Raw genomic sequence first — 57,387 nt, forward strand, 5'->3', positions numbered from 1 at the left:
TGGTTTCAATCCACGCGCCCGCAGGGGGCGCGACAATGTTTCGTTCCAAGCTGGCGACTTAATCAGAGTTTCAATCCACGCGCCCGCAGGGGGCGCGACCTGCGCAGCATACTCGCCTTCGGTTGCTATGAGCTGTTTCAATCCACGCGCCCGCAGGGGGCGCGACGATTCGATGGCGCTCATAACGTCGGCAATGGTTTGTTTCAATCCACGCGCCCGCAGGGGGCGCGACTGCCCGATCATATCTCATTGATAACGGGCGATCTACAGTGCAAAGATCGCTAACGTATTTCATAACGATTATTTGCGCGCTACAACTTCGCGCTAAAAACGAACAAAGCCAGTCCCATCACCGGAACTGGCCTTGCGCTAACATCACGGGTTTTTAATGAGCACTTCCGGTTAGCGTTTACAAAATCATCGCGTCTCGGAAAATGTCTGGTGCAGGTTTGGCACCATGGTGTTCAATACGGTTCTTCCAGTTTTTACCCAACTTATAAAATCGGAGACTGTCTTTTTCAGGGTTATAAAGTCGGAGCAATTGATCTCTAAAAAAAGCCCACTGAGCTGGGTCAATCTCACATTCAAAAACAGAATATTGAACCCTTACGCCATAATCCAAACAGGCTTTAGCAACACGTCTCAACCGTGCCGCGCCACCAGAATCCTCCATCGAGATGTCATAGGTTATAAGTACCATCATTTCAAACTACTACCTGAGTACGCATGGCGGATATCGCTCCAGATCGCCTCTTAAATGACGAGCAAGCAGCATGGCCTGAATGTGGGGAATGATGCCTATCAGTACTTTTTCTTTGAGGAATGGATGCATCACTTCTTGCTGCTTTCTTTCTTGGTAGGCAATCAGTAACTGTTTCCGCGCGTCGTCAGCTAATCTGACGGCACCCGAAGCTTCGGTTATAAAATCCGACGCTTTTAGCTGCCGTCGATTGATCAAGCTCAAAACCAATCTATCCGCCAGCCAGGGCCGGAACTCCTCAAGCAGATCTTGCGCCAAACTATCTCTTCCTGGTCGGTCTGCGTGCAAAAAACCAACCTGCGGATCTAGACCAACTCCGTTCAATGCCGCACTGATATCCTGACCTAAAATGGAATAAACGAATGATAGGAGTGCATTAACTGGATCGCGAGGTGGGCGGCGATTGCGCCCGGTAAATGGGAAGTCGCCTCGCAGCTTTTCATTAATGAGCAGCTCAAAAACGGAAAAATAGGTGGCTGCAGCGTCGCCTTCAATTCCGCGTAACGAATCCAGATTATTGGTGTGCCGTGCCATACGTACAGATGCGGCCAAATGCTTCACCGCATGCTCGATTGGAGCACTAACACCGTGGTTACGCTTATGGCGTAGAAGAACATTTCTTCCACCCACCAGTTTTGCAGCTATCACCGAACGGGCAATTTCCAGCATTTTTTGCTCATCTGCATGATATTGCGCCCGACGCAGCAGAACATTGCCGGACGCTTTACCCTGAAGTCGGCCATAAAAACGGCCATATTCAGTAAAAAATGCAAGGTTAACGCCCTTTTCTCCACAAAAACCCATCAGCGCTGGTGACACCAAAACATTACCAAAGCAGAAAACTCCAGAGACCGAGTGAATCGGAAGCTGCATCAGTTTTTTACGCTCATGCTCGATAACGATGGTTTCTCTCTCTTTATGAACATATGCGCCCTGTCGCGTGATGTAGAGGCTGTTTTGAAGTTTCTTCATTGGGCCTCTCCGTCGTCGAAAAGGTCTTCAACATAACGAGTACTTCGGTCTCGACTCAGTAACTTGGGGTTGCACAAATCGTAGAGCGAACAGGCATCGCACTTTTTTTCATAGACTGCCAGTGGGGTTTCGCCGCTGATCAGCAATTGACGTACTTTCTGAATAACGTGGTGGGTCTCCTCACGTAGCTCATCGGTAAATGCCACTTCATCTCTGCGACGAGTCTGCCAATACCAAAGCGCGCCTGAGCGCACAGGTTGCCCTCTCATTTCTTCAAGGCACAATCCTTGAGCGCACAGCTGAACTCGGTCCGAACTGTCCTTCTTCGGCTTTCCTCTTTTGTACTCAACCGGTTTCACTGCGTTGGTCGATAGGTCAATCTCAACCAAATCCAACTTACCCGTTAGGCCGATTGTTTCTGCACTCACAAGAACACCTCGCTCATAGCGCGTTCCTTTACGAGTTTCAGGCGGACCATTATCGACTCGTTTATGCAACACTTGCCCTTGCGCCGTCAGCCAGTTCTCAGCCCATAACTGCTCGTTATGAATTAACGCACACTGTCTGGGGCAGAAGGCATAATGCTGCAACGCAGAGAGCGGAATGAGCTTTTCGTCCTGCATTGGCGACGGGGCCTCCCTAAGCCGCGAACTGAATGACCTCAACCTCATGATTCAGTTTCATGGCTTTCTCTGCCATCGCGAGGGTTTTACCCGAGATTTCATCGCTCAGGTAATATTCGCCACAGTTTTCACAAATATCTGCCGGCACTTTCTTAATCACTATTGTTGCCTCACCGCGGGTCAACGTGACAGTGGTGAAGCCAGAATAGGTTTCACCCTGCTTGCAAATTACGCATTTCATTCAAGACCTCCTGGTTTTGAAGTCATCAGCCCAAATGGCCAGCGCTGGATAGTATGCTGTGATCACGTAACAGGCATCGTTTTCCGAGGCTTGCGACACCACAACATGAATCGCTTTTTCGCCCACCCAGCCGAGCCGAAGCTGGCTTGGATGCGGCCTGTCATCAGGCCTCTCTCGAACATTCTCCTAAGCGCATGGCCGGTGAACGATATCGATGAACATTGTTTCATCCCTGATCAAACTCCCTCTGACACTACAATGCAAGGTGCTAGCTCAGTCCAGAAGTGCCGACAGCTCAATACCTTTTGGCAGTCTATCGCGGTGAACAGTGACCTCATAATCTTTGAAATCCCGCGCCGGACCATCAGAAACTTTGTGGATTTCTATCAGTTCAAACAGCTTTCTGGCAGGGGCATTACCAAGCGCGGATTCGTGCTTGAACACGTAAAGGGCGCAGGGCGACATTTCACCACGACTGGCTGAACGATCATGATCCAGCATATTGATCAACGCATCCCAGAACAGCTCCAGGTCTTCTTCACTGAAACCTGTCTGCCCAGCCAAGTTGGCAGAAACATAACCATGGCAACGGTAAAGGCCGTAGGGAATCGTAAACTTACGACCCATTGTGCGGTTGTCACCGCCTTGTTGTTCCGCCTCTTTTTCAGTCGTGACGGCCATGCGGGTGATGCTGTGCTCCGCACTGACGACGGGATCAATACTTCTGGCAAAATTCATTTGAATTGGGCCGCGAACCTGACCAGTATTCACCTCAGTCGACATAACGGCGCCAAAGGTGCGAATGTCAAAAAAATTCTGGCACATCCACTGGGTTATTCGCTTTGCATCTTCTTCTTTCTTGGGCAGCTTCTTTGACTCGTGCTTCAGATCGAGCGCCTCATACGCACGCAAATTGCTGCGGTTCAAAACCGCCTTTTCTTTAATGTAAATTTCAAACGGTGGAGTTTCTTCTTTTACCATGCCCACGTAATTACGTATTTTACGCTTAAGGCACACGTCCGTAACCAGCCCTTGGCCCGTTTCAGCATCGATTCTCGGCAGGTTGCCTGCATCGGGATCACCGTTCGGGTTACCGTCTTTAACATCAAACAGAAAAACAAACTCATAACGGTTATTCAGGCTCATGCTTCAGCTCCTTCGGTTTGTACTTTGCTTGTTTCCGTGCCTTTTTTTGTAAACAGTTCCTGGCGCTGATGGTAGTAGCCGATAGCAAACAGGCCCTGATCTTCCAGCGGCAAGTGAGCGGGAAACTCATTGATGTCGGCCATAACCGCAGCAATTCGTTTTTCCATATTCACCCGTTGTCCGTGGTGAGGTAACTTTTTCAGGTGGTGGGCGTGGAGCCGCATTAGCGTGCCAAAAACTGCTCTTGGGGTGCAACTGGCACTGCTGTAATAACGATCCCGAATGGTTGCGTTAAGACCAGGGTTAGCGTCGGTTTGCAGTTTTTCCAAAATCGCAAACAGGCAACCCAGCCGATAACCAATCCGCTTTTCTTCAGGGTTGTAAGCCATAGTAATTTCCTTGTTGCTGGACTGCCGATAACGGTACAAACGGTTGAGGTAGCCTTTGATAAGGCTCGCGCGATGAAAGCTTATGTGCCCCTGCTCTGCTTTAATGCGTTTTATAGCGGCCTGAAGTAGGCTTGCAGGCAAAGGCAGCCCCATTAAAATGCTGCGAACAGTCTCTCCGATTAGATGTGGAGGAAGATTTTCGTCTTTGCCCAGTAATGCGGTGGAACGCAACAGCGGCTTTAAAGGCGGGTACTCGAAATTCCTGGAGATGATCTCAGTATCTTTGAACCACTGCCCTAAGCGCTCACTAAATTCTGCAACAGTACCCACCTGCCAGAAGCGGATGGAAATGCGCGCAGCATTGGGGGACAAACCGAGCAAGTAAAAACGTTCTCTTCCTTCCGAATTATGTGCAGCGCCACTGTGCAGGCTTTCGAAAAGTTGTTTGACTGCTCTGGTGCCCTGCTCTGGGTCATCTTTCGGAGCATCATTGAAAAACGATGACATATCGGCCTCCAACGCATTTTCACCGGAAGACCACCAGATCATGGATGTCTCATTCAGTTGCAACCGCGTCGGACTGTCTGTGCGCAATAGCTGATTTAAAGCGGTCGTGTATTTAAAAGCAGCGTCTTCGCCAACCGGTGCGTTATTTCCTTTGTCTTTACCCCAAGAGCTGAACGAATCAATATTAAAAGAAACGATGTTTGCACCTGCCATCTGCGCGCCCCAAACGCCTTTTACGGAGGGATGCAGGCGGGCAATATTCGTTTTCTCACCCGTTACCAGACAGGTACCAAGCTCATTATCACCAACTGATGGCCGCTCGTGAATCCAGCTTTGTACCTGAGCTGACTGACAGATCAGGTGATTTTCGGTCACCAGTTGAAACGTCAGATTACAACCGGGTATTTTCAGGCACTCCTGAAATTCCGGCGATGCCCTGACTTTTTCTTTCTCGGCTTCGTTCGCCAGGAATGCGTGTACAGCCTTCACACCGTCATCGTTTTGTACTTCCTTATGCAAGTTGCTAACAAGCTCAATAAAGGCCTGATGTTGCTTCGCCGCCATATCGGTTTCTTTGGCGCTAGGATCACTGCCAGGTCGGGCCATTTTTGGTTGATTCAGTACATAGCCGTAGTGATCCCAAAGACAGTACGCAGTTTCATAAGCCTTACCGCCCATACGCTTTGGGCCTTGGGGAACAATGAAACTTTGTGCGACTGGTTTTCCTTTATCCTGCAGTTCTCGCGTGTCCCGAAGCAAGATAAAGCGGCCGTCCTCGCTCAATACGATTACAAACGGAATTTCTTTATCCTCGAACCCAGGCGGAGGCAGTGGATTATCCGTTGCTTTTTTACGATCGTAGTATTCGCACAAGGCTTGCAAAATCATCCGCGCACCTCCGGACTGTGCCGGGCGGGCACGGTCAGGCTGCCATGTTCCATGTGAGCCCGAAAGAACAAAGGCGTCGGTGAAGCAGGATCCGAATAATCCAGATCGTAGAGCATAAATCCCAAGTCGCGGGTGTCCTTAATCGGGTCAGGGCTGTCAACATCGCCATCTACCAATGCGAAATCACAGGTGAACTCACGGCACCCCAGGTACGGTTGATTAAAACACTGGCCTTTTTCCGCGCGACGCCGAAACATATCCGCAAATTTCGCCGGTGAATCTTGCGGCCCCGCTTTGACTGTCATCGTGAATTCGCCGTGCAGTCGATAACGAACATCTTTTAAAAGTAGACTGGCTCTTTGTTGGCGCTCTTCATCAACATAAATACCGAGATGGCCAGAACCATTTTTCATCGCCGTCTGCGCAGTGCGGGCAGAAACAATCGACTCAACTTCGTTACGCCTGATGTTCATCCACTTAACAGGATTTAGCACTTCAATCCGAGTGATATGCCATTGAATTGCAGGTTTCCAGAGAATGGCTTCAAAGATCGCTCGGGCAGCGGAGGGCGTAATCACGTCGTAACTGACCCGCTCAACTTTCATTTCGGGCCGTGTAAAACACGCGAACTCACCACTGATTTCCAGACAAAATCCCATATTTTCTCCTAAATCACACTACCCGCCGCAGACAGTAGATTGCCAGGTGGCTGCATGCCCCAAACCGGGTGGTAATTGCTGGTTTCAATAACAAATTTGCCAGCACGTTCGTACAAAGCGCCGGCAGAATGAAGTTGCTTAGCGAGTCTTTCTGGCAGAGTGACGCTGTAGCGCTGGAGTTTCCGATGGGCCCATTTTTGTGAAGAGTCTTTCTCCAGTGCGGCCAACCAAATATGTACCGGGCTTTCTTCATGCCCTTCCGGGCAGAAAGGCACCACAACGCCGATACCGACGTCGTCAATCAGTCGGAATTTTTTGGCGGCCTCCCTGAATTGAATCTCTAAAGGCGCGTCCGGCGAAGTCTTTGCGTGCAGTAACTCGCAAATTCCGTGAGCATCCCGGTTGCCCAGGTAATTCAATTTGGTGAAAAATGCCTGCATAGCCGCAGGGCTGAAGGGGTCGTCGAGTTGGCCGCTCTTGAGCAGTTCCAGAGTCGTTTGGGCCGCCTGGCGCAGAAAACCTGGCGGCGGTAAGGTTTCAGGCTGAAACACAACCACCCTGCCGGGTTGGGGCATTTTGCCCTCGCGGTTACAGCGCCCGGCAGCCTGGGCTATCGAATCCAGGCCAGCCATTGCGCGAAAGACAACTGGAAAATCAACATCGACACCCGCCTCAATCAGCTGGGTGCTGATCACCCGAAGAGGCGTTGTATCACCATTACGCCTTGCTATCAGTTTCTGACGAATCTCCTTGAGTGCCACAGAGCGATGTTCCGCACACATATTGGCCGATAGATGATAGGTATCCCCATCATCCGGCAAAAGTTCGTAGACTGTTTTAGCATCTTGGCGTTTGTTAACAATAACCAGAGCGCAGGCTTCATTGGCGACCTGCCATGCAAGGCTTTCCCACGTTGTAGGTTGGTCAACATTTTGCGGAAGTTCAATCTCGACTCGCTTTAGATTCTGGGCCAGGCCAATTGGGTCAGGAATAATTTCGCTTATGTTGCTCAAACCTTCGTGGAGGGTTCGGTCAAAGGCATCCGTTTGTTGGCCCAGTTCAGGTTGGGTCGCAGTACAGAGAACCCAGGTCACGCCGAAATGATCGCTCATCTGTTGCATGGCTTGCGTAATCGGTGCATGAAAATCCCGGGGAACCTGCTGTGCTTCGTCCAGAATGATGATGCTGTTAACCAGGTTATGCAGCTTTCGACAACGGCTTGTGCGGGATGCAAACAGTGACTCAAACAGCTGGACATTGGTTGTCACAATAAGAGGCGCATCCCAGTTTTCAGCTGCCAGTCTGGAGCCGGCGTTTTCAGCACGCTGATCAATATCCAGGCTGCTATGGTGTTCCAGCACAGCGGTGTCCCCAAGAAACTTCCGGAATACGTCCGCGTTTTGTTCGATGATGCTAGTAAAGGGAATGGCATAGACGATTCGGGACTTGCCATGCTGCTTTGCGTGCTCAAGGGCAAACCCCAAACTGGCCAGCGTTTTACCGCCGCCTGTCGGCACGGTGAGGCTAAAAATACCAGGGGCTTCATAGGCTTCGCGGTGGCATGCTTCAAAAATCGATTTCCGAATGACGTTCAGAGGCGTTTGCTCGGCGTTTTTCTGAAGCGTGCTCATTTTGTCGAAAAACAGACTATGAAGTTCATCTAACTGCGGGTATTGGTTTCTTTTATCAACCTTTTCAGGAGACATATAACTTTCTGTATCCAGAAAGTCAGCGTCAACAAGGCTTGAAAACAGGATGCGCATCCAGAGAGCAATAGATTTCAAACTGCGTGCCGCACCTGGAACAGCGGGTTGCTCTGCCGTTAACAGTTGTTCTGGGATCCCAGCGGCAAGAGACTCTTGGTATTCTTTTGTTGCTTCAGCAAGCCGGTGTTCCAAAGACCCCCGGCCTCCCGACCAATCTGGTAGTCCAGCGTGATGTCCACTGATGAGATAAGCCAGAATGTAGCCTGGAATAGACGGCCACTGATTAATTGCGTGAACGGCGCCAGCTGTGGAATGCGTAACTCTGGGAGAGTGCGCTCCCTGTTCAACATGTGCGTTCTCACGCTCAAAGCCGGATGCATCACGGATGTACATTTGAAAGCCGGACCGGTACTTGCCCAGATCGTGCCAAAGCCCTGCAGCAAAACCCCAAGCTTCTGACTGGCACTTTTTGGTGGAGCGCGCGCTTAATTCCGCCACTTTTTCGAGATGTTCATGAAGCAGGTGGGGCTCGGACCAGCCCCCTTTAGAATCTTGTTTAACGTGAGCGATATAGCTAACTTGTTCAGTCACGAGCTTCCCTTTTCATGCTTTCCGAATGTCGGCACTCTTATCTCTGCTCCAGCCTAGACGAAAACCAGCGACCCCCCCCTATCGCGCTCCAAGTCCAAGATATGGCTTGTGACAAGACAGTCAGAAATACCAGTTAATGCGGTCGACAGCTACACCACTAAATAACTTACAACCTTCTGACTTGGAAACCAACCATCACACCCTTTTAATACATCTCTGTTGTAATAAAAGGGTGTAGCTGCCGAACAGGCAGATCGGAAATAACAACTGCAGACGTCAATTAAACCAGCGCGCTTCAATCCCAAGCAGGCAAGGCATTAACACGAAGCTCGGCTTAGCGCTGAACTTTGCCCTACCGCCCCACCACCCGCTCTGTTTCTTCCATCGGCGTATGGCGTACATCCTCACCCTTAACCATGAAAATCACGTTTTCGGCAAGGTTACAGGCGTGGTCTCCTACCCGTTCCAGAGCCCGCAGTACCCACATGATCGACATGCAGCGGGATATGTTGCGGGTATCTTCCATCATATGGGTCAGAAGGGTGCGGGCCGCGGCCTGATATTCTTCGTCTACCCGTTTGTCTTCTTTCATCACTCGCAGCGCCTGTTCGGCGTCCAGCCGCGCAAAGGCGTCCAGGGAGTTGTGCAGCATGGCGTGCACATGGCTGCCAATGTGGCGGACTTCCACGGAGCCGCGTGATGTCTGGCCCTCTTCCTCCTGCTTCAACGCCAGTTTGGCGATTTTTTTGGCCTCGTCGCCCACCCGCTCCAGGTCAACCACCATTTTAATGACCGCGATCACCAGCCTCAGATCCCGCGCCGCGGGCTGACGCCGGGCGATGATGAGTATGGCCTCTTCATCGATGTCAATTTCCATCTGGTCAACGCCACGGTCACCTGTACGCACTTGTTCCGCCAGAACGCTGTCATTGGCCGTCAGCGCCTGCACGGCATTGCCAAGCTGCGCTTCCACCAGCCCGCCCATTTCCAGAAAACGGGTTTTCAGTTCCAGCAGCTCGTTGTTGAAGCGCTCGGAGATGTGGTCGCCATACATCTGATCTTTGTTGTTCGGCATTGTGTTGCTCCGTAAATATTCTGGCCCTACCGGCACAGGCTGGTTTAGCCGAAACGGCCGGTAATGTAGGATTCGGTCAACGGGTGCTGGGGAGAGGTAAACACCGTGTCGGTTTTGTTCACTTCCACAAGGTGACCCATGTGAAAATAAGCGGTGCGGTTGGAAACTCGGGCCGCCTGTTGCATGGAGTGAGTCACGATGACGATGGTGTAGCTTTCGGACATCTCGGCAATCAGTTCTTCCACCCGTGCAGTTGCAATCGGGTCAAGGGCCGAACAGGGCTCGTCCATCAGGATCACTTCCGGACTGACGGCAATGGCGCGGGCAATACACAGGCGCTGCTGCTGGCCGCCGGACATGCCGGTTGCCATGGCATCCAGACGGTCTTTAGCCTCATTCCACAACCCCGCCTTGCGAAGGCTGTTTTCGACAATGTCGTCAAGCTCGGACTTGCGGTTTGCCAGCCCGTGAATTCGGGGCCCATAGGCCACATTGTCGTAGATCGATTTCGGGAACGGATTCGGCTTCTGGAACACCATGCCTACCCTGGCCCTCAGTTCAACCACGTCCCGCTTGGATTCATAGATGTTCTGACCGTCCAGCTCAAAAGAGCCTTTGACGCGGCAAATCTCAATGCTGTCATTCATGCGATTCAGACATCGTAAAAAAGTTGATTTACCGCAACCAGAAGGACCGATGAAGGCAATAACCTCGTTTCGGCCAATATCCAGGCTGATATTCTTGATCGCCCGGTCTGCACCGTAGGAAACATCCACATTACGCAGCTTGAATTTAGGGTTGTCGGTAAAGGGCTTTCCAACCGTCTTACCTTCTTCAATCACGGTATCTTCGGGTTTGTCTTCCATCAGGGTATCTTTGCGTTTGTGTTCAGGCACAGGAACCGCTGCCCCCTTGCTTTGCATGTCGGCTTCTGCGGAAATACTCGGACTCATCGTGTTCATATCATTCTCCTTACCAGCGACGCTCAAGCCGCTTGCGCAGCCAGATCGCCAATGCGTTCATAATGATCATGAAGGTAAGCAGCACCATGATGGCGGCGGATGCCAGCTCTACAAAACCTTGCTCGGAGCTGCTCGCCCAGAGATAAATCTGTACCGGCAGCACGGTGGCTGAACTGAAAAGCCCGTCAGGTACATCCACAATAAACGCCACCATGCCAATCAGCAGCAGCGGTGCGGTTTCACCCAGAGCCTGAGCCATCCCGATGATGGAACCGGTCAGCATACCGGGCATCGCCAGGGGCACCACATGGTGAAGCACCACCTGCATCTTGGAGGCGCCAACACCCTCGGCCGCCTCCCGTATTGAAGGCGGGACACTTTTAATGGCGGCACGGCTGGAAATAATGATGGTTGGAAGCGTCATTAACGCAAGCACCAAACCACCGACTACAGGAACCGATCGAGGCATTCCGAACAGGTTTATGAACACCGCCAGGCCCAACAAACCGAAGATGATAGACGGTACCGCGGCCAGGTTATTGATATTCACTTCGATAAAATCGGTGAGCTTGTTCTGGGGCGCGAACTCTTCCAGATAGACTGCTGCCGAAATTCCCACGGGGAATGAAATGGCCAGGGTCACCAGCATGGTCAACAGGGAACCGACAATCGCGCCAAGAACACCGGCGTTGGCAGGCTCTCTGGAGTCGCCTCGACTGAACAGCACGTCGTTGAAGCTGGTGTCGATAATCCCTTTCTGCAACAGCTCGTCCACCCAGCGCTGCTGCTGTTCGGAAAGCTTGATGCTGTACCGCGGATTGTCCGCATGCTTGACGTATACCGACACCCGATCATGGGCCGGGAACTCAATGGTTTGGGTTGTATTCAAAAGCTCCGGATTTTTTGTCAGTAAATCGCGGATTTCGCTGTCTGCGAAGGTACCCAGAAAACGGCCCAGCTCACGCTTCTCAGCCGCGCTGGCCGCCTCAGGAACTTGCGCCTGCAGTGCGGCGATAATCGGCGCCTTAAAATCCGCGCTGGACCATTGATCTTTATCCGTCGGATCATCCAGGTACATCATTCCCGAATCGAGAGTCACTTCCAGGGTGATGGTGGTCTTTACGAACCCTGTATGTCCCTTGCTGATAATATCGGCGAACAGGATAAACAGGGACGCGAGTGCAATGAAAATCGCCAGAATTCCGTACAGCCGGAATCGGCGTTCCGTACGGTACCGGCGTTTCAGCGATTTGCGGACGATCTCCGCCTGAGAACGTTGATCAGTCATACTGTTCCCTGTATTTACGTACGATTTTCAGTGCGATTACGTTGAGCAGCAGCGTGACAATGAACAGCAGCATGCCCAGGGCGAAGGCCGAAAGCGTCTTGGCGCTGTCGAATTCCTGGTCACCCACCAGCAGTGTCGCAATCTGAACGGTTACGGTGGTCACCGAGTCCAGCGGATTGGCCGTCAGGTTGGCCGCGAGTCCTGCCGCCATGACCACAATCATGGTTTCACCGATGGCACGGGACGCCGCCAACAGAATGCCGCCAATAATGCCCGGCAGGGCCGCCGGAAAAATCACCTTCTTCATGGTTTCCGACTGCGTCGCACCCAGAGCCAACGAGCCATCGCGCATGGTCTGAGGTACCGCGTTGATCACGTCATCTGACAGCGATGACACGAACGGCACAATCATGATTCCCATCACCAGGCCAGCGGCCAGAGCACTCTGAGAAGAGGCTTCAAGGCCCACTATTTCGGCAAGGTCACGAATAAACGGGGCAACGGTCAACGCAGCAAAAAAGCCGTAAACGACGGTAGGAATGCCCGCCAGCATCTCCAGCACAGGCTTTATCGTCGACCGCATACGCTTGCTCGCATACTCTGAAAGATAGATGGCGGACAGCAAGCCAACGGGCACTGCAACCAACAAAGCAATGGCAGAAATCAGCAGGGTGCCGGTGAACAGGGGAATAACACCGAAAGCGCCTTCGGAACCTATCTGATCGATCCGTAAAGCGGTTTGAGGACTCCAGCTGGTCCCGAACAGGAACTCGGTAATCGGCACTCTGTCGAAGAAACGCAGGGTTTCAAGAAAGACCGAGAATACGATGCCTGCCGTGGTCAACACGGCCAAGGCGGCACACACAAAGAAGATTCGACGCAGGGTTGTTTCTACGTTTTTTCTGGCGTTTATGTGGGGCGCTACGCGGGTCCAGGCAAAGGTTGCTCCCAACACGGCAATCAACACCACCAGAATTGCCTTAAAGTTGCCACTCTTGTCTTGCATGGCTTCCAGCAACGATGCCGCCCCGGCAATATGCTCCGGCACAAACTCAGGGTCGAGGCTGCCCGCTGCCACGTTGCTGATTTGAGAGAGAATCAGGCTTGCCTGTCCGGCCGATTCGGGCCAGGTATCCTGGGGCAGCGATGCAATCACAATGCCCTGAATGACCTTGCCTTCAAAACCGGCCCAGACGGCCAGCACAATCAGTGCCGGGATAGCACACCAAAGTGCTGCACGCGCAGCGTAGTAAAAAGGGAGAGCCTTGAGATTCCGGATGCCGCCAAGGGGCGCTGCCACAGCCCGGGATCGCATATAAGCGAGGCCATAGGCAACCACGGCGAGAACCAGAATCAGGGGCAGAAGATTGGACGTCTGCATATCAGTCTCTGTGTTGGTGGTTGTAAGTTAACTGAGCGCCTATTCTGCCAGCTTGCCGCATAAAAATATTCATACAACCGCAACAAAACAACGCAAGCCTGAAAGCCTGCGTTGTTTTGTCGTCATCCTTGACGTTGCCTGACCGGCCTTATAACTCGTTACCCGTCATCGGCGCCAGTTCTTTCACTGCTTTAGCAATCTTCATGCGCTCGTTGCGCGGGCTTGGTATCAGGCCTACATCGACCAGGTAGCCGTTATCACCCCAGGTGCCTTCGCTGGTGAACTCGGAAATGTATTCCTGAATACCCGGAACAACGCCCACGTGCGCCTTCTTGACGTAGAACCACAGTGAACGGGCTACCGGATATTGGTCGCTGGAAATCGCTTCGGGAGTCGGCTCGACGCCGTTCACGGTCGCGGCCTGGATCTGGCCAGTGTTTTCCATCAGGAAGCTGTAGCCGAAGATACCGAGAGTTTCTGGGTCTTGGGCCAGACGCTGAACGATCAGGTTATCGTTTTCGCCGGCTTCAATGAACGGGCCGTCTTCACGCATGCTTTGACACACGGTTTTGAACTTGTCTTCGTTGTCGTCTTCCATCTGCGCGATCATGGGGAACTGTTTGCAACCGCTTTCCATCGCCAACTCAACAAACGCGTCGCGGGTGCCTGACGTCGGAGGCGGGCCCATTACGCTGATGGCAATATCCGGAAGGCTGGAGTCGATTTCGTTCCAGTTCATGTAAGGGTTGGCAACCAGCTCGTTGCTGCCGTCCGGGTTAGGTACGTCTTTAGCCAGCGCCAGGAAAATTTGTTTCAGGGACAAGTCGAGCTTTTCCGCTTCCTTGGAGTTTGCCATAACGATACCGTCAGCACCGATACGCACTTCGGTGATTTCCTTGACGCCGTTGGCCTGGCACATGTCGAATTCGCTCTTCTTCATGCGACGGGAAGCGTTGGTGATGTCCGGGTGCTGGGTGCCAACACCTTGACAGAACAGCTTCAGGCCGCCACCGGAACCGGTAGATTCAATCTTCGGCGTCGCGAAGTCGGTGTTACGGCCAAAACGCTCGGCAACCACGGTCGCAAAAGGATATACCGTTGACGAACCAACAATGCTGATGGTGTCGCGAGCCATGGCCGGAGCCGAAAGTGCCGCAATTGCGCCAGCAAGGGTTACTGTTGTCAGAGCTTTATAGAGTTTAGTCACCGTGTTTCTCCTGGGTTGCATCACTTTTTATATCGACATCTGCTGTTTTGATGGCCCAAGACTAGGCATTCTCTGTGACAGGTTTGTGACAAAGGCTAAAATTATCTAAATTCACCATCAGAACCGCGAACACACCTGACAAATGGCAGGCGCGGCATTACCATGCAGCCAAACAATTAAGGAATTTGCCAAACTGGCATTCCGCCACTTTTCTTAAAGGCCTGTGTGATGAGCACTTTTGACGACGACAACCCAATGCCCCTCGGCGAGTTAATCCTGCGAATCATTCCATTCCCCGGCGATACCAACGCCAACGGCGATGTATTCGCGGGCTGGCTGGTGAAGCAAATGGATATTGCTGCGGCCACTATGGCAGCCAGGATATCCCAAGGCCGCAGCGCCACTGTGGCTATGGACCGGATGGAGTTTTTGTCGCCGGTGCGGGTTGGCTCGCAGGTTGGCTGCTATTGCGAGCTGATCGAAATTGGCCGTAGCTCAATGAATATTAAAGTAGAAGTGTGGACGATGGACCGCTACTCCGAAGATCGCCGCAAGGTGACCGAAGGCCGCTTCGTTTACGTGGCGATTGATGAAGTGGGCCGTATCCGCGAAGTGCCAGACCAGTCCTGATCCTTGATGTGTGTAATACCTTGGTCTGCTTTAGCGCCCCGGATTGTTGTGAAACCTTGGATTGATACGATATGGACTTTTTTCAGGCGGTTTTTCTTGGCCTGCTGCAGGGGCTGACAGAATTTCTGCCCATCTCCAGCTCTGCCCACCTTATTCTTACACCGGCCCTGCTGGGCTGGCAGGACCAGGGCGTAGGCTTTGACCTGGCCGTTCACGTGGGCACTCTGCTGGCGGTGGTGCTCTACTTCCGCCGCGATGTGTTCGGCATTGCCCGCGACGGCTTGGTATCCATGGTCCAGCGCCGGATTGTGGGCCAGGGCGCCATGGCGTTTTATCTTGTGATAGGCACCGTCCCCGCAGGCCTGGCAGGATTGGCGCTGCTGGATATGATTGATAACGAGCTACGCTCACCTGCGATCATTTTCACCACCACCCTGGTGTTCGGTTTGCTGTTGGGTGTGGCCGACTGGATACCCAAACGCGATCGCTCGCTGGACTCCATTCGCTGGAAAGACGCGCTGATTGTTGGCCTGGCCCAGGCCATTGCCCTGGTGCCCGGCACCTCGCGCTCGGGCATCACCATCACCGCCGGCCTGTTTCTGGGCCTCAGCCGCGAAGCAGCATCCCGCTTTTCATTCCTGCTGGCCATCCCGATTACGGCGCTGGCGGCGAGTGTAAAAATCCTGGAAGTGGCGATGACGGACACCGCTGTAGACTGGACGGGCTTTCTGATCGGCGGCGTTACTTCATTCGTGATGGCCATCACCGCCATCCACTTCTTCCTGAAGTGGCTGAATAAAGTGGGTATGTGGCCGTACGTGGTTTACCGGGTGATTCTGGCTGGGGTGATTTTTGCGGTTCTGATGTAGATTTTGGAGCCGGTCCATTATTAAGTGCTTAGTCAGTAGACGCTTTTTTAAACTTGAAGTTTTTTTTCAGGCCATTCATCCATGACGGCGGTATTACTCCATCATGCTGTAAACGTCCCACTACTATACCTGGGTGAACTCCAATCTCATCCGCAAAATGGCGAACTTTCGCTTTGTTATTTAAGCCGTTCAACTTGTCGGTGTATTGAGCAGGGATTAGCCAGTCTCCAGCCCAACTGTTTGCTTCATGCTCCTGTGGGTCGTCAGTATGAGTAGCGTTAGGATCGTCAAGGAAGACAGATTTTTTCTCTTCTCTACTCCCAGAGTGCAGCAAAATGTGCGCTGCTTCATGGAAAAAAGTGAACCAGAATTTATCGTTCGTTTTACCGTACAAGGAAAGCTGTATAAAAGGCCGTGTAGGGCCTAGCCACCTAGCAACACCACTTACATGGGCTCTTGGGATAGCAGGCACCAAAAAAAATGTTATACCTGCCCCTGAAAGCAACTGCCTCATTTTTGGTTCAAACTCTTCCGGCGACTCGCATGTGAATGTGCGAATAACGCGCAAAGCTTTTTCAAAACGAGCTTTGTTGTACTTAGGCACTTCAACTTGTTCCGCGTGTTGCTCTCCTAACCTTAGCCATGAGGAGATCGCACCAACATCGCATTGCTCAGCCCTGCTTCTGCGAAATGCCATTTGCATACCACCGTAGTGCGCTCTCCACTCACTTGGTGATGCAACGCCAAAGAATCGCAGACACGCTTCAACCACATTTGGTTTATTCTTCTCAACCAAGCGTTGCTTAGCAATGGCGCCGTTATCCATTAATGCTTTAACCGGTAAGTCATCAAGCCAAGGCACCCAATTAGCGTGCTTTTCAGCAGCTTCCAGTCGCGCTTTATGATTTTGATAATTAGCTTCGCGAGTTAGCCAAAAATCAACAGTCCCACCGACTACGCGCTCCAGACGAAGTGCAGCGTCAACGCTAAGCAATACTTTGCCGTTAATAAGCTGACTAACGTGTTTCTCTGTGTACCCCAAACGTTGAGCAAGTTCGGCTTGAGTCCAGCCGCGCTCTTCGGATATATCAAGTATGGATTCGCCAGGCGGGGAGACCCAGTCTGGCGCAAAGGCAGCACTCAACTCAGTCATGATAGTCCCCTATATATTCAATACACACTATGGTCACTTGGGCCCAGTCGATACCCCCGTCATCCTTCATGGGGCAAGGCTCATTGGCTGGACTGAACACTAGACGCCAGCCTCCAGCGGCGCATACGCCAATACCAGCCACTTGGCACCGTCATCAAAGTTAACCTGAATTCGGGTATGATGGCCGCTGCCTTCGCTGTTCATCACCGTGCCTTCACCGAACTTCGGATGCATTACGCGCTGCCCCAGGCTGAAACCAGACTGCTTGGCGGATTCCTGGCTGAACATGCTTTCGTTGGGCCGCGCCACCATGGCCGGGCGGGTCACCGTATTGCGCAGCCGCACCTCTTGAATACAGTCGCCAGGGATTTCCCGCACGAACCGCGACAGCGCATTGAACTTTTCCTGACCGTACAAACGGCGGGATTCGGCGTAGGTGATTATCAGTTTCTTCATCGCGCGGGTAATACCCACATACGCAAGACGGCGCTCTTCCTCCATACGCCCCGGTTCCTCCAACGACATGCTGTGGGGGAACAGACCTTCTTCAACGCCGGCCATGAACACCAGCGGGAACTCCAACCCTTTTGCGGAGTGCAGGGTCATTAACTGCACGCTGTCTTCGTGGTCATCCGCCTGAGCTTCGCCGGCATCTAACGCGGCTTGGGCGATGAACTCCGACAGCGGATCAACACCCTCCTCCACTTCATAGGTGGTCAGCGCGTTTACCAGCTCTTCCAGGTTTTCCACCCGTCCCTGGCCTTTTTCTCCTTTTTCGCTGGCGTGGTAGTTTTTCAGGCCGCTGTCGTCGATGGTCTGCTGCATCAGGCCATGAAGGGTTCCATGTTCCGCCAGCGCAGACAGTTCTTCTATGATCGACAGAAATTTCTGCAATCCGGTTTTTGCGCGGCCTTTCATCTGGCCTGCCTCCAGCATGCGCTGGGCGGACTCCCACATTGAAATGCTTTGCTCGCCGGCGTATTGGCGCAAATCGGCCAGGCTTTTGGCCCCTATGCCCCGCGGTGGCAGGTTTACCACCCGCTCAAACGCAGCGTCGTCGCGGCGGTAGTGCACCAGGCGCAGATAAGCCAGCGCGTTGCGAATTTCCTGGCGATCATAGAAGCGCAGGCCGCCGTAAACCCGGTATGGAATACCCTGGCGCATCAGCGATTCTTCCAGTACGCGGGACTGGGCGTTGGAGCGGTAAAGAATGGCGCATTCGGCGCGCAGGTTGCCGTCTTGCACCCAGCTGGTGATGGTGTCGGCAATGTAGTTGGCTTCGTCTTGCTCGTTAAACGCGGCGTAAAGGCTGACGGGTTCACCGTCAACGCCGTCGCTCCACAGTTCTTTACCCAAGCGGCCCTGGTTGTTGTCAATCACCGCGTTGGCGGCCTTCAGGATCAGCTTGGTAGAACGGTAGTTCTGCTCCAGCTTTACCAGGCGGGCGTTGGGAAAATCGCGCTGGTACTGCTGGATGTTTTCGACTTTGGCGCCGCGCCAGCCGTAGATGGACTGGTCGTCGTCGCCGACCACGGTTAATGGCACGCGGTTGCTGGCCAGCACTTGCAGCCAGGCGTATTGAATGGTGTTGGTGTCCTGAAACTCGTCCACCAGAATGTGCTGAAAGCGCTGCTGATAATGGGCCAGCAATTCCGGGCGGTGCAGCCAGAGTTCGTGAGAACGCAGCAACAGTTCCCCAAAATCCACCAGGCCGCTTTGCTGGCACAGTTTTTCGTACTGGCGGTACACCCTTACCATGGTGCTGGTGAAGTGGTCGCCGGGGTTTTCCTGAATATGATCGGCACGCAGGCCTTCGTCTTTCTTGCTGCTGATCCACCACTGGGCCTGTTTGGGCGGGAACTGGGTTTCGTCGATTTGGGCTTCGCGCATTACCCGCTTCACCATGCGCAGCTGGTCGTCGCTGTCCAACACCTGAAAGTTTTCCGGCAAGCCGGCGTCTTTCCAGTGGGAGCGTAGCAGGCGGTGAGCAATGCCGTGGAAGGTGCCAATCCAAAGACCGCGAGAGGGTATGTTCATTATCTCTTCAATGCGGTGGCGCATTTCCTTGGCGGCCTTGTTGGTGAAAGTCACCGCCAGAAGGCCGGTTGCCGGTACCCGGTTCACCTGCATCTGCCACGCCATGCGGTGTACGAGCACCCGGGTTTTGCCACTGCCGGCGCCGGCCAGAACCAGCAAGTGGTCGCTTTGTTCCGTCACCGCCTCGCGCTGGGCGTCGTTCAGGCCGTCGATAATGTAGGAAACGTCCATAAAATGTCGCTACTGGTTAAATAAACAGGTCGGGGAGTATACCAGCCTTGAATCGCCCTTGCCGAATACGGGTGCATGGGGCAAATTCCATGGGTTTTAGCCAAAAAAACGGTGAGCCGCAGCCCACCGTTTTGGTTCACTCTTTCACGCTTTCACTGACAAGCGCTAACGCTTGTTTGGCTAGCCGGCGCGATTAAAACCCGCGGGGTACGGTTTGCGCTTCGGTGAATTCAAACAGCCCTTCTTCGCCGCCTTCACGGCCAGTACCCGACATTTTCATACCACCAAACGGCGCCTCCGGCGTGGGGCCGGTGCCTGTGTTCCAGCCCACGTGACCAAAGCGCAGCCCGGCCGCTACACGCTGAGCGCGTTTAACATCCGCAGTAAACACGTAAGAGGCCAGGCCAAACTCGGTGTCGTTGCCGGCCGCGATCACTTCGTTTTCATCGCTAAAGCTGGCAATGGGAACCAACGGGCCAAAGGTTTCTTCCCGCGAGCAACACATCTGCGGAGTTACGCCAGTAATGACTGTTGGCGGGAAAAACAAATCGTCATCGCTTAATTCTGACGGCTTTTTACCGGCTACCACGGTGGCGCCCTGCTCTAACGCGTCTTCAAGGTGGCGTTTCACCTTGTTATAACCGTCACGGTTAATCAGAGGGCCCAGGTCCACATCACCGTTGATGCCGTCACCCACGGTCATTTTTCTTACTCGCTCGGCCAGTTTCTGACTGAAGCTGTCGACAATCTTTTCGTGGGCGAAAATACGGTTAGCGCAGACACAGGTCTGGCCACTGCCGCGGAATTTGTTGGCCACCAGGTTATCAACCGCGGCGTCCAGGTCGGCGTCGTCAAACACGATAAACGGCGCGTTGCCACCCAACTCCAGGGCCAGTTTTTTCACCGAGTCGGCGGTGTCTTTGATCAGCTGACACCCCACTTCAGTGGAACCGGTAAAGCTGAGCATGGGCACATCCGGGCTTTCGCTCAGCGCTTTGCCGATCATGCTGGCCTTACCCATCACCAGATTTACCATACCCGCGGGCAGATCAACGTATTTATCCATCAGAGTGAACAGCGCAATCATGGTCAGCGGGGTGGCGCTGGCAGGTTTGATCACCGACGGGCATCCGGCTGCAAGAGCCGCTGACAGCTTTTTGGCAATCATGCCAATGGGGAAGTTCCAGGGCGTAATCAGGCCCACCACGCCCACCGGGCGAAAATGCACGGTCCAGCTGCAGTCTTTGGGCTTAGCGTCCAGATTACGCGGGCTCAAAACCTCGATGTTTTTGGCGCAGTAATCGAAAAACCCGGCCGCGTAGTCCACTTCGCCCTGGGCTTCGTTTAGCGGTTTGCCGTGTTCAAGGCATAAAATGCGGCCCACTTCTGCGCGGTTGGCGGTCAGAGCATCGCGAATGTCTTCCAGCCACTTGCGGCGGGTCTCCAGCGGGTAGGGCTCGGTCAGTTTTTCGGCTTTTTTTGCCGCGGCTATGGCCTCTTGCACCTGTTGCTCGGTTACAAACGGCACCTTGGCAATAACGGCACCGGTGGCCGGGTTATCCACGTCAAAGGTATCAGCAGCGGCTTGTTGCCACTGGCCACCGGCGTATCCGGTTATATTCTGCAATAACGATGATTCAATCATTCAGGCTCCCTTACATGATAGTCAGGCTGTACATGATAGCCAGGCTGTTGCGATACCGCTCAAGCTTCTGCGATACGACCTGAACGCTCGATCGCAGAAGCGCAAATTCTCACTAATCTTTTCACTAGTCATAGTGGATGCTGTCCGGCAACCTGTAAAGCTGACAACGCTTTTTGAGGGTTACGTTTTTTTGACCCACGCCAGTCAGTGCCTATACTCGGGTGAGCATACACTACCGCTCTCTAAAAAGGCCGCAGCAATATGAAAGCATTTTTCCACCCCGCACAAGATCAGCACAGCCCACAGTCGTACTTTACCCGCGGCCAAATGCGCCAACCGCAAGAGACTGCAGACCGCACCCGGGAAATGTTGGCGGGCCTGAAGGCCAGCGGTATTCCGGTGCTGCATCCGGCTGACCAGGGCGCGGGCCCCATTGGCAAGGTGCACGATCTGAGCTATCTACGTTTTCTGGAATCTGCCCATCGGCGCTGGAAGGCGATGGGCGATGACTGGGGCGATGAGGTTATGTCCAATATTTTTGTGCGCAGCCCCAACGCGCTGAAGGGCGTTCTGGCCGAGGCCGCACGCTACCAGGCCGACGGTAGCAGCCCCATTGGCGAGCACACCTGGGACGCCGCCTACTGGTCGGCACAGACCGCCCTGGGCGCGGCCGACGCCTTGATGGCAGGTGAGCACACCACCTATGCGGTATGCCGCCCGCCGGGCCATCACGCCCGCCGCGCAGCGGCCGGTGGCTTCTGCTATCTGAATAACGCGGCCATTGCTGCCGAGCGCCTGCGCAGCCGTTATCAGCGCGTAGCCATACTCGACACCGACATGCATCACGGCCAGGGTATTCAAGAGATTTTCTACCACCGCAGCGACGTGCTTTACGTTTCGGTGCACGGCGACCCCACCAACTTCTACCCGGTGGTGGCCGGTTACGAAGACGAACGCGGCGAAGGCGAAGGCTACGGTTACAACATCAACCTACCCATGCCCCACGGCTCTGATGAAGAGTATTTTTTCAGCAAGGTGGAAGAAGCCCTGACCGCGCTGAAGCTGTACCAGCCGGATGTTATTGTACTGGCCTTGGGCTTCGATATTTACAAGAACGACCCGCAAGCCAAAGTGTCAGTGTCCAGCGAGGGCTTCTGTCGTTTGGGCAGCCACATTCGCCAACTGGGTCTGCCAACACTGACGGTGCAGGAAGGCGGCTATGACCTGGACACCCTGAGTCACAACGTGCAGCAATTTTTTAAGGGCCTGACTGGCTGAGCCCTGTTGCGGTAAGGCACGTTGAAGACAGGTTCGGTGGATTCCAGCCCAGTCTGGAATCCAGCGTTATTGGGTAGCACATCGGCAAAAAAACACTTAGTGTAGCGCCTCGGCCGCCGGCAATCGGACGAGCACCCGTGTGGTGGAGGATGCTGGCCGCATACCAAGGAGTTTTACGACCGATGAATGAACCCACCATCAACGCGTTGGTGTCGCCCGAAGGCAGCCTGGAAATCCTGTCTAACCATGAAGTAAACCGCCTGAAAGACCGCAGCGAAGGCGGCCTTTACCGGTTGTTTCGCCAGTGCGCACTGGCCGTACTGAATACCGGAGTGGTTACCGACGATTGCCAGGATTTGATGACGGCCCACAGCGACTTTGAGGTGCACCTGGTGCCCCAGCCCCGCGGCCTGAAACTGGAACTGATCAACGCACCCCACCATGCCTTTGTCGACAATGAAATGCTGCGCGCCAATCGCGAACATTTGTTTTCGGTGTTGCGCGACATCGTATACACCCATTCCAGCCCGCTGTTCATTGAAGCCCAGCGGCATCCGCGGCCGGAAGATCTGACCAATATGGTGTTCCACATTCTGCGCAACGCGCGTGTGCTGCAACCGGGGCGACAGCCAGACATGGTGGTGTGTTGGGGTGGCCATTCCATCAGCCATGAAGAATACCAATACAGCAAAGAAGTGGGCCACCAGTTGGGCCTGCGTGAACTGAGCATTTGCACCGGCTGCGGCCCCGGCGCCATGAAGGGCCCGATGAAAGGCGCCACCATAGGCCACGCCAAGCAACGAGTAAAAGACGGCCGCTACATTGGCATTACCGAACCCGGCATAATCGGGGCCGAAGCGCCAAATCCGATTGTGAACGAACTGGTGATCATGCCGGATATAGAAAAACGCCTGGAAGCCTTCGTACGCCTTGGCCACGGCGTGATCGTATTCCCCGGTGGCGTCGGCACAGCAGAAGAAATCCTTTACCTGTTAGGTATTTTGCTGCATCCAGACAACGCCGACATTCCTTTCCCTGTGGTGTTTACCGGCAGGCGCGAGAACGCTGATTATTTTGAAATGATCGACAAGTTCATCCGCAACGCCCTGAGTGACGACGCCGCGAAGCGCTATGAAATCATCATTGACGATCCGGTGCGGGTAGCGCGCACCATGAAACACGGCATGCAAGAGGTCGAAACCTTCCGCCGCGCCATGCAAGACGCCTATTACTTCAACTGGACGTTAAAAATAGACCCTGTGTTTCAGCTGCCATTTGAGCCGGACCACGCCAATATGCGCGCGTTGGAGCTGCATCGCGATCAGCCGATACACATGATTGCGGCCAATCTGCGTAAAGCCTTCAGCGGCATTGTTGCGGGTAATGTGAAAGAAGAAGGAATTCGGAAGGTGCAGGCCCATGGCCCGTTTGAAATTGCGGGCGACCCCAGCCTGATTCAGCCTTTGGAAGCCATGTTGGAACAGTTTGTGGCTCAAAACCGGATGAAACTACCCGGCACCTCGGCTTATCGACCAAGTTACCGGATTATCAGCAGGGCGTAGCATGTCATCTGGCTAAGTTGACGGACACCTTAGCCAAACATAACAACACCTCACTATTTTGCAACAACTGACTGCGGGATGGCTTATTTGCCGCCTGCAGGCAGACTGGCGAAGTACGCCGCCAGGTTGGCAATATCGTCATCACTCAGTGCCATTGCCTGGCCCTGCATAATGGCCGCCATGCCGCCATTACGTTCCTTGCTTCTGTAGGCCTTCAGCGACGACACCAAATACATCTCGTGCTGGCCCGCCAGATTCGGATACATCGGGATTAACGCAATACCGTTCTGGCCATGGCAGGCGGCACACACGGCCGCTTTTGCCTTACCAGCGGCCGCATCTCCGGCACTGGCCATCATCGGCAGCGCGGCACTTATTGCAAAAAGACCTGCAACAGCAAAGTGCTTCAATTTCATTAGGGTAACCCTCTCATTTTTCGAATCGAATGCCTGTAATTTCTTATACGCGAATAACGGCGAATAACGGCGAATAACGGCGAATAACGGCGAATAAAACATCCTATTAATATAACAGCTTAGCATTATAACACGCGCCAAACTCTGTTCAAATGCGATAAATCAAGACGCAATCTGCTGGCGGCGGCTATCAACAGTGAGTGGTGGTATCAGTGTATGGCCAATTAACCCAGTGATAGCCAGCCTGCGACCATAAACCTAAGCTGCTGTTCGGCATCGCGCTGACCGCTGCACAGATTCTCGCGCTGAAGTTCAGCCCAACTGCGGCCCTGCACCAAAGCGCGACACCAAAGCGCGCACTGCGCGGGCGGCAATCCACTCATCCAGTCTGCGGCGCCGGCGCAGCGGCTAAGAGTCTGCAGCGCCGGCAGGGTTAACTCAAAGCCGCGATGGCCGCCGGCGAAATAATGTAAATCGCGACTGTCCTCGGCATCCAGTTGCGGGCCGGCTGGCAGACTGCGCATTACGGCAGCCATCAGTTCCGGCTGACATTCGACCCATTGGCGACCGGCCAACACCAACCAGTGTCGGCCCAGGCGCTGCTGTAAATCCTGTACCAAACGCTGGCCCGCTGCACTGAGCCCGCACACTGCCTGTAACGGATATTCACCACTGCTGGCCTCTTGGCTAAAGCCCAGGCGCACTGGCTGCAGCCCCTGGTGCTGCCAAAAAGCCAGCAACGCAGGCGTGCCACCAAAGCTGCTGCCGATATAATCAAAGCCTTCCGCTTTGGCATAGGCCTGAGCGGCAGCCACCAAGCGCTGGCCAATACCGTTGCGGCGCTGCGGGGCCGCCACCGCAATTCTCGTTACCCTTAAACTGCGCTGCTGAGCCGCTTGTGGCAGGCCCGCGTGCAACGCCAGCGACTGCGCCAACAAATGCCCACGCAGCCGACGATGCCCAAGGCTAACCTGCTGCGCTAAGGGCGCTGAGAACTCACCCTCGCCCTGAGCCCACAACAATCCCACCGTGCGTCCACCTGCACGAGCGCGCCAGCTGACAGCGGCGGGATCATCCAGCCACTGACGTAAGTCTGCGGGCGTAGTGCGGTAATGAGCGTCCACCAATAGCCCGAAAGCTTCCGCCAAGTCGTTTTCTGTTGCCTGAGCCGGCTGCCAGCGCTCTACCTCCAACACTGGCAAGGGATCAGGAGTCTGCTGCTGTGTATTACTCGGGCTCTGTGCAGCCAACAAGAACAAGCGAAAAACCAGCGGTTCCAACGGGTCACTGGCGGCCCATCGCACCGGCGGCGACAGAGTACGCTCTTGCCAGTGCGGCGTGTGTTGGTCCAACTGTTCGCGAAAGCGCACCGCAAATCCCCGCCCGGCGCCTTCGTAACCGTGCACCGTGGTGGCAAAGGCCACCCTGGGCCAGCCCAGCAAAATACGCTGCAACAGTGGCGCGGCTATGGCGGCGGCTTCGTCTACCATCACAACTTCTGCGGCAGATTTGTCCGCCAGCAGCTGTTGCGGCAATAAAAATGTCAGGCTGGCGCCGCTGGTGGTGGTCAATTCAGTAGTCGATTGGCTTTGCAGTCGGGCTCCCAGGCGCTCACGGGCGTGGGCCATAACGGTAGCCATCTGTTCGGCCGAAGGCGCAGTCAGCAATACTCGCTGGCGGCCCTGCAACAGCAACTCCGCGGCCGCCAAGCCCAAGGCTGCCGATTTGCCGCGGCCGCGATCAGCGGTAACCACCAGCGGACGGCGCCGGCGCCCCAAGCCAAAACGCACCAGCGCTTGCACCAGTTGGTCCTGCTCGGGCCCGCCGCTAACGCAAAAAGCCGTTGCGGGTCGGCGACGACTTAATTCATCCCGCACACGGCCCAGTTCTGAGTTTATGGTGGCGCTCGCGCGCTCATCCGCACTTTCTACCACTCTCTCATCTACACTCGCACCCTCACTCATATTCAGCCGAATGACGTCCGGTGCATCACACAGTATCTTCGCCAAGCGCTCAGCAAAGGGGTGTTCAGTGGCCTGATCGAGGCCGGTGCGGGCGTAGTCCGGGTCAGCAAATGTGCCCCATTGCGCCAGCGGCGGCGTCAACCAGAACCACAGGCCGCCAGCCGTTAATGTGCCAGCCAGCGCCGCCAGCCCGTCAGGCGGGTTGCCACTGAAGCCGTCCCACACCAGCAGGTCTAGCTCACGCCCCAGCCAAATTCTTGCTTGCGCCGGTGTCGCTACGTGCAACGCCGGCAGCGGACTGTCGGCCTTGGTGCTAACCCACAAGCCCTGATCTGCACTCAGAAATGGCAGTTCTGCCGCCAACCAGTTCAATGCTGCATTGCGGCCGCCCTCAATCAGCACCAGCCTACGCTCACCGGCGTGCCGCAGTTCAGCCCGCAGAAGCTGCAATGCGCGGGTGCTGGGTGAATCCGGTGTAGACGTCATATAAGGGTGCTCTTGAACTGCTGAATATGGAAAATGACGACGCCATTATGGAACAGGCCTGTGCCCGCGACCAGTTGCCGATTACAATGGCGCCATGCCACAGCAACCACCCGCTACCGATTACCAGCATCAACCCCACACTGCCGCAACGGCCCTGGCGAATCCAGCGGCACAAATCCCTCTGCCCGAGTTTCTGACTAATGAGCAACGGGACATTATCAGCGCCGGCTTTGAACATGCGGTAATTACCGCGGTCGCCGGCAGTGGCAAAACCACGACCCTGGCCTGGCGTATTCGCTATCTGCTGCACCAGGGGCACGACCCCGCCCGCATGCTGGTGCTGATGTTCAACCGCAGCGCCAAGATGGATTTCGAACGCAAACTGCAAGCGGTGTGCGGCAATAGCGGCCTGGCGATGCCGGAAATACGCACCTATCACGCCATGGGCCTGCGGCTTTACCGGCGCTTTGTGCGGGAGGGCTACCTGCCCAATTTTTCCGCTAACATTCTCAGCGACCAGGAAATTAACTATCAGGTGTTCCAGCTCAGCCGCCGGCTGGTGCCGGAAGACCTGGCAGACGAGCTGCGGCGGAACAAAAAAGAATTTATAGAAACCGCCATCGGCTTTATTGACCGGGTGAAAACCAGCCTTTCGCCTGCGGAAATCGTGTTTGAAGACATGGAGTTCACCGAACGCCAGCGCTACCTGATTGACCTGTTCCACAGTTTCGAGCAATGGCGCAAAGGCCAGAGCCGTATCAGTTTTGCCGACATGCTGTACGAGCCGGTCATGGCCATTCACCAGAACCCGCCCCTGCAACGGCTGGTGGCCAATAAAATGGACCTGATTCTGGTCGACGAGTACCAGGACACCAACGAAATTCAGCACTTGCTGCTGCGCTATGTAGCCGGCGATCGGGCCCGGGTAACCGTGGTGGGCGACCCGGACCAAACCATTTACGAGTTCCGTGGTGCCAAACCGGAGTTTATTCTGCGCCGCTTCAGCGACGAGTTTGAAAGCCCGCTGGAACAAACCCTGAGCTACAGCTTTCGTTATGGCCACCGGGTGGCCTTGCTGGCCAACCATCTGATTCACAACAACAGTGGCCGTAAAGACTTACTGTGCCATGCGCATCCGTCTACGCCCGTCACCATTATTACCCTGCACCGCCAAGACAATGACGCCGATACCGTGTTGCAGCTGCTGCAAGCCATGACAGCAGAACAATTAACCGATACCGCCATCCTGTTCCGGGTATGGAGCCAGAGCGTGGCCATTGAACTGAAACTGCTGGCGCGACAAGTACCCTACCGCATTGATGCCGGCAAAGGTGCGCTGTTCAGCCGCGAAGTGCAGGCCATGATAGCACTGCTGCAGATAGTAACCGGACAGCTCAAGCAATTACCCGACAGCGACCGCCTGGAGCTGGCGCGGCAACTGCTGCGGTTTCCCCACGTTGGCCTGAAAGAGCCGGAGTTGGACCAGCTCGCACGCTTTTTAGCCGGTTTTGGCGAAGACTGGGCACAACGCATACTGGCGATGGACTTTAACGCCCTGGCTCCCATGGCCGCCCGCAAGCTGCGCAAACTGGCAGAAACACTGAACCAGCTCAGTGGCTATCGCGGCCCGGTGGCCGGGCTGATCAGCGTATACGCCGACAGCACCGACCTGTACGACGGCATTCGCAGCCTGGCCCTGACCCACGACAACGCGGAGGAGCGAACCAACACCATTCACGGCTTTCGCCAATACCTGAAAAGCCTGGATATTAACGCCGAAAAAGCCCTGGCTCATCTGCACACGCTGAAACAACAAGCCGGCGCCCGCCGCAACGACGGGCAAGACGCTACGCCCATCGGTGTTCTGTTATCTACTATTCACCGCACCAAAGGTCTGGAGTGGCCGACGGTGATCGTGCCCGGCCTACAGGAAAAGTACCTGCCTTATAGCCCCCGCGCCGAAGGCAATCTGCGGGCCCACCTGGAAAGCGAACGGCGCTTGTTGTACGTGGCCATTACTCGCAGCAGGCAGCAGTTGCACTTGATTACGCGCCCTGCAAGCGGCCGCCCTCACCTGGACGGCGAACAGGGCCCCAGCCGCTTTGTTGCAGAGTGTTGTTTTGAGCTATCCGATGAACTAGGCGGCGCTTTGCATCAATTAGAAGGCAGCAACGCGATAACCCTGAGCGTCCCGCTAACGGCGATTAGCGAGCGTTACGGTCGCCGCGAAGGCGTAACCCTGAGCGGCGAAACTAGCCAGGAAGACAATGACCAGCCCTTATGGCAGCGGGAACGGCTGCAACACGCCATATTTGGCGCTGGAACCGTTATTAGTGAGGATGAAAGAGCCTTTGAAGTTCGATTTGATAACGGCGATACCCTCAATTTCAGCAAGCAAAGCGCCCACCTCTACTTCAGCTCGTTAAACTAACACGAGTTCAGGTGCCAAAATTCGTAGATTTCCTGAAACTTAATAATCGAAATGGAGAGCGTTTATGAAATTGTTGCGCCCGGATCAAGAGCATTCTGGGGTTCCAGCGCTCGAAATCGCATCTCGGATAATAAGAAGAAGAGCATTATGAACAATCGGTTTCGTAGCAAAAGCGGCAAAGAGTCCTGAACTCAAAACCTCACTAACGACCGCATCATCGTCATAGAAATAGCCGGAGACAAGAATCAACGGCGATTGACAGGGTGTTTCAATCCGAATTCGTTGTGCCAGATTAATCCCGTCAATGTCGGGGAGTTTGGCATCCACCAAGACGATGCTAAATTTCGATGCCTTCAGACTCTTTAGCGCCTCAACACCGGATGATGCGCTCGCAACCGTGAATCCATTGCTTTCCAAGAGGTGCCGCAGGGACCAACGCACACCGGGCTCGTCATCGATGATCAATACGGTGTGACGCTGCGCTGGGGCCTGTCGCAATGGAGCCGGGTCTCTACTCATCATTGAGCCCGCGCTACCCTTGCCGGCAGATCAATCGTGAAGATACTTCCCTTCCCGACCTCGCTATCCACATCGATGAGGCCCTCGTGCTGGCTAATGATGGTGTGACAGATCGACAGTCCCAGCCCAGTCCCACTGCCAGCAGCGTTGGTGGTGAAGAAGGGGTCAAATATTTTGGCCCTATTGGCCGCGGCAATGCCACAACCTGTGTCGCGAACAACAATAACTGCCCGTCCACCCTCATGGCTGATGGCAATCTTGAGCTCACCCCCTTCGGGCATGGCGGCATAGGCGTTAAAAATCAGATTCATTAACACCTGCTGGAGCTGGTTCCAGTTGCCGTTGATGAGAACGCTGTCTGCAGGATAGTTCTCCGTCACAGTGACCTTTTGCAGCGCCCCCTGATTGCTAAGGATACGGGCGGTCTCGCGTACGACGGGCACGAGGTCGATGATCTTCATGTTGCCGGCCTCCGACGGCCTGGAAAAGCGCAGAAGGTTTTCAATAATGCCGGACGCCCGCTCTATGCCGGCGAGAATCTTTTGCACGCATTCTGCGTGGAATGCGGGGTCCGGGGCACCCTCATTCAGAAATTGTGCGGCCGAATAGCTGACGGACAGAGGGTTGCGCAGTTCATGCGCGATTCCTCCGGCCATGACCCCCAGCGCGGCCAGTTTCACGTTCTGAGCTAGTTGCGCTTCGAACGCATGCCGCTCAGTCAGATCACGGCCGACTGCCACCAGAGCGCTCACTTTCCCGGATTCGTCGCGCATGTAAGAGAATGCCCACGCCACCGGAATCAGTGCCCCTGAACTAGCGACGAGACGCAACTCCCTCGGGCGTACCGATTTCCCTCGAGCCACCTGCTGAATCATTGACTTCATGTCTTCCTGATCACTGTGTTCGCACAGATTGCACATAGCGCGACCCTGCACGTCTCTGGATGAAAAGCCGGTGACTCGCTCCGCAGCGGGGTTCCAGGTGACGATGCAGCCTTCGGCATCGGCAGACACCAGGAGATCGTTGGCGTATTCGACCACGTTCGCCAGACGCATTTGAACCAGATGAGCCTGCTCCACCAGGCGCACCTTTTCTGTAATATCGTCCATCAGGATCATGGCGCACTCAACCCGACCTGCGGCCTTGACGGGAACCACCGTGTAGTAGTAGATGCGGGCTGGAATTCCCGGAGCGCGATAGGTAATCTGCTCTCCACGCAACAACTCGCCTTGCTCAAACACTCGCCGAACTTTGGCTTCTATTTTAGTGAATTCCAGAATGGGCGTCGGGAAGACCTCGTTCATGGGTGCGCCTATCGTCGAACGCGCTTTGCGGCGGCCCTTCTCGAGGAAATTCCGGTTCGCCGAAATGACCCGCAGCGACCGGTCCACCAGCAGCACTGAGGACGGGATACTCTCAAGCAGCATGTCGTAGAGTTGTTCTTGCCATTTTTCCGATGGCGATAAAGTATTCGACCCGATGCTCATTCTTCTGCCTTGCATAACCTGCATAACCTGCATATTGATAGGGTAATAATAGTCATTATAAGGGTCACGGGCCATTCAGTTCCAGTTTAAACGCGAATTCACCTAGTAAACCCAGTAAACTCATCTGTCTGCTTTTTTTATTCCGCTTGCCCTTCGTGTCTGAGAACTTGCGCAGCCTCCACGAGAGCTTCAGTGCGCGTACGAATTTCACGTACATCGACTCCTTCGATTACTTGGCGCAGATCCGCGATTCGCTCTGTGATCATCGAAGCCTCGGACGCCTTAATCTGGGTGTAAAACGTATTAAGCGAGAGTTCGATTTCGGCAGCAAGGACTTCGGCATGATTGCGCACGTCCGCGAGTTCGCGCAATCGGTGTGCCGCCTCGGCATACGCCTTGGCGCTCTTTACCATACGGCTTATTTCATCTTCCGTAAGGCCAGATCCGCCTTCGATTCGAATCTGCTGCTCGTTGCCGGAGACTATGTCTTGCGCCTCCACACGGATGATTCCGTTTGCATCGATGTCGAAGGTGACATCGATCTCAAGCAGGCCGCGTCGTACTAGCGGGAGGTCGACAAGCAGGAACGTGCCTAGCGATTTATTGAAGGCAGCCATCTCCGACTCGCCCTGGAGGACGTGAATCTCCACCAAGCACTGATTGTCCTCGGCAGTCGTGAAGGTCTGTGTCTTGCGGGTCGGGATACTGGTATTTCGCTCGATCAGTCTTGTGAAAACGCCACCCTTGGTCTCTATACCCAGCGAAAGCGAGGTGACATCAAGTAGCAGAACATCTTTGACTTCACCAAGGAGAACGCCCGCCTGAATCGCGGCACCCATGGCGACAACCTCGTCCGGGTTGATGCTCTTGTGCGGTTCTTTTCCGGTTAATTCCCTGATTTTGTCTTGAATTGCTGGCATGCGGGTCATGCCGCCGACGAGTACGACTTGATCGATCTCGCGTGCTTCTATTCCCGCGTCGGCGAGCGCTTGCATGATGGGATTCGTAGTACGGGCGATCAGCGAGGCACTTAGTCCGTTCAACTGCACACGCGTGAGTTCGAGGCTGATATGTTTCGGGCCTGCTGGCGTGGCAGTGATGAACGGCAGATTAACCTGAGTCGCTGGCATTGTTGAGAGCTCAATTTTGGCCTTTTCAGCCGCCGCATAAAGGCGCAACAAGGCTATCGGGTCGACAGATGAATCAATCCCATGTTCTCGATTGAACTCCTCGAGCAGCCAATCGACAATAGCCTTGTCAAAGTTGTCGCCGCCCAGATGGTTGTCGCCGTTCGTAGCTTTCACCTCGAACAGTCCCCCGCCAAGGCCGAGGATCGAGACGTCGAATGTGCCTCCACCGAGATCGAAAACCAGAACTGTCTGGTCATCCGCATTGTCCAGCCCGTAGGCGAGCGAGGCAGCGGTCGGCTCGTTGATGATGCGCAACACATTGAGCCCAGCGATTCTGCCGGCATCCCTGGTTGCCTTGCGCTGGGCATCGTTAAAGAAAGCCGGGACAGTGATGATAGCTTCAGTCACGGACTCACCGAGATAATCCTCGGCATCAGCTTTCAATTTCTGGAGGATCATCGCACTGATCTCTTGAGGGGTGTACAGCGTACCCTCAACGGTGACATTGACATCGCCGCTTTCACCCTTTTCGACAGGGTAGGCAGCGATTGTCATCTCCTCGGAAACCTCTTCCCACTGACGCCCCATGAATCGCTTGATTGAGGAGAGGGTTCCCTGTGGATTCCCGGGTTGTTGCTGCTTGGCAGCCGTGCCTATGAGCCGTTGCCCTGCTTGGGTGAATGCGACCACGGATGGCGTCGTGCGCTCACCCTCTGCGTTCGGGATAATGACAGGCTTGCCGTGGACTAGCACCGCCATGCAGCTATTCGTAGTACCCAAATCGATGCCGATAGTCTTGCTCATGTGGGATCTTTAGCCTTTCACTCGAGCCAATACCGCACCCTTGTCGTCAACGATAAAAGCTTGCTCGACCGCCTCCTTCGAGAAGCAAAACCTATCGGACTTTCCCTGTTCCTCAAATCCGGGGAGACTCTGACAATACGCCCTGACAATCTCGTAAGCTGCGACCACGTCTTTGGTGCGTTTCGCCGCTTGCGGATCATCAGGGTTTTTATCTGGATGATGGGTTATAATTAATTGTCGATAGGCGGATTTTATACTTTCCCAAGAAGCCTTCTCAGGTAATTGCAATAGTTTTCGTGACTTGTCCACCAGCGCAAAGTTTCCCTGATTCAGCTCGATATTAACGAAACTGTATGCTGGCAGGGGTCCTATATAACGAAATGTTAGAGCCTCTTCAAACTCTGTTGCCACTACATTCACCGCGTCGTCAAACTGGTGTTCCTTGTCCTTGTCAACCAGATAATTTCGGTTCAGGATCATTGCCTCTGTTTTGAGGGGGGCGTCCGAGTAGTCTTTTGAAAGCGGGGAGAGATTGTCATGAATCGCGGCAAGAATTTTTCCTTTTTTGATCTCGGCCGCTTCAAACAGTAGCTTACCTGTCTGTACCTGGTCTGCACCCGCCAATCCGGGGTTATCCTTGAGGATCTCTTGAAGTATCTTCGGCAATTCCCACGAGGTTTGGATCACCAGTTCCATCGTCCCTTGCAGTTTGTCAAGGTAGGTTCTCAATTGGATATAGGCCTGCTCCAGAACCCTTGCAACCTCTTGATCATTTTTTGCCGTAAAGCCAAATTTTAGCGGTAGCATTCCATTACTGCCGGTCTGTTCGAAGACAAACAAATTCACCTGTTGATACTTTAGCAGACATGCCTTATGGCTATCTGCCTGTTGTTCGGTCGATATTTCACCAGGCAAACCAAGGTCGAACTGGTCAACATCAATGGTACTCACCACAGCCGTAATATCTCGATAGCTGACCATTTCGAGGGGCGCAGCATCAATCCCCCCTCCTTGGTAGGCAGCCAAATCCGGCGTGCCTGACCGGTTATCGATGGTTGCGTAAATAAAGCGTTTTATTTGCATATGTTCATCCCTCTGCCTTGCATATTGATAGGGTAATAATAGTCATCATTGCAAATTAGGTCTCTACCCGCAGATCTGGACAAAAATTATAAGGGGGCCACGGGCCTTTCAGTTCCAGTGTCAAGCCGTCCTCGCGCCCGGCTTCCTGCAACGCAGAGAGCGCCGCACGAAAGGCGGGCAAGGCCGGGTCGGACAGCAGGAAACTGCCGTTGAAAACCATGCTCTCCGGGCGTTCGGACGCCTCGCTGGAAAGAAGCCGCAATTCAGCGTTTTCCACAGCATGGGCCGAAAGCACATCGCCCATATTGCGAGTTTGATCCGTCACCCACACCCGTAATGCCGCATCGAGCATGACATCGACCTGCTTCTGCTGCAGATACCGCGCACCCGGCGCTGAAGACATTTTTGCAATCCGGTCCTGGATAGCTGGATTCTCCGCGCTCACGCTAGATCGAGCGCGCTCATCGTCCAGATAAGCCTTGACGCTCCATTCCGATTTGTCGCGCAGCTTTTCAAGAAACACGGCAATACGCTCACGATGCTGGGTCAGGAGTCGGGTCAAGCTCTCCGCCGAGTCAAAGATCGTGCCGAATTTAACCGGCAGAACTGATGAGACGGCCATGATTTTTTCCACGAGCGCGGCATGACGATAGGCCCGTGGCCCCACCCATTCCATGGACTGAAGGTTCTGCTCATTAAATTCACCGGCATCGATTTCTCCGATCACGGCTACGACGCCGTCTCGTTCCAGCGTCAACAGGGGAAAGTGTTCATCAATTCCTGCACCTTCCTGTTGAGACAGTTGTTTCACCATAGCGACACAAGCCGGGCCGGCCAGACAGTATAGATAGATCGAGTTCATCGATTGATACCTGTTAGGGCGGCTTCAAAATGCCGCTGCTGGAGAACCACCGCACCCTCAATCTTGCGAGTGCTTTGCACCCGTTCCCGGACGGCATTGAGCGCCGCGTTCTGACAAATCGCGGCCAGGTCGGCGCCCGAAAGCCCCTCGGTCCGGGGAATTAGTTCTTCGATGGAAAGGCCCTTGGCCAAGCGCTTTTTGCGCGTGTGCACCTTTAAGACGGCAAGGCGTTCCCGTGCGTCTGGGGGTGGGATCGTCACCTTCACGTCGAAGCGCCCCGGACGCAACAGAGCCGGATCAATCATGTCTGGGCGATTCGTTGCAGCCAGGATCAGCACCCCGGTCAGCTTCTCGATCCCGTCCAGTTCCGCCAGGAATTGACCCACCACCCGCTCGCTGACATGAGACTCCGAAGAGCCGCCACTTCTTTGCGGCACCAAGGCATCAATCTCGTCAAAGAACACCAGACAGGGTGCTGCCTGCTTAGCCTTGCGGAACACCTCGCGCACCGCCGATTCCGACTCGCCGACGTATTTCGATAGTAAGGCAGGCCCCTTGATGCTAATAAAATTCATCTCGGACATACTGGCCGCTGCCTGGGCGAGTAGTGTTTTGCCGCAACCTGGAGGCCCGACCAGGAGAATCCCTTTCGGTGGCTTGACATCGGCCGCTTCTAACAACTCTCGATATTTCTGCGGCCACTCGATGGCTTCTTGTAGTAGTGTCTTGACCTCCTCCAAGCCTCCCACGTCATCCCACGTCGTCGTTGGTACCTCGACGAACACTTCGCGCAGCGCCGAGGGCTCCACTTCGCACAGGGCAGACAGAAAATCATTCTTTGATATTTCCAGTTGCATCAACGTCTCATAGGGGAGAGTGGACTGTGCCATATCGACCTCTGGCAAAACTCGTCGCAGGCAGGTCATGGCTGCCTCACGGCACAAAGCTTCGAGATCAGCGCCTACAAACCCGTGTGTGATACGGGCTATCTCGCCCATGTCAACGTCCGTCGCCAAGGGCATGCCGCGGCTGTGAATCTCCAGAATCTGCAAGCGTCCATGACGGTCCGGAACCGGAAGCACAATTTCTCTGTCAAAGCGACCAGGACGGCGCAGTGCCGGATCAAGCAAGTTCGGCAGGTTGGTGGCGGCAATGACAATCACCTTGCCCCGACTCTTCAAGCCGTCCATCAGCGTCAGCAGTTGTGCGACGACCCTGCGCTCAACCTGCTTTTCTCCGCCCAGCTCCTCGCGCTTGGGCGCGATAGCCTCGATCTCGTCAATAAAAATGATACTGGGGGCGTGCTTCTCTGCCTCCTCAAACACCGAGCGCAGCTTGGCTTCCGACTCCCCATAGAACTTGCCAATGATTTCTGGCCCGCTGATAGAGATAAAATAAGCATCAGTCTCGTTAGCCACCGCCCGCGCAACCAATGTCTTGCCGGTTCCGGGTGAGCCGTGCAGCAGTACGCCCTTGGGTGCTTGAATGCCGAGCTTCTCGAAAATCTGCGGGTGACGCAGCGGCAACTCGATCATCTCGCGGATCTTTTGCACCACTGGACCTAGTCCGCCGATGTCTTCATAGGACACGGAGGGGCCCACCGCTTTGCGTTTTTCCTGCCCCACTGGTGCCACATCAACCGTCAAAAGGGTGGTCGGTGCAATCAGAACCGGCCCCTTCGGTGTCGTCTCGCGGACGATAAATTCAGTGTGCCGACTGCCGAACAAAGTCGCACGGATTCGATCGCCTTGAATCACTGGAAGGCCATCCAGAAGGCTCCCGATATACTTCATATCACGCTCGCCTGGCACGACATCGGTGGGCGAAAGAACCAGCTTCTGCGCCGGCTGCGTGGCCACTTTTCGTACTGTCACGATCTCATCGAGTGCCACTCCGGCATTCCCCCGAGAGAGGCCATCGAGCTGCACCTTGGCCCCGTTCCTGGACTCCTTGTATGCGGGCATCAGCTTGCAGACACTGCTGCGTTTCCCGGAAACTTCAATGATCTCGCCAATCTTGGCCCCCAGCGCCTCAATATCGGCCGGATCCATCCTGGCTAGCGCCCGACCAGCGTCCTTGCCGAGGGCTTCACTGACTTTAAGCCGCAGCGCGCCTTCGGCCGGCTTCTTCGTCTCACGGGTTTTTTTCTGCATCGAACTCTCCGGTTTTCGCCACGCGGTCATCCCCTCATTTCACAAGACGAGAGAACCAAGGGGTGCGCTTATTTATTGAGCTTTATTTCCACGATTCCGCCCCTGCAGATAAAGCTCATCTTGTCCGATGAGAAGCTGGTCGGCAAGAGCATTTCCTTACGATATTTTTTCTCACCCCGCTCGGCTGCCAGCGTGAGGATATCGTCATGGACTTCCAGCCGCACATCTTCCTGCGTGATGCCTGGCACTTCAGCGACGATCAGGATATGCGTTGGCTCATCGAACAGATCGGTCATGGGTTCCCGAATTTCCAGGACTTCCACGACGCCGCTGCGCTCGTCCTTTCGAATGTTGCCGAAGGGTTCGACTTTGACCCCTTGTTCGCCCAAGCCGGTCTTGACCGAAAACCCGTACACGCCCTGCAGACGTTTGTCCGGCCCCAGATCGAACTCGCCGCTCTTGCTCGTGACGCCGCCGGCTTTGTCCGCCTCGTCAGCCAGTTTTCCAAGCTGGTCGATGAGCCCGCCGAGCCCGCCTAAAAATCCGGGCAAGCCCGACTCTTCAGGCTTAGACGCTACCGGCCCTGCGAACAGACCCCCGAGCCGGCGCCGGATCTCTTCCAGGCGCTGTTTGCCTTCGGAAAACTGCCCTGATCTGTCCTTGTTTGCCATGTGTTTCTCCTAAGTTTGTTGGCGCTTCGTCCTTGAAGCCGTTCAGCTCGGTGCGGCCGGTTGGCGGGCAAGGTCTTGCTCCAAATGGGCGATTCGCGCTCGAAGCGTATCGAGTTCCTGATTGTCATCTTGCTGCTTCGCCCCCGAATTGAGATAGGGATTGGTCATCCACCAATCAATGCCCATCTCTTGGGCCTTGTCCACGGAACAAATCAAAAGGCGGATCTGAATCGTCAGCAATTCGATATCCACCAGGTTGATCTTGATATCGCCGGCGATCACCACGCCCTTGTCCAGAATACGCTCCAGAACATCGGCAAGAGTGGACGAATCTGTGGAGTGCGTCATTGAGCTTTCGTTGTTATCCATCATGTTTGTCCTAAAGTAATTTTCCCAGCGGACCTAGATCAAGGTTCAGTTCGTCATCGGTCAGTCCGAACTCTTTTTTCAGCCATTCCATTTCCTCACCCAATCTTAAAAGGGTCAGACCCAAGCGCTCGATTTCTTCCTCCGAAAGCGTGCCACCCTCTATGCGCCGGAGCGACTGCTTTTCCAGCAATTGCCGGATCAACTCAACCAACGTCAGAACAAGTTGCCCGAGTCCTTTGCGCATATTTTCCGGATCGAGCGCTATACGCGGCGACGGCGCCGGGCTTTCGGGTTCTGTCATGCTTGTCCTTCCAGTGCCCGCTTCAGCTTCGCTTCATTGGCGGTTTCTACCGAAGTCAGTGTGAGGTTCAGGCCCAGATAGATCAAATCGATATCGGCCACCGAAATAACGATTTCGCCGACCACCACCACGCCTGTGTTCAAAACCCGGTCCAGGGTTTCGCACAAAGACATGCTGTCTGAATAGCTGACAGGTTTATTCATCGTCACAGAACTCCTTCAAATCACAACAAGCGCTCATACATGTAGCGTGCCGCATGCCTAGCGCCGTCGCGTTCATGTGCTTCAGCTAATTTCAGCAGGGTCGCGTGTGCGACCAGCGCTTGCGCCGTCTCGGGATGGTTTTCCAGCAACGCCCAGTACATCTCCATCGCCTGCCGCATATTGCCTTCACTGCGGTAGCGGTGCGCCATGCCCAGCAGACGATCGAGTAAACTGCCCCCCGTAGCTTCTTCCGCGCTACCGGTTGGTGCAATCGCCGGTTTCGTCATACCCAATTCTGTTTCTGCTTGCATACAATGTTCCTTTTTTAGTAATGTTGATCGTGTGGGCTTGGGTTCAAGCTGTCATAGAGTGAGCGCCCCAAGCTGCCCAGCCGCTCCCGCTCAACTGATTCTTGCCGGTATACGATGGTGAGGTTTTGCTCTCGAAATGTCTCCTGATACCGCTCCAACAGAAGCCGCTCACCGCGCCGCAGAAGAGCCACGCTTGGACCTTGAGTAAAGTTAGCGGCAGGATGACTTTCCGCAATTTGTCTTGAGCCGCCGTCTTATCACTCTCAGACCAGGCGCAGCAATGGGACTATTCGCCACCCTTGGATGGCGTATAAAGTCGCGTCTCGTCGTCCCTCTGGGCCTTTCCTTTTTCGATCAACCCCTTCATGATTTTACCGACTGCCATGGCATACAACGACACCTGCTCGCCGATTTGGGTGGCAGAAATACCACTCGGGTTTTCCCGCACGACTTGGAGCACTCTTTCCTCATCTGACATCTCGGATTCGTGTGTGCTTGGCTGCGATTTTGCTTCGGTTTCTGGGCGAGCTACCGGCTCTTCAGTCTCGCGCGTTCCAAACCCCAACTTTTCGATCAGCTTTCCCTCCATTCCAAAAGCCCCATCCTCCGCCCTGGCGGCTACTTGGTTAGCCCTTGTGGCCCCCGTGCCAAACCAAGCCACATGGGCGGCCGTGTTTTGAGCCTGATTTTCTTTTCTCTGCTCGGCAACCCCGATAAACAACTCTTTGTTATCTGCCTGAATTTCTTTTCTCAGCTCAGCGACCCCGCGCTTCATGTCGGCAACGAACTCCGCGCGCACTTTGGACTCCTGCTCCCCCTCGCGTTTGCGCATCACCTCGTTCGCCGCGCGTTCCTTGTTTTCTGCCTGATTTTCTTTTCTCAGCTCAGCAACCCTGTTCGTTATGTCGGCAACGAACTCCACGCGCACTTTGGACTCCTGCTCCCCCTCGCGCTTGCGCATCACCTCGTTCGCCGCGCGTTCCTTGTTATCCGCCTGATTTTCTTTTCTTAGCTCGGCAACCCTGTTAGTTATGTCGGCAACGAACTCCACGCGGTCGCGATGTCCAGTTTCCATCTCTTCGCACAATCGCGCCAAATCATTTGCTCTATTCATATCAAATACCCCGTTTTTCAGCATCCAGATTTTGATGCCCATAAATTACCCACAACCGGACGACAGCAAGTCTCTCGCCCGGCTGGGTAACTGTCAAGGATCGACTTTACGCCGGCGCTGCTGCGCTGGCTGTGAGGCCAATGGCCTCCGCATACTTAAGGTAAGTTTCGACCGACGCAATCACTACGCGTAACTCGACTGATAGCAGCTCAATCCCGACTAAGGACACTTTGACCCAAGCATCGATGACGATACCTTTGTCCAAGATGCGATCTACTACTTCTGCCAGACTTGAAGAGTCTGTTGATTTTTGTACGTTTGCCATGTTATAAGCTCCATTTTTTCCCCAAACGGTCTAGACCGAACGATCGAAATTCGTGCGTTACTGCCGGAATAGGGGAGTAATTTCCGGCTGCAATTAGTTACAGGCAAATTAAGTGCCAACACAGTAGTGGGAAGTTCCCCCTCACTCTCAACGGGGGATTTACGCATTAAAGAAGGTCCGCATAAGTCCGTGTGATTGGGCCAGTCGAAGCCAAAAACCTGTATAACGACAACTTGTTGCATACCATAGCCAAACTAAGGTGTTTTGTGCAGAGTTTCCTTTTGCCATTGAATATCAAGGAACTGAACTCAGGGATTAGGACGATCACTCATGGTGCTAATTTCAGATATAGGGAATATTTCCCCTATATCTGATGAAAGTAGGTAGAAATTTTCTAGGAGTGTTGCCCCTATTTCGTTTTGGCCCCCTTGGCGCTAAGTGATGGCAGAAGGTGCTTTACCTGTATATCCGGGTGCAGAAGCGCTTCCACCGAGTGAGCCAGTCCAAGGAACAGGAAACCGATCTCGTCGTCGCACAAGGTGTCGTTGATGCGTTGGGCAATGTAGTGATCTCGTTCGGCCAGGAGTTTGCGGCCCTCGTCGATCGCCGGCGATCACCACGCCCTTGTCCAGAATACGCTCCAGCACATCGGCGAGTGTGGACGAATCTGTGGAGTGCTTCTCCCGCTGATCGACATGGAGAGCAAAGCGAAGTCGATTAGTCGCCAGTAGGCAACGCGTTTTTGCATTTTCGTAATAGAGCGATAGCGAACAGTGGAGAATAATGTTAGAAAAGGCTTTCTGTTGCCGTAGAGTTCATTGTGGTAATAGTATGTAGCCAGACCTGAGCTTGCGACAGTGTGGCGGAAAGCTATGGACGGAGGACGGCTGGGGAGCCGAAGGCATTAATGGTCGCGTTAAGTTTTTGCTGCTTGCTTGGCCTCGGATGCCCAAAACAAGCTATCGCAAAAGTAGCGACTCGCTGGCGCGCCACCGGTTGGTGCAATCGCCGGTTTCGTCATACCTAATGCTGTTTCTTCTTGCATACAAGTTTCCTTTTTTAGTAATGTTCAACGTGCTGTTGATCGTGTGGGCTTGGGTTCAAGCCGTCATAGAGTGAGCGCCCCAAGCTGCCCAGCCGCTCCCGCTCAACTGATTCTTGCCGGTATACGATGGTGAGGTTTTGCTCTCGAAATGTCTCCTGATACTGCTCCAACAGAAGCAGCTCCCCGCTCCGCAGCGCGGAACAGGTCAGACAGGAAGACTCCGGCGTGAGCATATTTGCGAACAGCACCGGAACCGCGACCCGCAGCCGCTCACAAGCAGCCACCAGGTCCCTGGTTTCTTCATACGCCATCTCGGTGGGAATCGTCACCGCCATCAACGCCGCCCGTTCCGGGTCGGTCAGAACGCGCCGGAACTGTTTCACCTTCTTGGAGAGTTCCACCATGGCCTGCGTAATGTGAGGTAATCTGAATACTTGCCGGTATTTAAGGAATATGCCGAAAAAAGTCTTCAACCAGGCCTCGATCAGCTCCGGCATCTCCAGAAAGCGCAGAAGATGCCCAGTTGGAGCAGTATCCAGAATGACCAGGTCGTAGCGTCCCTGGTCCAGCAGTTCCACGACCCGCGTGATCGCAAGCATCTCATCCAGACCCGGTGGGGCGGTGTCCATGAGGCGCTCTATCACTTCCTGATCGAATTCAACATGGATATGCGCCTGCGCGGAGAGGCGCTCAAATACCCCCGCCACTTCATCGGCATAGAGTTGTTTTAATCGTGCGTACTCAGCTTCTGGATCGAGCTCGATCGCGCTCAGACCGCGGCTCAGCCGCACCTCTTCAGGTCCGATCTGCCGGTTCAAGCAGGCGGACAGTGAATGTGCCGGATCGATGGAAACAAGCAGAATCTCCTTGCCTTGCCACTCTTCAGCCAGCCGCAGTGCCGAAGCGCATGCCAGGGTTGTTTTCCCCACCCCGCCCTTGCCCGCAAACAAGAGCAGCCTCATCGAGGAAGAGGGAAGGCAAGCCGGGTTTTCCACCGCAGCGAAAGACCCGAAAGCGAGAGCAGGCGCAGGCGCAGGGGAAAGCGGCTGCCACGCGTCCAGCGGCCGCAACTGCGCCCACAGGGATGTCAGTCGCTCCGTGCCCCGCGTTTCTTCAAGGAACAAGGGCAAGCCCCATGGCGCATGGCCGGGAAAGGTCCGCTGGATGTCGGCGATCAGCGCTGTTTGAGTCGCCACCCGCGCCGAGCAGAGCGGGCAATCAGGCTGAGAATGGAGCAGCCGATTAACCACCAGCTCGCGCACTGGAATCTGAAGCGAGGCCAGTTCCTCCAGCATCCGGCGCGTGACATGCACGCTGAGCCTCTCGGCCAGCAACACCGGCACGAAGCGACATTGTGTTGACGACTGAAGCAATGTCCACAGGTAGCGCAGGTCGGATGCCATCTCTTGCAGATAGATATCTGCTGCATCCTTGGCGTAACGTTTGCTGAACAACTTCACCATAAACCGATGTTTGGCCAGCATCGAGTCCAACACGACTAGCCATTTGCGCATCAGCTCGGGAAGCTCGAGCAACCGAAGCGTGTGGCCAGCCGGCGCCGTATCTACCACGATGCAGGCATAACGCTCTTCCTTGACCCATGCCACGATCTCTAGCAAGGCCATCATTTCATCCAGACCCGGCATCGACAAGTCCAACAGTTGAGCGATATCTGCCTCATCAAAAAACGTGCCGCGCAGCGCGATAGTGCGTAGATGATGGTGATGCCGCGCCCGAAACCGCGCCAGACTGCCCTGCGGGTCAATTTCCCGCAGCGTCAGGTTTTGACCCAACGCGCCGCCAGCCAGACAGTCACGCAGAGAATGGGCCGGGTCGGTGGACACCAGCAAGTACGAACGTGCGGGATGCTTCGCGGCCAAGTGGAGCGCAGCCGCAGCCGCACAGGTGGTTTTCCCCACCCCGCCCTTCCCGCCAAACAGCAGCAGACGCAAGCCCTCGTCTCCAAGGAAACCCGGCAAGGAACGAGAGGCGCTAATCGTCACGGTTCATTGCCCTCGGATTCATCCATCGCTTCAGTCTCGTCTAGTGCGCCCCCCTCGCGCTCCCAGATTTCATCTAGCCGGTCAAGCAGCACCTTCTCTTCGGCCGCAAACTGCTCATCCGTGAGCTCCCCGGTTTCGAGCTGCATGTAAAGCTCGCTCAGCGCGTGGGTGACGTTATCGGCCTCTCCGTCAATTTCCTGCTGCGCCGATTTGTGGACTTCCTTGAACATCCAAAACAGGCCGTTGAACGGCGCGAGCAGAATGTTATCGACGAGAAACATGGCTGCTCTTTATATTAAGCTCGATATGGACGAAATTGTGAGGAGCCCAAGGACCGTTGAAATCGAACGCGAAGTTATTGTCGAATTGACCGGCCGCCGCCAACACGGCGTCTTCAAATGCTTTGAGGTCTTCGCGCTTGACTAGGCAGGCCAGATTCATCACCTCCAGATTATTGCGTGCCGGGTTGTGTTTAATATCCGCGCAGTGGTTACTCAGCACCGACAGAACCGTTGCCGTATGGGTCTCCCGGTCCTCGGCCAGCGCACGGTCGAACTGACCTCCCAGCTCGATCTTGATCCCGTGCTTGGGTTCTTGCAGACCCCCGTACGCGGTATCACGCGCGTCCCTCAGGTCGTGGTGTGTGCTGACTATATATTCATAAATGTTCGGCACATCGAAGCGCACGCGCAGCCCCATTTCTACCTTCCCCCTCAAGCTGTCAAGTTGTTCGACGAGGAGCGCGCTGTTTTTGGTAAGAAGATTCTGCACCGCCTGGTAGCTGTCGGCAATAGTGCCAAAAGCCACCGGCAGTACGGTGCTCTCCTGCATCAGCAGTTTGATCACGCCATTGTGAGATGCCAGGTTGGCGCGCTCGGGCCGCACGCGTTTAGCGGCAATGCTACTGACCACTGCTGCAACCGGGCCTTCGATAATCGTTGTCACGCGTGCGCCGTTGATGCCGATATCTTCCCATTTGCCGGCTTGGCTGGCATCGACAATGGCGTACAAGTACCGCTGTGGTGTGGACGGCTTAACCATGTTCATATCGGAAATCCTCTAATATTGTATGGTTCAACTCGTACTTTCTTCGATGCTGGTCTGGCCACGCTCCTCGCCCTCAAAATCGTCGTAGGTTTCATCAAGGCCCACGCTGTGCCCGCAAAAGCCAGACAGTTATTCATATTATCTATTCCACCGTTCTATCCGCCACCAAGTCTCTCAGGCTATAGGCAACGATGTTGAGATCGCGGTCTACCCTAACCAGGTATGCTTTACAGTCGAACACTTCCTTCTGGACTGGTAATGCTAAAGCCCGTATGGCTTCATTCGGCAGGTAGACGTCCGCTTCCGCCTCCCATAATCCCACCTCGGCATCAACCTGGACCAGCTTTGTCACCTGCACCTCCAACACCTCCGGCTGCTGCCTCAAGAACTCGTAGACCGCCTGTTGAACCTCTGCGATGCCCGGCAGGCGGCCCTCCGATTTAGATTTATCTGTATCTGTATCTGTATGCTGTATCGGTTGCGCCATGGTGACGCTATCAAGAATCTTTGTCATGCTGAAATTTTCCTTTGCAGTTGCCTGCCAGTCCTGACGCTTGTCTACGCGCTCATACGATCCCTTGCCCCTTGCAGGGGGTGCAGTAAAACACTCCGTCTTTGCCCGTCCCCAAACATTTGACGCAGGTGCCGGCATCCTTGGAGACGGACGCCACCCCCCGCCCTTTGCAGGATAGACAGGTCATCCCGCTGCCTTCGCGGCCAGAGCCGCGGCACTTCAGGCAGGTGACCACGGGCGGGGTCACCTTGAGCTTGCCGCTGGCGCCACAGACGGAACAGCGGCTTGCGTTGCCATACTTCGGATCCTCGCCGCTGCCGCGGCAGAAGGCGCAGGGGACCGAGTCCACGAAGCGCTTTTTTCGGGAATTTCTCCCTTGGACTTTTGCCAACCTGGACAAAATTTGCTGGGCGTATTCCATTTGGCTATCTCCCTTCTGTCCGTAGGCCGCGGGCCGCGGGCGGGAGCACACGTAATGGACCCGCCACACGTCCAAAATGCCCATGCCACTGCTTGTTGAGCCAGAGGCGCTGCGCCTCGTGCACCATCAGTCTCTCTTCTTCACGGCAGAGTCGCTGTGTGTCATGGTGTGCCAACGCCACTCCGGTGGCGTTAGGGGCCGAGCGGAAACTCTTGACGTTTCGGCTTTGGCGGATATGTTTCATACTTTTGATCGTGAGCATTATTACACTCTCATTTTAGTTTTAGTACTTGAGCGTGAACCCACCTCTGGCCTGGCGAGGGGAGACCTTCCCCGGGGGGGTAGGAGTCTCGCTGAGCTTGCTGCTTTCACTGGCGTTGCACATTTGCATGAGTACTTTCGTTTCGGCCTCGATTTCCGCTAGGCGGACGTCAACATCGTCAATGCGGTCTTGCGCCCTCACTCTATCGTTGTCTCGACGCACTTTTTCCATCGCCAGTATCGCGAGCTTCATGAATTTCCGTTGAGGGTTTTTCGTCTCACTCACCAAATCCGTTACCGATCGGATGCTCCGCAATCCTTTTCGAGGATTGTTTCTGGGTATGGCCATGTCTTCACTCCTTTCGCTTCGTAGAACTATCGCTATTCGGCCCTGTTGCCGAGTTTCCGTGCAGGCCCGCAAAATTTCTGGATCGCCTCACCCAGCTTCTGAGGCATGAGCGACTCGCCCTCACGGGTGACATTGGCCGTCTCCGCATTAACGAACACATCCCGGGCGACCCACTGAAAGACAGGGTCATTCCACCGGGCGTGCGCCCCGCGGCTACCGAGAATTCGCGCAATCGTGATACAGCCCCGGATCGTCGGGCGGTGGTTGTTTACGCCGACACCGCGCAGCTCCCTCGCGATATCCACGATGACCTCGGCATCCTTCTCTCCAATGCCCGACTTAGCCATAGTGATCCGGATCTCTGTCTCTCGATCATAGTGATCCATCCTGATGGTGACCATCCGGTCCATCAGGGCGTCCTGGAGATTGTGAACGCCCGCGTACTCCTCCGGATTCGACGTAAAGATGGCCCGGAAGCCCGGGTGCACCTCCAAGTACCCCTCTCCAGAGTCGCGGAGCTTTGGCATACTGAGAATCTTTTCCGACAGGATGCTCAAGAGCACGTTATTCGCCTCTGGGCGCGAACGGGTGAACTCGTCGTAGATCAGGGTATCCCCGTTCGCGCAGGCGGAGGTGAGGCGGTTGTCCACCCACAAGGTCTTCATCTCCTCTTCGGTCTTCAACACGGAATGGATGAAGTTGTCGACCAGTTTTTTCTTTTTGTAGCCGGATTCACGGCCGACCAGGTCGGAACTCCCGAACTCATCATCCCCATGGATGAGGCTGACTGGCCGGCCAAGCGTCGCGGCGATGTGGAACGCAAGGGTGGTTTTCCCTGTTCCCGCCGGGCCGGAAAAGTGGACCGCGTACCCCGCCCCCAGATAGGCCAAGGCGCGGTCAGCCAGCTCTTGGACGTGCGTCGTTAAGACGAATTCGTCACTGGACTCAGGTAGGATGGTATCGTCATTTATCTGGACTTTCTCGATGCCCTCACTATATTTACCTGTATCATTGTTGCTCATTGATATTTCCTTGAATCATTGTTTATACGGTTCTTTATTGACTCTTAAACCTCATTCGCCTTGCTCATTCCGCAGAGACCCAGCCCCGACCACGGCACGTCAGACAGCACATCGCCGAGGCCGAGGTATCGTCGCCCGTGCCCTGGCACTCCGGGCAGACCCTTGTGGGCCCGGCCGGTGCGGGAATTACCCCTGCGCCGCGGCAGACCGTGCAGGTAAGCGTCTTGATCGCCCCGCTGCCCTGACAGTGTGCGCACCCCACGTAGGGAGCCTGCACCTGCACGGTGCCTTTCCCTCCGCAGACGCAACACGTAGAGAGAGAGGACATGATCCCGAAGGGGTCCTTTCCCTTGCCTCGACAAAAAGCGCAGCGAACATGTTCCATTGTGACTCCAAGTTCATTTTTCATCATTACCTCAATACTTATCTTGCGTTAGCAGGGACGTCTAACGACCTAGATCTTTTTATTGATGGCTTCCCTTTTTTCTTCGCTGCGGCAGCGACACGCTCTACTTCCTTCACAGCTATTTGTGCCCGTGTAGGCCCAAACCAGGCCGCATGAGCGGCCTGGTTTTCGTCTATGAATCCCTTTCTGAGGTCAGCAACCGTTCGCATCAGGTTGGTCACGAATTCCGTGCGGGCGCGGTGTCCAGCTTGTATCTCCTCGCGGAGTCGCCCCAAATTTTCTGCGCTGCTCATACTCACCTCCCTTTAGCCCCTTGGCTAAAGGGCTGATTCATTTTATGTTGCTTCTGCACCACCGAACCAACTCTTGTCAGGCTTAACGTTCCGAGCCAACGTGGTTTTCACGCTGTGCCATACCAAGCAGCATGGGCGGCCGTGTTTTGAGCCTGATTTTCTTTTCTCAGCTCAGCAACCCCGATAAACAACTCTTTGTTATCCGCCTGATTTTCTTTTCTCAGCTCAGCAACCCTGTTCGTTATGTCGGCAACGAACTCCACGCGGTCGCGCTGTCCGACTTGCATCTCTTCGCGCAATCGCGCCAAATCATTTGCTCTATTCATATCAAATACCCCGTTTTTCAGCATCCAGATTTTGATACCTAGGAAGCGCCCGACCGGAAGAGACCTCAAGCCTCTCTCGGTCGGGCAACCATTACTGAGCTACCTTACGCCGGCGATGCTGCACTGGCTGTGAGGCCAATAGCTTCCGCATACTTGAGGTAAGTTTCGACCGACGCAATCACTACGCGCAGCTCAATCGACAGTAGTTCGATGCCGACCAAAGATACTTTGACCCAGGCGTCAATGACAATACCTTTGTCCAAGATACGGTCAACTACTTCTGCCAGACTTGAAGAGTCTGTTGATTTTTGTACGTTCGCCATTTAAATAGCTCCTAAAGTTTCTTCTGTAGGGTCTAAACCCATGTGTTACGGCCGGAATAGGGTTAACTTCCGGCCGCACTTGGTATAAGCAGATTACGTGCCAAAACGCAGGGGAATGAAAACCTTCCCCGCTCCCAAGGGGATATTTGCGCATTAGGGAAGGTCTGCACAGGTCCGTTTTGGACGAGTCAGGATAATAAATAAAAATTAAAAATCAACACGTTATAAAAACTCTTCAGCAAACTCAGGGAGAGCGCTGTCCTTGTGCCGAGCTTCTTTGGCCCTTGTGTCCAGGTGACTTAGCACGGGGGAGGGATAAGCATTCACGCTTCGAATTTGAGATGTAGGGAATATTTCTCCTATTTTACATAAAAATAGGTAAAAGCTTACCGGGAGTGTTGCCCCTATTTCGTTTTGGCCCCCTTGGCGCTAAGTGATGGCAGAAGGTGCTTTACCTGTATATCCGGGTGCAGAAGCGCTTCCACCGAGTGAGCCAGTCCAAGGAACAGGAAACCGATCTCGTCGTCGCACAAGGTGTTGTTGATGCGTTGGGCAATGTAGTGATCTCGTTCGGCCAGGAGTTTGCGGCCCTCGTCGATCGCCGGCGCGGCATCGGCTTTCTCGGATGCAGACGGGGCCGCCAGTCCGGCGCGGAGCAATGTGAGCTCCTGCATCAGTAAATCCGAGGATTCGGTTCCCATCAACGTGGCCCCTTTTTGCATCAAGTCCAGCAGCAATTGATGGTTCTTGCTGCCGCGACCGGCCACCTCCTTCACGAGCTCTTCTTCGCGTCCACATTCAGGTAAGCCGTCCTGGTAAAGACGAATTCTTTCATACGGCAAGGCCATGGCCTCGATCAACTGCCAGATCAACTGACGAATGCCAGTCCAGAGTCCGTGAATCACCTCCAGATGCTGCTCCCATTTGGTCAAGCCGTACTTTTGCACGTACTCCTGTTTGGCTTGATCGGAGAAGGACCCCATGTCCTGCTCTGTATGAATAATGGGGACTAGGATAAGCAATCGCATGGCAAATTCCCTTATGTGTTTACGGGTGGGCTTGGATTCGAAAGAAATTTGAAGGGCTCTTTTATACGAGAGGAAATTTAAGAAACGCCAGTATGCGGCTCAGCAAAAAAAGTGGCAAAATTCGATGGCTATATCGTACGTTAAACAGGGGCATCGCGTTTCCCTAAAATCTTGTGAAACTTCAATTTACTGCAAAGCGTCTTGTAATCGATCTGAAGTAGGCGTGCGGCCAATGCCTTGTTGTTATTTGTCTGCTCCAACATCCGGGACAATATCTGTCGTTCTGCAGAGTGGCGTACCGCGTCGATGATATCCTTAAACGGAACCTGTCCGTCCGGCCCTTGCGGGAAGGCGTTCAGGTGGAGCGGACACGATGCGTCGCACAAGCTACGGGAAGTCTGCGGTGTGGGTGTTGGACCAAGGTCACGGGGATAGCCCGAAGTGTTGGGGGATAGCCCGAAGTGTTGGGAGATCGCATCAGCGGTAACCATGCCGTTTTGATCCATATTCAGCACCAGCGCGTGGCGAATCGCATTGCGCAGTTCGCGGACATTGCCCGGCCAGTCTTGATGCTGGAGTAAATCGAGTCCTTCTTCCGAAATGCCGGTGACGGACGTGCGGTGTTCTCGGCGCTCAATGTCCAAGAAGTGTCGGACCAGATCGGGGATATCCTCTTTGCGTTCGCGCAGGGGTGGAAGAACTACAGGGTATTCGTTTAGCCGGTAATAGAAATCCGAACGGAATTCCTTCTTTTGAATCATCTGTACGAGACTCACATTGCTCGCTGCAATGATTCGGGCCGTTAGCCGGCGCGTGTGCGTTCCGCCAATCCTTCGAAACTCCCGGGCCTCGACGACCCGCATGAGACGGGTCTGCATCAGCAGCGGAAGACTGCTGATTTCGTCGAGGAAAAGGGTTCCCCCCTGGGCTAGGTCGAACACTCCAGGGTGGGATTCAACAGCCCCAGTGAACGCCCCTTTCTTATGCCCAAAGAGCTCGGACTCGATCAGCGACTCGGGGATGGCGCCGCAGTCCAGCACGATAAACGGCCCGGCCCTCTGGGAACTGAGGTCATGGATGGCCCGGGACACAAGCTCCTTTCCGGTCCCCGTTTCCCCATGTAATAAGACCGTCAAATCGGTCGGGGCGACGTGTTTCACGGCATGAATAACTCTCTGGGCTTTAGTCCCCACCCCCATGGACTCAATCAGGCACGCCAGTGTCTCTGCCTCTTCCGGTTGCATCAAAACGCGTGGCACCGATCTACTTTCTGGCTCGAGCCAAGGCACCGGCTTCGCTAGTACGCGCCGCAAGCTGCGTTCGAGCAACTGATGGTCATAAGGCTTGGTTACGTAGTCATTGGCGCCGCGCCTGAGTGACGCCGCCGCATCCTGAGTATCCCCGTAGCCTGTGAGCATAATCACAGGGGTGTCATGCTGTTTGCGGATTTGCTCCAGCACCTCATGGCCGCTCAGATCAGGCATACGAACATCGAGCAACACTGCATCAACCCTCTGCGTTGACAGGGTCGCCAGTGCGTCTCTTCCGGTCTCCGCCTGCAGCGGCACAAAGCCCACTTTCCGAACGAAGGTGGAAAGGGCCCAGCGGGCGTCCTCCATGTCGTCCACTATGAGAACCGTGATCGCGTCAGTCATGTGATCCCTCATTTTCGTTATTGTAGCCGCGCCCTGAGGGCGCTTTGACTATCCCCCTCTGTCAGGCTCAAAGAGCTTTACAAAAAACTTTGGAGTTGCGCTGGGTGTTGTAAACCGCCAGTCTCGGGCCCGGCAGCGACTGTACCGGCATCGCTTTGAAATCGCGTTCGCGAAACCAGTGCTCGGTTTGCGTGGTCAGCACAAACAGGCGCTGAAAACCCTGAGCACGAGCCTGCTGTTCAATCATCGCCAGTAGTTCATCGCCGCGTCCTGCGCGGCGGTAATTGGGGTCTACTGCAAAACAGGACAGCTCGCCAGCGTCATCCTGGCCATAAGGGTATAGCGCGGCGCACCCAACAATGGTGCCGTCGCGTTCGGCCACCACAAAACGGCTAATTTCGGTTTCCAGCATTTCTGGCGAGCGCCGCACCAGAATGCCCTGCTCTTCCAGCGGATAAATCAGATTGGTAATACCGCCCACGTCTTCTACCCTGGCAGCTCGGATCTGCTCGTAAGTGTCGCCACTGACCAGAGTACCGGAACCGTCACGGGTAAACAGCTCCTTGAGCAGCGCACCGTCATCCAGATAGCTGATGATGTGAGCGCGGCGCACGCCCTTGACACAGGCAACGCACGCCGCCTTTAGCAGCTCTGCATCGTGGCCTGTCACCTGGCCAGCACTCAACTGGTCGGCTGCCTGAGCCGCAGATAATTCACGCACCAGCGTGCCGTCCGCCGTCAACAGGCCTGAGGCGTCGATAAATATCATCAGCTTTTCAGCGCGCAAAGCGGCCGCAACCTGGCTTCCAACGTCTTCGTAGGATAGATTAAAAACGTCACCGGTGGGGGAGAAACCCATGGGTGGCAACAACACGATCTGGCCTTGGTCGAGCAGCTTTTCGATACCGGAAACATCAACGCGCCGAACCTTGCCGGTATAACCAAAATCGACACCGTCTAATACGCCAACCGGTTTAGCGGTCACATAGTTGCCACTGCACACCCGTATGCGGGCATTGTGCATGGGCGAACTGACAAGGCCCATAGACAACTGGCTCTCAATGTATGCCCGCAATCCGCCTATGGCTTCCATCACCAGCGGCAATTGCTGTTCGGTGGTTACCCGCAAGCCGCGGGCAAAGGTGGATTCAAGGCCGGCGTCTTGCAGCCGCTGTTGTATCTGGGAGCGGGCACCGAACGCTACGACTAATCGCACGCCCAAGCTGCTCAGCAAGGCAATATCGTGAACGATATTGATGAAATTTTCCTGGCTGATGGCATCGCCCGGCAGGGTCAGTACCACGGTACGGCCGCGGTGTGCATTAATGTAAGGCGACGAATGGCGAAAGCCGTGCAACCAGCCGTTGGCGTTCAATTCAAATCTCCGGGCAAAAGGAATATTACAAACAAAACTGCCTCACAAGCTGACGCAGAATGTTAACGGTCGGTGCAACCTGTGATTGCGCCAGAAACTCGTCGGGCTGGTGAGCCTGGTCAATAGAGCCGGGGCCCATAACCAGAGTTTCCAGACCCAAGCGCTGCATCCACGGCGCCTCTGTGGCGAAGGCGACCGATCCTGCGGTGTGGCCAGTGAGTTTTTCGCAGGCCGCAACCAGAGCGGCATCCGCTGCTGTTTCAAACGGCGGCACGCCGTCAAATAATGGTTCAAACTTGAGCTTCAGGCCGCGCTCATTGGTCACTGGCGCTATCTTTTCTAAAATGGCCTGGCGCAGAGCGCGAGCGCCATTCATCGAGCTCTCCTCGTCGGCGGTAGCAAATCAATCACACCACGATTACTGGAATCCCACTTCGCCGCCGGCCACCAGACGCCGCCCTTGTAACCGGCCCAGGCCAAAACGGTTAAAATCAGCAGCCATAACAACAGGCGTTTCATGCCTTCACTCCTTGCACATAGGATCCGTTTTTAGAGATCAGTTCCTGGAGATCAAGGTACCCACACCTTCGTCGGTGAAGATTTCCAGCAGGCAGGCATTGGCCACACGGCCGTCAATAATGTGCGACGTGCGCACGCCGTTTTCAACCGCACTTAGAGCGCAACGTATTTTCGGCAACATGCCACCGTGGATGGTACCGTCTTCAATCAGGTCGTTGACCTGGCTGGCGGTCAAACCGGTCAGCACCTTGCCATCTTTGCTTTTCAAACCGGAAACGTTGGTCAGAAGAATGAGTTTTTCGGCTTTCATGGCTTCAGCCACTTTGCCGGCCACCAGGTCGGCGTTGATGTTGTAAGACTTGCCATCCGGGCCAACGCCGATGGGGGCAATAACCGGTATCACGTTGCCGCGGGTGAGCATGTCAATAACGCTCACGTTCACACTGACCACTTCACCCACACGGCCGATATCGATAATTTCGGGGCGCTCCAGCTCCGGGCTGCGATCAACCACTTCCAGTTTTCGGGCGCGGATCAAATTGGCGTCTTTTCCGGTCAAGCCAATGGCCGTGCCGCCCTCGGCGTTGATCAGCGACACAATTTCCTTATTAACCTGGCCGCCAAGCACCATTTCAACCACGTCCATCGTCTGGGCGTCGGTCACCCGCATACCGTTCACAAAGCGTGACTCGATATTTAATCGCGCCAGCAACTCACCAATCTGCGGCCCGCCGCCGTGCACTACAATGGGGTTGATACCCACCAACTTCATCAACACCACATCACGGGCAAAGCTGCTTTTAAGGTCCTCGTTTTCCATGGCGTTGCCGCCGTATTTGATGACCACGGTCTTACCGGTAAAGCGCTGGATATAGGGTAGCCCCTTGCTGAGTACTGACGCTACCTGAACGGCTGTTTCACGATTCAACGACATGCTTTTGCCTTACTGTTATAAAATTCGGATGTCACCACGAGGGTTCAGAATGTGATATTCAGCTCTGGTGCCACTTGCCGAAGCTGCTCACGAAACACGGTTTTGATGCGCGCCAGCGCCTCTTCGGATTCTGCTTCAAAACGCAGCACCAGCGCCGGTGTGGTATTGGAAGCCCGGCACAGGCCCCAGCCGTCGCCATACTCCACCCGCACCCCGTCAATCGTGCTGATACTGCCGTCGCCAAATTCACCCTGAGCACTCAAACGCTCAACAATGCCGAATTTAGACGCTTCGGTGACCTCGATATTCAGCTCCGGCGTGCTGATGTCCTCGGGGAAATCCTCGAACACTACGTCGCTGTAGCGGTCTTCAATACCGAGAATCTCCAATAAACGCGCAGCGGCGTAAAGGCCGTCATCAAAACCGTACCAGCGTTCGGCAAAAAATATGTGACCGCTCATCTCCCCGGCCAGCAAAGCGCCGGTTTCCCGCATTTTGGCTTTCATCAGCGAATGTCCGGTTTTCCACATGACGGGCCGGCCGCCAGCCTGGGATATCACCCCTGCAAGGCGACGGCTGCATTTCACGTCGTACAACACGTCGGCACCGGGGTTGCGTGACACCACATCACGGGCAAACAGCATCAACAGGCGGTCAGGCCAGATAATGCGGCCGCGGTTAGTCACCACGCCAATGCGGTCACCATCGCCATCAAAGGCAATACCCAAATCAGCGCCTTCCTGTTCAACCTTGGCGATCAGGTCCCGCAAATTCTCGGGTTTGCCCGGATCCGGGTGGTGGTTGGGGAAGTCGCCGTCAACATCGCAATACAGCGGGATAACGTCACAGCCCAGCTCGTCAATCAGCATAGGGCCCAGCTCGCCGGCGATGCCGTTACCGGCGTCTACCACCACTTTCAGCGGCGCGGCAACGGCAATGTCGCCAACAATGGTATCCAGATAGGCACGCCTTACGTCTTCCGACGACTGGCTGCCGGTACCCTGAGCCAGGTTCCCGTTAAGAATGCGCTGATGCAGGGATTTGATGGCATCGCCAGACAGGGTTTCACCGCCAAGCATGATCTTCAGGCCGTTGTAGTTGGACGGGTTATGACTCCCGGTGACCATGACACCGGAGCCCGTATCAAGCTGGTGGGTGGCGAAATACAACACCGGAGTGGGCACTGCGCCAACGTGTATAACATCGCACCCACTGGCCATCAGCCCCCGAGCAACCGCGTCTGCCAGCCCAGGGCTGGAATGGCGACCGTCACAACCCACGCACAGAGCGCTAACGCCCCGTGCCAAAGCCTCCGAACCAATCGCCCGACCGATCAGTTCAACACCGGCTTCGGTCAGGGTTTCGTCAACAATGCCGCGGATGTCGTAAGCACGGAAAATGTCCGCTGACAGCTCCGGTGCCTGGTCCAGCTCTTCTACATCAGGCAGGGCGTCGGCACCAAACAACGGTTCGGCAGACACAGCGCCAAAACCCAGAACGTCTTCGTCGCCATCAAGCATATCCACATCGGGCAGGTCTTTAGCTTGGAACAGTGGTTCAGCCTCTGCAGTGGGGCGTTTTTTACCCGCAGCTGCCGGGCGGGCGCCTTCACCGGCCTTGCTGACACGCTTTTCCACTACCTGGGACAGCCGATAAAGCACCTCGGCGATCGACGCGACTGCATCCCAGTGCAAAGCCGGTAACTTGCTGCGCTCACCAGAGTAAGCTTTGTGAGCCCATTCGATAACCAGGGTAGTGTCTTGGCGTAGCGAGCGCCGGGCACTGTTAAGCAATACCCACACAACAATAGCTGCGACCAGCAGCGGAACCGCCAGCAGTAGCGCTGCCAACAGAATATTTATCGGCATTTTCGCCTGCCCTGCGGGCGTGTACGCAATGCTCCAATCCGGATTTTTCAGGGTCACAACGCGAGGCTCTCCGCCGCCGCTGCCTTGACTTAACAAGATGCTGGTCGTTCCTGATACGGTCTGGCGCAGCGCCAGGGCGCCGTTATTCTGGCGACCTGCCAGCAGGGACTGCAGACTGGTGGCGTCAAACACCATTAACAAAGTGCCGGCTACGGGATTGTCGCCCGACATTTTTACCGGCGCGGCCAGATGGATGAACCAGCGGTTGTCGCGAGGGAAAGCGTCCGGAAAAAGCGGCCGCCCGGTTTCCGCCTTGCGCGCCAGCTCCAGACCGGCAAAGCCCAGCATCGGGTCGTTGGTGGCCGAGCGCGGGATGGCACGACGTGGAAATACATAAACGGCGGCGACACCGGGCAAGCTGTTTTGTAACTGCTTCGCAGCCTGCAACAGATCGCCGCCACTGCTGACGGTATCGACAAGGCCGGGCTGCGTTGCCAGGCCCTGCACGCTTTGCTGTAACAGCGACAGGTAGCCGTTAACCCGGCTTGCGGCGTTGTCAGCTGCCGCCTGGGCCGTTACCTCGAACTGTTGCTCACTCGCCGGCTGCAAAATCAGGAAAAAAACCAGGGCCAAAGCCAGCGCAGTGGCAACAACAACAATCAATGCCTGGCTCAGAGCGACACTGCCCAGTGTTCGCATACGGTTCGCCGAACCTGCGTCCTTATCGGATTTGGCAGACGTTTTTTTTGCCCGCATCGAGGGCTTGGCATCCTCAGAATGGTCCGGGGCCTGACTGTCCGGGGTCTTCTTTTTGCCCAGCTTCATGGATTTTTCCTGCGTTTGTCATTGTTCCGGCTCACACTCACTTGCGGGCCTGGTAATTGCGACGGTCTCGCTGAGCTAATTCGCAAAGTATAGCTGCAACGCAGCTACTTTGGGGCGCTGTTGCCAATCACCAACGCTAGTTGCGGCCGGTTGAACCAAACCCACCCGTACCCCGGTGGCTGCTGTCGAACTCATCAACCACTTCAAATTCAGCTTGCACTACCGGTACCAGCACCAGTTGCGCCAGGCGTTCTCCGGGCTCAACAGTAAACCGGGTTTGGCCGCGGTTCCAGCAAGACACCATCAACTCGCCCTGGTAGTCGGAATCAATCAGGCCCACAAGGTTGCCTAGCACAATGCCGTGTTTGTGGCCCAGGCCGCTGCGCGGGAGTATCAGCGCAGCCAGATCTGGATCCGCAATGTGAATCGCCAAGCCAGTACCAATCAGCTGGGTATCGCCCGGTTCCAGCACTAGAGGCTGCGACAGACAGGCACGTAAATCCAGGCCCGCAGAGCCATCGGTGGCATAGGCGGGAAACCCTATGCTTTGGCCAATACGCTCATCCAATACACGAATCTGAAGTTTTTTGCGGGTCATGAAGGTTTCCGGTCAGAATTATTTTGGAGTGCATTCAGGCGCGGCGCAATCAGCGCCACCAGTTCGTGCGCAATCTGCTGCTTGGCACAGGGTCCAAGGTGGACCTGGTCGGTGGCGGTGAATACGCTGACGGCGTTGTTGTCGCT

Annotated in this window: 55 protein-coding genes and 1 pseudogene (1 of these 56 running past the window's edge); 5 read left to right on the forward strand and 51 right to left on the reverse strand. The window is 54.9% G+C overall.

Translation table 11 applies throughout. The features are described 5' to 3' along the window. The 15 genes and pseudogenes from A3OI_RS24565 to A3OI_RS0102825 all read right to left on the reverse strand — a co-directional run. A partial coding sequence (locus A3OI_RS24565; RefSeq protein WP_407635508.1) for a hypothetical protein occupies positions 1–207 on the reverse strand: 207 nt, incomplete at its 3' end. 202 nt (positions 208–409) lie between these two features. Next, positions 410–703: a CRISPR-associated endonuclease Cas2 gene (cas2, locus tag A3OI_RS0102765; protein WP_018402817.1), complete on the reverse strand. Its 294-nt coding sequence runs from the start codon at positions 701–703 to the stop codon at positions 410–412. Between the two features lie 9 nt (positions 704–712). Then, positions 713–1,732, reverse strand: coding sequence for a type I-C CRISPR-associated endonuclease Cas1c (gene cas1c / locus A3OI_RS0102770; RefSeq protein WP_018402818.1), 1,020 nt, complete (start codon positions 1,730–1,732; stop codon positions 713–715). Further along, the gene (gene cas4, locus A3OI_RS0102775; protein WP_018402819.1) at positions 1,729–2,355 is read right to left on the reverse strand and encodes a CRISPR-associated protein Cas4; all 627 of its coding nucleotides are present in this window, start codon (positions 2,353–2,355) and stop codon (positions 1,729–1,731) included. The genes cas1c and cas4 overlap by 4 nt, the downstream gene beginning before the upstream one ends. A 16-nt stretch (positions 2,356–2,371) precedes the next feature. Continuing rightward, the gene (locus tag A3OI_RS0102780; protein ID WP_018402820.1) at positions 2,372–2,596 is read right to left on the reverse strand and encodes a type II toxin-antitoxin system MqsA family antitoxin; all 225 of its coding nucleotides are present in this window, start codon (positions 2,594–2,596) and stop codon (positions 2,372–2,374) included. After that, positions 2,597–2,761, reverse strand: a pseudogene (locus A3OI_RS24570) (DUF4258 domain-containing protein); the annotation flags it as partial. A 108-nt stretch (positions 2,762–2,869) separates the two neighbouring features. Then, positions 2,870–3,742, reverse strand: coding sequence for a type I-C CRISPR-associated protein Cas7/Csd2 (gene cas7c, locus A3OI_RS0102785; RefSeq protein WP_018402822.1), 873 nt, complete (start codon positions 3,740–3,742; stop codon positions 2,870–2,872). Continuing rightward, the gene (gene cas8c, locus A3OI_RS0102790) at positions 3,739–5,526 is read right to left on the reverse strand and encodes a type I-C CRISPR-associated protein Cas8c/Csd1 (RefSeq protein WP_018402823.1); all 1,788 of its coding nucleotides are present in this window, start codon (positions 5,524–5,526) and stop codon (positions 3,739–3,741) included. The genes cas7c and cas8c overlap by 4 nt, the downstream gene beginning before the upstream one ends. Beyond that, the gene (gene cas5c, locus A3OI_RS0102795) at positions 5,523–6,185 is read right to left on the reverse strand and encodes a type I-C CRISPR-associated protein Cas5c (protein WP_018402824.1); all 663 of its coding nucleotides are present in this window, start codon (positions 6,183–6,185) and stop codon (positions 5,523–5,525) included. The genes cas8c and cas5c overlap by 4 nt, the downstream gene beginning before the upstream one ends. 8 nt (positions 6,186–6,193) lie before the next feature. Beyond that, positions 6,194–8,482 (reverse strand): CRISPR-associated helicase/endonuclease Cas3, encoded by a 2,289-nt coding sequence (locus A3OI_RS0102800; protein WP_018402825.1) that lies wholly within the window; start codon positions 8,480–8,482, stop codon positions 6,194–6,196. Between the two features lie 352 nt (positions 8,483–8,834). Next, positions 8,835–9,557 carry a phosphate signaling complex protein PhoU gene (gene phoU, locus A3OI_RS0102805; protein ID WP_018402826.1) on the reverse strand — a complete coding sequence of 241 codons (723 nt, stop codon included), beginning with the start codon at positions 9,555–9,557 and terminating at the stop codon, positions 8,835–8,837. A 44-nt stretch (positions 9,558–9,601) separates the two neighbouring features. Continuing rightward, a complete protein-coding gene (pstB, locus tag A3OI_RS0102810; RefSeq protein WP_018402827.1) occupies positions 9,602–10,519 on the reverse strand; it encodes a phosphate ABC transporter ATP-binding protein PstB in 918 nt (305 codons plus the stop codon). Between the two features lie 10 nt (positions 10,520–10,529). Then, on the reverse strand, positions 10,530–11,807 hold the full coding sequence (pstA, locus tag A3OI_RS0102815) for a phosphate ABC transporter permease PstA (RefSeq protein ID WP_018402828.1): 1,278 nt from the start codon (positions 11,805–11,807) through the stop codon (positions 10,530–10,532). After that, positions 11,800–13,188: a phosphate ABC transporter permease subunit PstC gene (gene pstC, locus A3OI_RS0102820; RefSeq protein ID WP_018402829.1), complete on the reverse strand. Its 1,389-nt coding sequence runs from the start codon at positions 13,186–13,188 to the stop codon at positions 11,800–11,802. The genes pstA and pstC overlap by 8 nt, the downstream gene beginning before the upstream one ends. Positions 13,189–13,336: 148 nt before the next feature. Then, entirely contained in the window at positions 13,337–14,395 is a 1,059-nt protein-coding gene (locus tag A3OI_RS0102825; protein WP_018402830.1) for a substrate-binding domain-containing protein, read from the reverse strand. A 228-nt stretch (positions 14,396–14,623) separates the two neighbouring features. Between A3OI_RS0102825 and A3OI_RS0102830 the strand changes: the two genes are divergently transcribed. Beyond that, complete coding sequence (locus A3OI_RS0102830) at positions 14,624–15,025, forward strand: acyl-CoA thioesterase (RefSeq protein ID WP_018402831.1); 402 nt, start codon at positions 14,624–14,626, stop codon at positions 15,023–15,025. A 71-nt stretch (positions 15,026–15,096) separates the two neighbouring features. Beyond that, positions 15,097–15,894 carry an undecaprenyl-diphosphate phosphatase gene (locus A3OI_RS0102835; protein ID WP_018402832.1) on the forward strand — a complete coding sequence of 266 codons (798 nt, stop codon included), beginning with the start codon at positions 15,097–15,099 and terminating at the stop codon, positions 15,892–15,894. A 28-nt stretch (positions 15,895–15,922) separates the two neighbouring features. Here the strand turns inward: A3OI_RS0102835 and A3OI_RS0102840 are convergent, their stop codons facing one another. From A3OI_RS0102840 to A3OI_RS0102850, 3 genes are all read right to left on the reverse strand, one after another. Continuing rightward, on the reverse strand, positions 15,923–17,047 hold the full coding sequence (locus A3OI_RS0102840) for a helix-turn-helix domain-containing protein (protein WP_018402833.1): 1,125 nt from the start codon (positions 17,045–17,047) through the stop codon (positions 15,923–15,925). A 99-nt stretch (positions 17,048–17,146) separates the two neighbouring features. Beyond that, entirely contained in the window at positions 17,147–19,315 is a 2,169-nt protein-coding gene (gene uvrD, locus A3OI_RS0102845; RefSeq protein WP_018402834.1) for a DNA helicase II, read from the reverse strand. Positions 19,316–19,508: 193 nt separating this feature from the next. Next, positions 19,509–20,960, reverse strand: a complete 1,452-nt coding sequence (locus A3OI_RS0102850) for an aldehyde dehydrogenase family protein (RefSeq protein WP_018402835.1) — start codon at positions 20,958–20,960, stop codon at positions 19,509–19,511. A 261-nt stretch (positions 20,961–21,221) separates the two neighbouring features. Here A3OI_RS0102850 and A3OI_RS0102855 point away from each other — a divergent pair, with 261 nt between their 5' ends. Together A3OI_RS0102855 and ppnN are read left to right on the forward strand one after the other, a co-directional pair. Beyond that, positions 21,222–22,238: a histone deacetylase family protein gene (locus tag A3OI_RS0102855; protein WP_018402836.1), complete on the forward strand. Its 1,017-nt coding sequence runs from the start codon at positions 21,222–21,224 to the stop codon at positions 22,236–22,238. 182 nt (positions 22,239–22,420) lie between these two features. After that, the gene (ppnN, locus tag A3OI_RS0102860; RefSeq protein ID WP_018402837.1) at positions 22,421–23,800 is read left to right on the forward strand and encodes a nucleotide 5'-monophosphate nucleosidase PpnN; all 1,380 of its coding nucleotides are present in this window, start codon (positions 22,421–22,423) and stop codon (positions 23,798–23,800) included. Between the two features lie 83 nt (positions 23,801–23,883). Here ppnN and A3OI_RS0102865 read toward each other — a convergent pair whose 3' ends face one another. Beyond that, the gene (locus A3OI_RS0102865; RefSeq protein ID WP_018402838.1) at positions 23,884–24,216 is read right to left on the reverse strand and encodes a c-type cytochrome; all 333 of its coding nucleotides are present in this window, start codon (positions 24,214–24,216) and stop codon (positions 23,884–23,886) included. 224 nt (positions 24,217–24,440) lie between these two features. Next, positions 24,441–26,666, reverse strand: coding sequence for a tRNA(Met) cytidine acetyltransferase TmcA (locus tag A3OI_RS0102870; RefSeq protein ID WP_018402839.1), 2,226 nt, complete (start codon positions 26,664–26,666; stop codon positions 24,441–24,443). Between the two features lie 94 nt (positions 26,667–26,760). On the opposite strand from A3OI_RS0102870, the gene A3OI_RS0102875 reads away from it, so the two are divergent. Further along, positions 26,761–29,097 carry an ATP-dependent helicase gene (locus A3OI_RS0102875; RefSeq protein ID WP_018402840.1) on the forward strand — a complete coding sequence of 779 codons (2,337 nt, stop codon included), beginning with the start codon at positions 26,761–26,763 and terminating at the stop codon, positions 29,095–29,097. 84 nt (positions 29,098–29,181) lie between these two features. Here A3OI_RS0102875 and A3OI_RS0102880 read toward each other — a convergent pair whose 3' ends face one another. The 31 genes from A3OI_RS0102880 to coaBC form a co-directional block, all read right to left on the reverse strand. Then, positions 29,182–29,562 carry a response regulator gene (locus tag A3OI_RS0102880; RefSeq protein WP_177313675.1) on the reverse strand — a complete coding sequence of 127 codons (381 nt, stop codon included), beginning with the start codon at positions 29,560–29,562 and terminating at the stop codon, positions 29,182–29,184. Between the two features lie 53 nt (positions 29,563–29,615). Further along, positions 29,616–31,178 carry a PAS domain-containing sensor histidine kinase gene (locus A3OI_RS0102885; RefSeq protein WP_018402842.1) on the reverse strand — a complete coding sequence of 521 codons (1,563 nt, stop codon included), beginning with the start codon at positions 31,176–31,178 and terminating at the stop codon, positions 29,616–29,618. A gap of 62 nt (positions 31,179–31,240) precedes the next feature. After that, positions 31,241–33,037, reverse strand: a complete 1,797-nt coding sequence (gene dnaK, locus A3OI_RS19175) for a molecular chaperone DnaK (RefSeq protein ID WP_018402843.1) — start codon at positions 33,035–33,037, stop codon at positions 31,241–31,243. A 9-nt stretch (positions 33,038–33,046) separates the two neighbouring features. After that, positions 33,047–34,120, reverse strand: a complete 1,074-nt coding sequence (locus tag A3OI_RS0102895; RefSeq protein WP_018402844.1) for a GvpL/GvpF family gas vesicle protein — start codon at positions 34,118–34,120, stop codon at positions 33,047–33,049. 55 nt (positions 34,121–34,175) lie between these two features. Further along, positions 34,176–34,982 carry a GvpL/GvpF family gas vesicle protein gene (locus A3OI_RS0102900; protein ID WP_018402845.1) on the reverse strand — a complete coding sequence of 269 codons (807 nt, stop codon included), beginning with the start codon at positions 34,980–34,982 and terminating at the stop codon, positions 34,176–34,178. Beyond that, a complete protein-coding gene (locus A3OI_RS0102905; RefSeq protein ID WP_018402846.1) occupies positions 34,979–37,135 on the reverse strand; it encodes a CDC48 family AAA ATPase in 2,157 nt (718 codons plus the stop codon). Before A3OI_RS0102905 ends, A3OI_RS0102900 begins: the two co-directional genes overlap by 4 nt. A gap of 68 nt (positions 37,136–37,203) precedes the next feature. Then, complete coding sequence (locus A3OI_RS0102910; protein WP_018402847.1) at positions 37,204–37,806, reverse strand: Hsp20/alpha crystallin family protein; 603 nt, start codon at positions 37,804–37,806, stop codon at positions 37,204–37,206. Between the two features lie 42 nt (positions 37,807–37,848). Next, positions 37,849–38,178 (reverse strand): gas vesicle protein, encoded by a 330-nt coding sequence (locus tag A3OI_RS0102915; protein ID WP_155903001.1) that lies wholly within the window; start codon positions 38,176–38,178, stop codon positions 37,849–37,851. 7 nt (positions 38,179–38,185) lie between these two features. Then, positions 38,186–38,476 (reverse strand): gas vesicle protein K, encoded by a 291-nt coding sequence (locus tag A3OI_RS0102920; RefSeq protein WP_018402849.1) that lies wholly within the window; start codon positions 38,474–38,476, stop codon positions 38,186–38,188. Continuing rightward, complete coding sequence (gvpJ, locus tag A3OI_RS0102925; RefSeq protein WP_018402850.1) at positions 38,473–38,679, reverse strand: gas vesicle protein GvpJ; 207 nt, start codon at positions 38,677–38,679, stop codon at positions 38,473–38,475. Before gvpJ ends, A3OI_RS0102920 begins: the two co-directional genes overlap by 4 nt. A gap of 20 nt (positions 38,680–38,699) precedes the next feature. Beyond that, positions 38,700–38,990: a tetratricopeptide repeat protein gene (locus tag A3OI_RS0102930; protein WP_018402851.1), complete on the reverse strand. Its 291-nt coding sequence runs from the start codon at positions 38,988–38,990 to the stop codon at positions 38,700–38,702. 286 nt (positions 38,991–39,276) lie between these two features. Then, a complete protein-coding gene (locus A3OI_RS0102935) occupies positions 39,277–40,146 on the reverse strand; it encodes a hypothetical protein (RefSeq protein WP_018402852.1) in 870 nt (289 codons plus the stop codon). Positions 40,147–40,210: 64 nt separating this feature from the next. Beyond that, a complete protein-coding gene (gvpA, locus tag A3OI_RS0102940; RefSeq protein ID WP_018402853.1) occupies positions 40,211–40,429 on the reverse strand; it encodes a gas vesicle structural protein GvpA in 219 nt (72 codons plus the stop codon). Between the two features lie 434 nt (positions 40,430–40,863). After that, positions 40,864–41,214, reverse strand: coding sequence for a gas vesicle protein (locus A3OI_RS24575; RefSeq protein ID WP_407635509.1), 351 nt, complete (start codon positions 41,212–41,214; stop codon positions 40,864–40,866). Between the two features lie 131 nt (positions 41,215–41,345). After that, positions 41,346–41,474: a hypothetical protein gene (locus A3OI_RS24230; RefSeq protein WP_018402854.1), complete on the reverse strand. Its 129-nt coding sequence runs from the start codon at positions 41,472–41,474 to the stop codon at positions 41,346–41,348. A gap of 14 nt (positions 41,475–41,488) precedes the next feature. Then, positions 41,489–43,426 (reverse strand): ArsA family ATPase, encoded by a 1,938-nt coding sequence (locus A3OI_RS0102950; RefSeq protein ID WP_177313676.1) that lies wholly within the window; start codon positions 43,424–43,426, stop codon positions 41,489–41,491. Positions 43,427–43,473: 47 nt separating this feature from the next. Next, positions 43,474–43,758, reverse strand: coding sequence for a gas vesicle protein GvpG (locus A3OI_RS0102955; RefSeq protein WP_018402856.1), 285 nt, complete (start codon positions 43,756–43,758; stop codon positions 43,474–43,476). Further along, on the reverse strand, positions 43,742–44,524 hold the full coding sequence (locus A3OI_RS0102960; RefSeq protein WP_018402857.1) for a GvpL/GvpF family gas vesicle protein: 783 nt from the start codon (positions 44,522–44,524) through the stop codon (positions 43,742–43,744). Before A3OI_RS0102960 ends, A3OI_RS0102955 begins: the two co-directional genes overlap by 17 nt. Positions 44,525–44,666: 142 nt before the next feature. Continuing rightward, on the reverse strand, positions 44,667–45,038 hold the full coding sequence (locus A3OI_RS0102965; protein ID WP_018402858.1) for a hypothetical protein: 372 nt from the start codon (positions 45,036–45,038) through the stop codon (positions 44,667–44,669). 1,063 nt (positions 45,039–46,101) lie between these two features. After that, entirely contained in the window at positions 46,102–47,091 is a 990-nt protein-coding gene (gvpN, locus tag A3OI_RS0102980; protein ID WP_018402861.1) for a gas vesicle protein GvpN, read from the reverse strand. Positions 47,092–47,897: 806 nt separating this feature from the next. Then, positions 47,898–48,140, reverse strand: coding sequence for a hypothetical protein (locus A3OI_RS0102995; RefSeq protein ID WP_018402863.1), 243 nt, complete (start codon positions 48,138–48,140; stop codon positions 47,898–47,900). Between the two features lie 80 nt (positions 48,141–48,220). Then, positions 48,221–48,439 (reverse strand): gas vesicle structural protein GvpA, encoded by a 219-nt coding sequence (gene gvpA, locus A3OI_RS0103000; RefSeq protein ID WP_018402864.1) that lies wholly within the window; start codon positions 48,437–48,439, stop codon positions 48,221–48,223. Between the two features lie 404 nt (positions 48,440–48,843). Then, complete coding sequence (locus A3OI_RS0103005; protein WP_018402865.1) at positions 48,844–49,467, reverse strand: hypothetical protein; 624 nt, start codon at positions 49,465–49,467, stop codon at positions 48,844–48,846. A gap of 140 nt (positions 49,468–49,607) precedes the next feature. Further along, entirely contained in the window at positions 49,608–51,122 is a 1,515-nt protein-coding gene (locus A3OI_RS0103010; RefSeq protein ID WP_018402866.1) for a sigma-54-dependent transcriptional regulator, read from the reverse strand. Positions 51,123–51,189: 67 nt separating this feature from the next. After that, the gene (argA, locus tag A3OI_RS0103015) at positions 51,190–52,497 is read right to left on the reverse strand and encodes an amino-acid N-acetyltransferase (protein WP_018402867.1); all 1,308 of its coding nucleotides are present in this window, start codon (positions 52,495–52,497) and stop codon (positions 51,190–51,192) included. A 25-nt stretch (positions 52,498–52,522) separates the two neighbouring features. Next, positions 52,523–52,873: a M20/M25/M40 family metallo-hydrolase gene (locus A3OI_RS0103020; protein ID WP_018402868.1), complete on the reverse strand. Its 351-nt coding sequence runs from the start codon at positions 52,871–52,873 to the stop codon at positions 52,523–52,525. Continuing rightward, positions 52,870–53,016 carry a hypothetical protein gene (locus A3OI_RS22540; protein WP_155903004.1) on the reverse strand — a complete coding sequence of 49 codons (147 nt, stop codon included), beginning with the start codon at positions 53,014–53,016 and terminating at the stop codon, positions 52,870–52,872. The genes A3OI_RS0103020 and A3OI_RS22540 overlap by 4 nt, the downstream gene beginning before the upstream one ends. 37 nt (positions 53,017–53,053) lie before the next feature. After that, positions 53,054–53,950: an acetylglutamate kinase gene (argB, locus tag A3OI_RS0103030; protein WP_007348378.1), complete on the reverse strand. Its 897-nt coding sequence runs from the start codon at positions 53,948–53,950 to the stop codon at positions 53,054–53,056. 44 nt (positions 53,951–53,994) lie between these two features. After that, complete coding sequence (locus A3OI_RS24385; protein WP_018402869.1) at positions 53,995–56,643, reverse strand: phosphomannomutase/phosphoglucomutase; 2,649 nt, start codon at positions 56,641–56,643, stop codon at positions 53,995–53,997. A gap of 136 nt (positions 56,644–56,779) precedes the next feature. Next, positions 56,780–57,241: a dUTP diphosphatase gene (dut, locus tag A3OI_RS0103040; protein ID WP_018402870.1), complete on the reverse strand. Its 462-nt coding sequence runs from the start codon at positions 57,239–57,241 to the stop codon at positions 56,780–56,782. Further along, positions 57,238–57,387, reverse strand: the end of a protein-coding gene (gene coaBC / locus A3OI_RS0103045; protein WP_018402871.1) for a bifunctional phosphopantothenoylcysteine decarboxylase/phosphopantothenate--cysteine ligase CoaBC. The gene runs 1,092 nt beyond the window's last position; only the last 150 of its 1,242 coding nucleotides appear in the window; its start codon lies beyond the right edge, outside the window; the stop codon is at positions 57,238–57,240. Before coaBC ends, dut begins: the two co-directional genes overlap by 4 nt.

It is taken from the genome of Marinobacter gelidimuriae, from assembly GCF_000372805.1.
Taxonomy (GTDB): Bacteria; Pseudomonadota; Gammaproteobacteria; order Pseudomonadales; family Oleiphilaceae; genus Marinobacter; species Marinobacter gelidimuriae.

Excerpts from the sequence above, each read along its gene's own strand:
- gvpN (WP_018402861.1), bottom strand. The coding sequence starts at position 47,091 with ATGAGCAACAATGATACAGGTAAATATAGTGAGGGCATCGAGAAAGTC.
- A3OI_RS0102920 (WP_018402849.1), bottom strand. The coding sequence starts at position 38,476 with ATGACAGAACCCGAAAGCCCGGCGCCGTCGCCGCGTATAGCGCTCGAT.
- cas1c (WP_018402818.1), bottom strand. The coding sequence starts at position 1,732 with ATGAAGAAACTTCAAAACAGCCTCTACATCACGCGACAGGGCGCATAT.
- A3OI_RS0102870 (WP_018402839.1), bottom strand. The coding sequence starts at position 26,666 with ATGACGTCTACACCGGATTCACCCAGCACCCGCGCATTGCAGCTTCTG.
- A3OI_RS0102965 (WP_018402858.1), bottom strand. The coding sequence starts at position 45,038 with ATGACAAAGATTCTTGATAGCGTCACCATGGCGCAACCGATACAGCAT.
- cas4 (WP_018402819.1), bottom strand. The coding sequence starts at position 2,355 with ATGCAGGACGAAAAGCTCATTCCGCTCTCTGCGTTGCAGCATTATGCC.
- A3OI_RS0102865 (WP_018402838.1), bottom strand. The coding sequence starts at position 24,216 with ATGAAATTGAAGCACTTTGCTGTTGCAGGTCTTTTTGCAATAAGTGCC.
- phoU (WP_018402826.1), bottom strand. The coding sequence starts at position 9,557 with ATGCCGAACAACAAAGATCAGATGTATGGCGACCACATCTCCGAGCGC.
- uvrD (WP_018402834.1), bottom strand. The coding sequence starts at position 19,315 with ATGGACGTTTCCTACATTATCGACGGCCTGAACGACGCCCAGCGCGAG.
- A3OI_RS0102900 (WP_018402845.1), bottom strand. The coding sequence starts at position 34,982 with ATGAACTCGATCTATCTATACTGTCTGGCCGGCCCGGCTTGTGTCGCT.
- A3OI_RS0103020 (WP_018402868.1), bottom strand. The coding sequence starts at position 52,873 with ATGAATGGCGCTCGCGCTCTGCGCCAGGCCATTTTAGAAAAGATAGCG.
- A3OI_RS0102895 (WP_018402844.1), bottom strand. The coding sequence starts at position 34,120 with ATGCAAATAAAACGCTTTATTTACGCAACCATCGATAACCGGTCAGGC.
- A3OI_RS0102885 (WP_018402842.1), bottom strand. The coding sequence starts at position 31,178 with ATGGCCCGTGACCCTTATAATGACTATTATTACCCTATCAATATGCAG.
- A3OI_RS0102905 (WP_018402846.1), bottom strand. The coding sequence starts at position 37,135 with ATGCAGAAAAAAACCCGTGAGACGAAGAAGCCGGCCGAAGGCGCGCTG.
- cas5c (WP_018402824.1), bottom strand. The coding sequence starts at position 6,185 with ATGGGATTTTGTCTGGAAATCAGTGGTGAGTTCGCGTGTTTTACACGG.
- A3OI_RS0102995 (WP_018402863.1), bottom strand. The coding sequence starts at position 48,140 with ATGCTGAAAAACGGGGTATTTGATATGAATAGAGCAAATGATTTGGCG.
- A3OI_RS0102955 (WP_018402856.1), bottom strand. The coding sequence starts at position 43,758 with ATGTTTCTCGTCGATAACATTCTGCTCGCGCCGTTCAACGGCCTGTTT.
- pstA (WP_018402828.1), bottom strand. The coding sequence starts at position 11,807 with ATGACTGATCAACGTTCTCAGGCGGAGATCGTCCGCAAATCGCTGAAA.
- pstC (WP_018402829.1), bottom strand. The coding sequence starts at position 13,188 with ATGCAGACGTCCAATCTTCTGCCCCTGATTCTGGTTCTCGCCGTGGTT.
- A3OI_RS0102930 (WP_018402851.1), bottom strand. The coding sequence starts at position 38,990 with ATGCAAGCAGAAACAGAATTGGGTATGACGAAACCGGCGATTGCACCA.
- A3OI_RS0102935 (WP_018402852.1), bottom strand. The coding sequence starts at position 40,146 with ATGGGCATCAAAATCTGGATGCTGAAAAACGGGGTATTTGATATGAAT.
- A3OI_RS24385 (WP_018402869.1), bottom strand. The coding sequence starts at position 56,643 with ATGAAGCTGGGCAAAAAGAAGACCCCGGACAGTCAGGCCCCGGACCAT.
- A3OI_RS0102835 (WP_018402832.1), top strand. The coding sequence starts at position 15,097 with ATGGACTTTTTTCAGGCGGTTTTTCTTGGCCTGCTGCAGGGGCTGACA.
- A3OI_RS0102915 (WP_155903001.1), bottom strand. The coding sequence starts at position 38,178 with ATGATGGATAACAACGAAAGCTCAATGACGCACTCCACAGATTCGTCC.
- cas8c (WP_018402823.1), bottom strand. The coding sequence starts at position 5,526 with ATGATTTTGCAAGCCTTGTGCGAATACTACGATCGTAAAAAAGCAACG.
- pstB (WP_018402827.1), bottom strand. The coding sequence starts at position 10,519 with ATGAACACGATGAGTCCGAGTATTTCCGCAGAAGCCGACATGCAAAGC.
- dnaK (WP_018402843.1), bottom strand. The coding sequence starts at position 33,037 with ATGAGCAAGACTATCGGCATCGATTTGGGTACTACGAATAGCTGCATG.
- A3OI_RS24230 (WP_018402854.1), bottom strand. The coding sequence starts at position 41,474 with ATGCAAGAAGAAACAGCATTAGGTATGACGAAACCGGCGATTGCACCA.
- ppnN (WP_018402837.1), top strand. The coding sequence starts at position 22,421 with ATGAATGAACCCACCATCAACGCGTTGGTGTCGCCCGAAGGCAGCCTG.
- gvpA (WP_018402853.1), bottom strand. The coding sequence starts at position 40,429 with ATGGCAAACGTACAAAAATCAACAGACTCTTCAAGTCTGGCAGAAGTA.
- cas2 (WP_018402817.1), bottom strand. The coding sequence starts at position 703 with ATGATGGTACTTATAACCTATGACATCTCGATGGAGGATTCTGGTGGC.
- A3OI_RS0102830 (WP_018402831.1), top strand. The coding sequence starts at position 14,624 with ATGAGCACTTTTGACGACGACAACCCAATGCCCCTCGGCGAGTTAATC.
- A3OI_RS0102910 (WP_018402847.1), bottom strand. The coding sequence starts at position 37,806 with ATGGCAAACAAGGACAGATCAGGGCAGTTTTCCGAAGGCAAACAGCGC.
- A3OI_RS0102875 (WP_018402840.1), top strand. The coding sequence starts at position 26,761 with ATGCCACAGCAACCACCCGCTACCGATTACCAGCATCAACCCCACACT.
- dut (WP_018402870.1), bottom strand. The coding sequence starts at position 57,241 with ATGACCCGCAAAAAACTTCAGATTCGTGTATTGGATGAGCGTATTGGC.
- A3OI_RS0102780 (WP_018402820.1), bottom strand. The coding sequence starts at position 2,596 with ATGAAATGCGTAATTTGCAAGCAGGGTGAAACCTATTCTGGCTTCACC.
- A3OI_RS0102840 (WP_018402833.1), bottom strand. The coding sequence starts at position 17,047 with ATGACTGAGTTGAGTGCTGCCTTTGCGCCAGACTGGGTCTCCCCGCCT.
- gvpA (WP_018402864.1), bottom strand. The coding sequence starts at position 48,439 with ATGGCGAACGTACAAAAATCAACAGACTCTTCAAGTCTGGCAGAAGTA.
- A3OI_RS22540 (WP_155903004.1), bottom strand. The coding sequence starts at position 53,016 with ATGAAACGCCTGTTGTTATGGCTGCTGATTTTAACCGTTTTGGCCTGG.
- A3OI_RS0103005 (WP_018402865.1), bottom strand. The coding sequence starts at position 49,467 with ATGCGATTGCTTATCCTAGTCCCCATTATTCATACAGAGCAGGACATG.
- cas7c (WP_018402822.1), bottom strand. The coding sequence starts at position 3,742 with ATGAGCCTGAATAACCGTTATGAGTTTGTTTTTCTGTTTGATGTTAAA.
- gvpJ (WP_018402850.1), bottom strand. The coding sequence starts at position 38,679 with ATGAATAAACCTGTCAGCTATTCAGACAGCATGTCTTTGTGCGAAACC.
- A3OI_RS0102855 (WP_018402836.1), top strand. The coding sequence starts at position 21,222 with ATGAAAGCATTTTTCCACCCCGCACAAGATCAGCACAGCCCACAGTCG.
- A3OI_RS0102850 (WP_018402835.1), bottom strand. The coding sequence starts at position 20,960 with ATGATTGAATCATCGTTATTGCAGAATATAACCGGATACGCCGGTGGC.
- argB (WP_007348378.1), bottom strand. The coding sequence starts at position 53,950 with ATGTCGTTGAATCGTGAAACAGCCGTTCAGGTAGCGTCAGTACTCAGC.
- A3OI_RS0103010 (WP_018402866.1), bottom strand. The coding sequence starts at position 51,122 with ATGACTGACGCGATCACGGTTCTCATAGTGGACGACATGGAGGACGCC.
- A3OI_RS0102960 (WP_018402857.1), bottom strand. The coding sequence starts at position 44,524 with ATGAACATGGTTAAGCCGTCCACACCACAGCGGTACTTGTACGCCATT.